General features: G+C 43.6%; 41 protein-coding genes and 1 riboswitch (1 of these 42 running past the window's edge). Of the genes, 25 read left to right on the forward strand and 16 right to left on the reverse strand.

Annotated features, from left to right (window positions below; translation table 11 throughout):
- The first annotated feature begins 125 nt into the window (after positions 1–125).
- Both rapZ and serS read left to right on the forward strand, forming a co-directional pair.
- Positions 126–995: an RNase adapter RapZ gene (gene rapZ / locus QZU58_RS04235; protein ID WP_294463535.1), complete on the forward strand. Its 870-nt coding sequence runs from the start codon at positions 126–128 to the stop codon at positions 993–995.
- A 379-nt stretch (positions 996–1,374) separates the two neighbouring features.
- Positions 1,375–2,679, forward strand: coding sequence for a serine--tRNA ligase (serS, locus tag QZU58_RS04240; protein ID WP_294495234.1), 1,305 nt, complete (start codon positions 1,375–1,377; stop codon positions 2,677–2,679).
- A 251-nt stretch (positions 2,680–2,930) separates the two neighbouring features.
- Here the strand turns inward: serS and metG are convergent, their stop codons facing one another.
- Together metG and QZU58_RS04250 are read right to left on the reverse strand one after the other, a co-directional pair.
- Entirely contained in the window at positions 2,931–4,979 is a 2,049-nt protein-coding gene (gene metG, locus QZU58_RS04245) for a methionine--tRNA ligase (protein ID WP_294461451.1), read from the reverse strand.
- Between the two features lie 253 nt (positions 4,980–5,232).
- The gene (locus QZU58_RS04250) at positions 5,233–5,820 is read right to left on the reverse strand and encodes a superoxide dismutase (RefSeq protein WP_294461453.1); all 588 of its coding nucleotides are present in this window, start codon (positions 5,818–5,820) and stop codon (positions 5,233–5,235) included.
- 537 nt (positions 5,821–6,357) lie between these two features.
- On the opposite strand from QZU58_RS04250, the gene dsbB reads away from it, so the two are divergent.
- Positions 6,358–6,939, forward strand: a complete 582-nt coding sequence (dsbB, locus tag QZU58_RS04255) for a disulfide bond formation protein DsbB (RefSeq protein ID WP_294495237.1) — start codon at positions 6,358–6,360, stop codon at positions 6,937–6,939.
- A 258-nt stretch (positions 6,940–7,197) separates the two neighbouring features.
- Entirely contained in the window at positions 7,198–7,530 is a 333-nt protein-coding gene (locus QZU58_RS04260; RefSeq protein ID WP_294461457.1) for a TM2 domain-containing protein, read from the forward strand.
- Between the two features lie 145 nt (positions 7,531–7,675).
- Here the strand turns inward: QZU58_RS04260 and QZU58_RS04265 are convergent, their stop codons facing one another.
- The 5 genes from QZU58_RS04265 to nhaB all read right to left on the reverse strand — a co-directional run bounded on the left by QZU58_RS04265 (position 7,676) and on the right by nhaB (position 13,150).
- Positions 7,676–9,094 (reverse strand): DUF1266 domain-containing protein, encoded by a 1,419-nt coding sequence (locus QZU58_RS04265; RefSeq protein ID WP_294495240.1) that lies wholly within the window; start codon positions 9,092–9,094, stop codon positions 7,676–7,678.
- 195 nt (positions 9,095–9,289) lie between these two features.
- Positions 9,290–10,225 (reverse strand): TonB family protein, encoded by a 936-nt coding sequence (locus QZU58_RS04270; protein ID WP_294495243.1) that lies wholly within the window; start codon positions 10,223–10,225, stop codon positions 9,290–9,292.
- Positions 10,222–10,620, reverse strand: a complete 399-nt coding sequence (locus QZU58_RS04275) for a biopolymer transporter ExbD (protein ID WP_294461462.1) — start codon at positions 10,618–10,620, stop codon at positions 10,222–10,224. The genes QZU58_RS04270 and QZU58_RS04275 overlap by 4 nt, the downstream gene beginning before the upstream one ends.
- Positions 10,621–10,671: 51 nt before the next feature.
- Positions 10,672–11,331: a MotA/TolQ/ExbB proton channel family protein gene (locus QZU58_RS04280; protein ID WP_294461464.1), complete on the reverse strand. Its 660-nt coding sequence runs from the start codon at positions 11,329–11,331 to the stop codon at positions 10,672–10,674.
- 235 nt (positions 11,332–11,566) lie between these two features.
- Complete coding sequence (gene nhaB, locus QZU58_RS04285) at positions 11,567–13,150, reverse strand: sodium/proton antiporter NhaB (protein WP_294461466.1); 1,584 nt, start codon at positions 13,148–13,150, stop codon at positions 11,567–11,569.
- A gap of 310 nt (positions 13,151–13,460) precedes the next feature.
- On the opposite strand from nhaB, the gene QZU58_RS04290 reads away from it, so the two are divergent.
- Positions 13,461–15,275: a putative transporter gene (locus QZU58_RS04290; RefSeq protein ID WP_294495247.1), complete on the forward strand. Its 1,815-nt coding sequence runs from the start codon at positions 13,461–13,463 to the stop codon at positions 15,273–15,275.
- 130 nt (positions 15,276–15,405) lie between these two features.
- Positions 15,406–16,194, forward strand: a complete 789-nt coding sequence (locus QZU58_RS04295) for a hypothetical protein (RefSeq protein WP_294495250.1) — start codon at positions 15,406–15,408, stop codon at positions 16,192–16,194.
- A gap of 300 nt (positions 16,195–16,494) precedes the next feature.
- Here QZU58_RS04295 and QZU58_RS04300 read toward each other — a convergent pair whose 3' ends face one another.
- Positions 16,495–16,863 (reverse strand): hypothetical protein, encoded by a 369-nt coding sequence (locus QZU58_RS04300; protein WP_294460881.1) that lies wholly within the window; start codon positions 16,861–16,863, stop codon positions 16,495–16,497.
- A gap of 521 nt (positions 16,864–17,384) precedes the next feature.
- Here QZU58_RS04300 and QZU58_RS04305 point away from each other — a divergent pair.
- The 11 genes from QZU58_RS04305 to QZU58_RS04355 all read left to right on the forward strand — a co-directional run bounded on the left by QZU58_RS04305 (position 17,385) and on the right by QZU58_RS04355 (position 36,236).
- Positions 17,385–18,461 carry a hypothetical protein gene (locus QZU58_RS04305; RefSeq protein ID WP_294495254.1) on the forward strand — a complete coding sequence of 359 codons (1,077 nt, stop codon included), beginning with the start codon at positions 17,385–17,387 and terminating at the stop codon, positions 18,459–18,461.
- Positions 18,462–18,716: 255 nt separating this feature from the next.
- Positions 18,717–19,682: a hypothetical protein gene (locus tag QZU58_RS04310; protein WP_294495257.1), complete on the forward strand. Its 966-nt coding sequence runs from the start codon at positions 18,717–18,719 to the stop codon at positions 19,680–19,682.
- A gap of 407 nt (positions 19,683–20,089) precedes the next feature.
- Positions 20,090–22,360 (forward strand): 5-methyltetrahydropteroyltriglutamate--homocysteine S-methyltransferase, encoded by a 2,271-nt coding sequence (metE, locus tag QZU58_RS04315; RefSeq protein WP_294495262.1) that lies wholly within the window; start codon positions 20,090–20,092, stop codon positions 22,358–22,360.
- A gap of 1,151 nt (positions 22,361–23,511) precedes the next feature.
- The gene (locus QZU58_RS04320) at positions 23,512–24,564 is read left to right on the forward strand and encodes a DNA cytosine methyltransferase (protein ID WP_294495266.1); all 1,053 of its coding nucleotides are present in this window, start codon (positions 23,512–23,514) and stop codon (positions 24,562–24,564) included.
- A gap of 4 nt (positions 24,565–24,568) precedes the next feature.
- Positions 24,569–26,131, forward strand: coding sequence for a restriction endonuclease FokI C-terminal domain-containing protein (locus tag QZU58_RS04325; protein ID WP_294495270.1), 1,563 nt, complete (start codon positions 24,569–24,571; stop codon positions 26,129–26,131).
- A gap of 10 nt (positions 26,132–26,141) precedes the next feature.
- On the forward strand, positions 26,142–27,647 hold the full coding sequence (locus QZU58_RS04330) for an ATP-binding protein (protein ID WP_294495276.1): 1,506 nt from the start codon (positions 26,142–26,144) through the stop codon (positions 27,645–27,647).
- On the forward strand, positions 27,640–30,453 hold the full coding sequence (locus QZU58_RS04335; protein WP_294495278.1) for a Z1 domain-containing protein: 2,814 nt from the start codon (positions 27,640–27,642) through the stop codon (positions 30,451–30,453). The genes QZU58_RS04330 and QZU58_RS04335 overlap by 8 nt, the downstream gene beginning before the upstream one ends.
- The gene (locus tag QZU58_RS04340) at positions 30,437–31,438 is read left to right on the forward strand and encodes a PD-(D/E)XK motif protein (protein ID WP_294495281.1); all 1,002 of its coding nucleotides are present in this window, start codon (positions 30,437–30,439) and stop codon (positions 31,436–31,438) included. The genes QZU58_RS04335 and QZU58_RS04340 overlap by 17 nt, the downstream gene beginning before the upstream one ends.
- Positions 31,431–33,542 carry an AIPR family protein gene (locus tag QZU58_RS04345; protein ID WP_294495284.1) on the forward strand — a complete coding sequence of 704 codons (2,112 nt, stop codon included), beginning with the start codon at positions 31,431–31,433 and terminating at the stop codon, positions 33,540–33,542. The genes QZU58_RS04340 and QZU58_RS04345 overlap by 8 nt, the downstream gene beginning before the upstream one ends.
- Before the next feature lie 21 nt (positions 33,543–33,563).
- Positions 33,564–35,579 (forward strand): DNA/RNA helicase domain-containing protein, encoded by a 2,016-nt coding sequence (locus QZU58_RS04350; protein ID WP_294495287.1) that lies wholly within the window; start codon positions 33,564–33,566, stop codon positions 35,577–35,579.
- 12 nt (positions 35,580–35,591) lie between these two features.
- A complete protein-coding gene (locus tag QZU58_RS04355; protein ID WP_294495290.1) occupies positions 35,592–36,236 on the forward strand; it encodes a hypothetical protein in 645 nt (214 codons plus the stop codon).
- A gap of 609 nt (positions 36,237–36,845) precedes the next feature.
- Here QZU58_RS04355 and QZU58_RS04360 read toward each other — a convergent pair.
- Positions 36,846–37,022, reverse strand: coding sequence for a hypothetical protein (locus QZU58_RS04360; protein WP_294495293.1), 177 nt, complete (start codon positions 37,020–37,022; stop codon positions 36,846–36,848).
- On the opposite strand from QZU58_RS04360, the gene QZU58_RS04365 reads away from it, so the two are divergent.
- Positions 36,942–37,166: a DEAD/DEAH box helicase family protein gene (locus tag QZU58_RS04365; RefSeq protein ID WP_294495342.1), complete on the forward strand. Its 225-nt coding sequence runs from the start codon at positions 36,942–36,944 to the stop codon at positions 37,164–37,166. The two genes, QZU58_RS04360 and QZU58_RS04365, sit on opposite strands and share 81 nt — an antisense overlap.
- A 29-nt stretch (positions 37,167–37,195) precedes the next feature.
- Here QZU58_RS04365 and QZU58_RS04370 read toward each other — a convergent pair whose 3' ends face one another.
- From QZU58_RS04370 to QZU58_RS04385, 4 genes are all read right to left on the reverse strand, one after another.
- Positions 37,196–38,683 (reverse strand): hypothetical protein, encoded by a 1,488-nt coding sequence (locus QZU58_RS04370; protein WP_294495296.1) that lies wholly within the window; start codon positions 38,681–38,683, stop codon positions 37,196–37,198.
- Positions 38,684–38,874: 191 nt separating this feature from the next.
- Positions 38,875–39,297 (reverse strand): hypothetical protein, encoded by a 423-nt coding sequence (locus QZU58_RS04375; RefSeq protein ID WP_294462213.1) that lies wholly within the window; start codon positions 39,295–39,297, stop codon positions 38,875–38,877.
- Positions 39,298–39,508: 211 nt separating this feature from the next.
- Positions 39,509–43,708: a tetratricopeptide repeat protein gene (locus tag QZU58_RS04380; RefSeq protein ID WP_294495299.1), complete on the reverse strand. Its 4,200-nt coding sequence runs from the start codon at positions 43,706–43,708 to the stop codon at positions 39,509–39,511.
- Positions 43,709–44,259: 551 nt separating this feature from the next.
- On the reverse strand, positions 44,260–45,990 hold the full coding sequence (locus QZU58_RS04385; protein ID WP_294495301.1) for an alpha-amylase family glycosyl hydrolase: 1,731 nt from the start codon (positions 45,988–45,990) through the stop codon (positions 44,260–44,262).
- Positions 45,991–46,571: 581 nt separating this feature from the next.
- Here QZU58_RS04385 and QZU58_RS04390 point away from each other — a divergent pair.
- From QZU58_RS04390 to thiH, 7 genes are all read left to right on the forward strand, one after another.
- Positions 46,572–47,549 (forward strand): carbohydrate kinase, encoded by a 978-nt coding sequence (locus QZU58_RS04390; protein ID WP_294495304.1) that lies wholly within the window; start codon positions 46,572–46,574, stop codon positions 47,547–47,549.
- 217 nt (positions 47,550–47,766) lie between these two features.
- Positions 47,767–48,822 carry an HAD family hydrolase gene (locus QZU58_RS04395; RefSeq protein ID WP_294495308.1) on the forward strand — a complete coding sequence of 352 codons (1,056 nt, stop codon included), beginning with the start codon at positions 47,767–47,769 and terminating at the stop codon, positions 48,820–48,822.
- Between the two features lie 201 nt (positions 48,823–49,023).
- Positions 49,024–49,122: riboswitch (TPP riboswitch) on the forward strand.
- Positions 49,123–49,204: 82 nt separating this feature from the next.
- The gene (gene thiC, locus QZU58_RS04400) at positions 49,205–50,878 is read left to right on the forward strand and encodes a phosphomethylpyrimidine synthase ThiC (protein ID WP_294495310.1); all 1,674 of its coding nucleotides are present in this window, start codon (positions 49,205–49,207) and stop codon (positions 50,876–50,878) included.
- 34 nt (positions 50,879–50,912) lie between these two features.
- Positions 50,913–52,745 (forward strand): thiamine phosphate synthase, encoded by a 1,833-nt coding sequence (thiE, locus tag QZU58_RS04405; RefSeq protein ID WP_294495312.1) that lies wholly within the window; start codon positions 50,913–50,915, stop codon positions 52,743–52,745.
- A 15-nt stretch (positions 52,746–52,760) separates the two neighbouring features.
- Positions 52,761–52,958: a sulfur carrier protein ThiS gene (gene thiS / locus QZU58_RS04410; protein ID WP_294462141.1), complete on the forward strand. Its 198-nt coding sequence runs from the start codon at positions 52,761–52,763 to the stop codon at positions 52,956–52,958.
- Positions 52,959–53,113: 155 nt separating this feature from the next.
- Complete coding sequence (locus QZU58_RS04415) at positions 53,114–53,896, forward strand: thiazole synthase (protein WP_294495315.1); 783 nt, start codon at positions 53,114–53,116, stop codon at positions 53,894–53,896.
- An 11-nt stretch (positions 53,897–53,907) separates the two neighbouring features.
- Complete coding sequence (thiH, locus tag QZU58_RS04420; RefSeq protein WP_294462145.1) at positions 53,908–55,038, forward strand: 2-iminoacetate synthase ThiH; 1,131 nt, start codon at positions 53,908–53,910, stop codon at positions 55,036–55,038.
- Positions 55,039–55,259: 221 nt separating this feature from the next.
- Here the strand turns inward: thiH and QZU58_RS04425 are convergent, their stop codons facing one another.
- The 3 genes from QZU58_RS04425 to QZU58_RS04435 all read right to left on the reverse strand — a co-directional run.
- Positions 55,260–56,573 carry a hypothetical protein gene (locus QZU58_RS04425; RefSeq protein WP_294495318.1) on the reverse strand — a complete coding sequence of 438 codons (1,314 nt, stop codon included), beginning with the start codon at positions 56,571–56,573 and terminating at the stop codon, positions 55,260–55,262.
- Positions 56,574–56,720: 147 nt separating this feature from the next.
- Positions 56,721–57,197, reverse strand: coding sequence for a translesion error-prone DNA polymerase V autoproteolytic subunit (umuD, locus tag QZU58_RS04430; protein ID WP_294495321.1), 477 nt, complete (start codon positions 57,195–57,197; stop codon positions 56,721–56,723).
- A 12-nt stretch (positions 57,198–57,209) separates the two neighbouring features.
- A protein-coding gene (locus QZU58_RS04435) for an MFS transporter (RefSeq protein WP_294495324.1) crosses the window boundary here: on the reverse strand, positions 57,210–57,671 show its final stretch. The gene runs 762 nt beyond the window's last position; only the last 462 of its 1,224 coding nucleotides appear in the window; its start codon lies off the right edge, out of view — the gene reads right to left on this strand; its stop codon occupies positions 57,210–57,212.

A 57,671-nucleotide genomic window follows, 5' to 3' on the forward strand; every position in this document is an offset into this window, starting at 1 on the left:
CTGGCTGACTTAAATAAGAATCAGCTGGCAAATCTGGCGATGAAGGCTTAATTTGGTAAAAAATTTATTTTATAGGTTTTTATAGATCCAAAATAGCGGGATATTTTGGGAATTGGATAACGGTTATGAGATTATTTGTTGTCAGCGGCCGAAGCGGAGCCGGTAAGTCTATAGCTCTTGGTGTGTTGGAGGATCTGGGATTCTACTGCGTTGATAATCTGCCCATGTCCTTTCTGCCGGAACTGGTAAAACTCAGCAGCAGGGAATATTCATCAGTTGCCGTCAGCATAGACATCAGAAACTTTACCAACGATACCGTTGATTACACCGGATTTATCGATTCCGTAAAAAACGATCCAAACAATGAAGTGATAAGTATATTTCTGGATGCCGATGATCAGATCCTGATCAAGCGTTATGAGGAAACCAGAAGACTTCATCCTCTGTCAAAGGGACAGCAGAAGCTTTCTCTCGGTGAGGCCATCGTGAAGGAGCATGAGATTCTTGACCCGATAGCAGAGCTTGCCGACGCCCGCATTGACACTTCCAATCTCAGCATTCACGATCTGACTCAGCACATAACCTCACTGGTGCTCGGAAAGAAGGAAAAGACCCTGACCATGATTTTTGAGTCCTTCGGTTTCAAGAACGGTATAGCCAAGGATGCGGATTTTGTGTTTGACAGCAGATTTCTGCCAAACCCTCACTGGGTTGCCAAACTGAGACCGCTCACCGGCCTTGATCAGGAAGTGGTTGATTTCTTTGCCGACTATCCGGAAGTTCAGCTGTACATCCAGAACATAGACAGTCTTCTGAATCAGTGGCTTCCTTTCTTTGAACGTTCAAACAGGAGTTATCTTACCGTGGCAATAGGCTGTACCGGCGGACAGCACCGCAGTGTGTACATTGCCGAAACCCTGGCCAAATACTTCCAGAAGAGAAAGAAGGAAGTTGTGGTAAAGCATCTGTCCCTTAAAAAGACCAGACGCATGTAATTCACGCGTTTTCTTATTTTCAGCGTGAAATCTTTCGGAGTCGGTCTGTACGTTCAGCAAATTCATCCCATTCATTTCCGTTGACGGTGCCGGTAAGGCCTTTTACAGTGTTTTGATTGGAGTGATGCCGGTGTTTCAGTGTCTGTAACGGTGAAAATCAAGCCGTTTGCGCCAATGTTTTCTCTTATTGATTAATTAGCTAAGTTCCATCTGTCCGCACGGATTTTTTGCCGTCTTTAATATCCATTCCCATAATGCCTTTTTGTTCAAATTAGAGTATAATTCACTTGGTTTTATATTTTGTGTATTCCTTTTAAAGGAATGATTTTTGAGTAAGTTTGTTTTTAAGAAAAACAATATTGATTTGTGGTCTTTTTAAATGCTAGATTCAAAATATCTTCGCGGCGAGATTGAATATGCCGCAGCTCGCCTGGCAACCCGTAATTTTAAGCTTGATGTCGAAAAGTTAAACGCTCTGGAAGAACAGCGTCGTGAACTTCAGATTAAAACTCAGGATCTTCAGGCTCAGCGTAACAGCCTCTCCAAGTCCATTGGCGTGGCCATGAAAAATGGTGAAGATGTTTCTGCCATTAAAGAACAGGTTAAACAGATCGGTGATGAGCTTACGGAAGTTAAGGCTAAGCAGGATGCCGTTCTCTCTGAAATCAACACTTATGCACTTACCGTTCCAAACATTCCGGATGATTCAGTTCCTGTAGGAAAGGATGAAACTGAAAATGTAGTTGTTCGCGTGGTTGGTACCCCAAGAGAATTTGATTTCGAACCAAAGGATCACGTTGCACTTGGTGAAAACCTTGCTCAGCTTGATTTTGATAATGCACGTAAGATTTCAGGTGCCCGTTTTGCCCTTATGCGCGGTCCGATTGCAAGACTGCACAGAGCACTGGCTCAGTTCATGCTTGATCTTCATACCGAAAAGCACGGTTATTCAGAATGCTACGTTCCTTATCTCGTTAATCACGATTCACTCTACGGTACCGGTCAGCTGCCTAAGTTTGCGGAAGACCTTTTCCATACTTCACTTGACGGAAATGCCGACGGAGACAACGTAAACCGTAAGTTCTGTCTGATTCCTACCGCTGAAGTACCTTTAACCAACATAGTCCGTGATACCATTCTCGATGTTAAGGATTTACCTTTAAAGGTTACCGCACATACTCCTTGTTTCAGATCTGAAGCAGGTTCAGCCGGACGCGATACCCGCGGTCTTATCAGAATGCATCAGTTTGATAAGGTGGAAATGGTTCAGGTTGTTCATCCTGATCACTCATGGGAAGCTCTTGAACAGCTTACATCAGATGCTGAAGACGTACTTAAGGAGTTAAAGCTTCCTTACCGCGTGCTGGCTCTGTCAACCGGTGACATGGGCTTCAGCTCAGCCAAGACCTATGACCTCGAAGTTTGGATTCCTGCTCAGGGCTGCTACAGAGAAATTTCTTCATGCTCTAACTGTACCGACTTCCAGGCAAGAAGAATGCAGGCCCGTTTCCGTGATACCGATGGTAAGACCAGACTGGTTCACACTCTGAACGGTTCCGGCCTTGCAGTAGGCCGCTGCCTTGTAGCCGTTATGGAAAACTATCAGCAGGCTGACGGTTCAATCGTTGTACCTGAAGTTCTCAGAAAGTACATGAACGGTCTTGAAGTAATTAAGGCTGAGTAGTCTGAACCCGGATTTTTCCGGAAGTCCTGATTCAGGTAAATAAGAAAAATGATCCCGTGATATCAGATGATGGTGTCACGGGATTTCTTTTGCCCGGATAAGTACCGCATCAGTAGAACAGACCTGAAGCAGCGTCTTTATCACACGCATTACGACTGAAAAGAAAAATCCCGTACCGCAGCAGTAAATCTCATATGGAGTCACTGAGCGGTACGGGATTTATGGAGTTATGAAAGTCCTTTTAAGTCCTGTTACATTACTCTGTCGCCAGGCTTAACGCCACTGTCTGCACTCAGCAGGAAGATGTCGCTGTCACCTGAACCTGCACTCAGAATCATGCCTTCGGAAACACCGAACTTCATCTTGCGCGGAGCAAGGTTGTATACAACGATTACGAAGCGGCCGACAAGCTCTTCAGGATTCTGGTAGGCAGATTTGATTCCTGAGAAAATCTGACGCTTTTCACCGTTACCGAGGTCAAGCTCGAAGCGGAGAAGCTTCTTTGATTCAGGAACCGCTTCACAGGCAAGAACCTTTGCGGCACGCATGTCAACCTTGGCAAATTCATCAATGGTGATTTCGGCAGGAGCTTCATCGCTGTCCTTTTTGGCCGGCTTCTTTTCAGCCTTTGGAGCAGGAGCCTGTTCAGCCTTGATATCTTCCTTTGAGTCTTCAATCATCTGGGCTACGGTCTTACTGTCGATTCTGTTGAACAGAGCCTTGAAAGGCTTGATTTCAGAACCGGTAAGAGGAGTGTCAATGCTGTCCCATGACAGATCCGTTGCCAGGAAGTCTGCACTTTTTGCAGTTAATTCAGGAAGAATAGGTGACAGGTAGGTGATAAGGATTCTGTACATGTTGAGAGACATGGTACATACGTCCTGAAGTTCCTGCTGTTTGCTTTCGTCCTTGGCGATAACCCATGGCGCCTTGTCGTCAACATATTTGTTGGCAAGATCCGCAAGAGACATGATTTCGCGGATGGCATGGCTGTATTCCCTGTTAAGGTAATCGCTGGCGATTGTTTCCTTAACGGCGGTGAACTTGGCAAGAAGTTCCGGATCAGCAATGCTGTCACCGAGTCTGCCACCGAATTTCTTGGTTATGAAGCCTGCGGTTCTTGAGGCCAGGTTTACAATCTTGTTTACGATGTCTGAGTTAACCTTGGCAACGAAGTCTTCAAGGTTAAAGTCCAGATCGTCAATCTTACCGTTCATCTTTGAGGCATAGTAGTATCTCAGACATTCCGCATTGAAATGCTTGAGGTAGGTTGAGGCCTTGATGAAGGTTCCCTTTGACTTACTCATCTTTGCGCCGTTTACGGTTACGTATCCGTGTACAAAGATCTTGCTAGGTGACTTGTAGCCGCAGCCTTCAAGGGTTGCCGGCCAGAACAGTGAGTGGAAGTAAAGGATGTCCTTACCGATGAAATGAACGATTTCAGTATCGTTATTCTTGTTAATGACGTCATATACGTCAATGCCCTGTTTGTCGAGAAGGTTCTTCAGGGAGGCCAGATATCCTACAGGAGCGTCAAGCCATACATAGAAATACTTATCATCGGTTCCCGGAATCTTAAAGCCGAAGTATGGTGCGTCACGGCTGATGTCCCACTGCTGAAGTCCCTGTTCAAACCATTCCTGAAGCTTGTTGCTCATTTCAGACTGAAGGGCACCGCTCTTTGTCCAGGTCTTGAGGAATTCCTCGAACTGCGGGAGATCAAAGAAGAAGTGTTCTGAGTCCTTGAGAACAGGCTTTGCACCTGAAATTGCCGAATAGGCATCCTTCAGTTCGGTTGGGGAGTAGGTGGCACCGCATACTTCGCAGTTGTCGCCGTACTGATCAGCTGCACCGCACTTAGGGCAGGTTCCCTTTACGAATCTGTCAGGAAGGAACATGTTCTTTTCCGGATCGAAGAGCTGAGAGATTGTACGGCTCTTGATGTAGCCGTTTTCCTTCAGCTTGTTGAACATGCAGGTACAGATTTCCTGATTTTCCGGAGAATTTGTACGATAGTAGTTGTCATAGGTGATGTTGAATCCGGCAAAGTCTGCACGGTGTTCCTTTTCTACCTCGGCAATCATTTCTTCCGGGGTCTTGCCAAGCTTCTGAGCCTTGAGCATTATAGGACTTCCGTGCTGGTCATCGGCACATACAAAATATACCTTACGGCCGAGCATGCGCTGGAAACGCACGTAAATGTCAGCCTGAATGTGTTCAAGAATATGTCCTAAATGAATGGAGCCGTTGGCGTACGGCAGGGCACATGTTACGAATAGTGGTTTTGCTGTAGAAGTCATGAATGAATAACCCCGAAAAAACTAAATTATTAACAAACGTGCGTATTCTATCACATTTTTAGTTTTATCTTAACCATAAAAAGGGGCTAAAAACGAGTAATTCATCCCAGTCCGTACGGTGACGGCAAAGGTGGTTTATCAACCTGTATTTCACGATTCTTGAAATAAGGAAAACGGCATCTCAAATGCCGTTTTCCAAGAGTTGAGTTTTGCTACGGAACGTTACACAGTACCGCAAGCAGGGCAGAATACGTTATTTGATGAGGTTTTCCGCCACGAAGTCCCAGTCCACATAGTCAAAGAACTCGAGTACATAGTCCTTGCGACGGTTCTGGTAGTCCAGGTAGTAGGCATGCTCCCATACGTCAATGCAGAGCAGCACGCACATGCCGTCAGTAAGAGGTGTTGCAGCATTACTGGTGTTTACTATGGACAGCTTGCGGCTTACCGGATTCTGTACCAGCCAGGTCCAGCCTGAACCGAAATTGCTGATGGCGCTTTTTGAGAACTGTTCCTTAAAGCTGGCCATGGAACCGAAATTGTCATTGATGGCATCTGCCAGTACCTGTGGAACAGGCACTGCTCTGCTTTTCGGACACAGACCGTTAAAGTAGAATTCATGATTAAATGCCTGGGCAGCGTTGTTGAAGATCGGGCCTATGGACGTCTGAACAATTTCCTTGAGTGACTTGTCCGCAAAATCAGTATCCTGAATCAGGGTGTTTGCGGTGTTGATGTAGTTCTGGAAATGCTTGTTGTAGTGAAAATCCATGGTTCTTGCGGAAATGAACGGCTCAAGTTCATCCATTTCATATTTAAGCTTAGGTAAAAAAAGACTCATGATAACTCCTTATTATTTGCGATTAGTTATGCCTGAGCGGAATCATGCGTGTACTGTCATTTCACTGCCGTTGCGGATTCCTGCTTTAAGGGAGATTTGAAACCTCTTAATTTGATTATATGTTATCTGTGTTTTTTTAACCCGTTCTAAATTTTATTTATTTTAAAATTGAGAATCAGTCATTCAATATATTCGGGATAATGAATAATAAACAACATAATAATGTAAATCATATGTTATCTGACAGCCGTAGCTGAAGTTATTAGGATAGGAAGGCCGTTAATATTGCCGAATTTTATGTCCGTTATCGGGAGGTGGACTGTATAAGTGGAAACCACTTATGCCTGAATTCATGTTTTTTTGCGGATACAGTCCCATTATTCCGTAAAATCAGCCTGTTTTTAAGCATCGGTCACGGCTTTATTATAAAATCATGAATACAGACAATATCGGATTTTGGATAAGGACTGCTTTTTGTGAGTGGAATTTTTTCTCCCGTGGTCCCGTCTCCGTCTAATTCAAATTAGGATACTGATAATGAACTACGTAAAATCTTTCTTTCTCAGGGTATGGTTTCCGCATACCAGAATTCTCTGGGCGCTGCTGTTTCTCGGTTTTATTTTTTATGAAGCATGCGGCCTTTATTTCCAGTACTGGCTGAAGCTTAATCCGTGCATAGAATGTGTCTATGAAAGAGCCTGCTTCATGTTTTTCGGGGTGGCCGCACTTATCGGCGTGACGGCTCCGAAGCATCTTATCATAAGACTTGCAGCTTCCCTGGTATGGCTGGTTTCATCGGTATGGGGACTTATCATAGCCATCGAGCACAGAGGTTATGAAATTGATTATCAGAAATCACTGCAGGATCCGTTCGCCTCTTTCAGCACCTGCGGTTTCCATGCGAATTTCCCGTCATACATGAAGCTTGATGAATGGCTTCCGTCAGTGTTTGCGCCTACAGGGGTGTGCGGTGACGCCGCATGGGACTTTGCAGGACTTACCATGGTCCAGTGGATTATCGTTATTTTTGTCTGCAATGCCGTGGTTGCCGGTCTGGTAACTCTGCTGTCATTCATTCCTTTCGGAACCTATCTTGGATTGAGAAACAGAAAAGGATAATTACGCAAAAATTAAAGGAGACTTCCCACATTTATAAACCGGAAGAGAACATGCAGTGATTCTCTTCCGGTTTTCATTTTCAGATGATTTTTTCGGAGAATTACCTGAAAAAAGAGGTTCTCAGGAGGATATTCATCAATATTGTGACCTCGGTTTTAAAAGAATTATTCTTTTATGCAGATTGCCTCATGGAAAAAGGTGTCTGTCTTATAATCAGACATGGACGTCGTTTTTATCTAACATCAGGAAGATATCTATATGGATAATAACAATGGCAATAATCCAAACACCCAGTCGGATGCTCAGTTTTCCAGTGCATCACCGGCATACGAGACAGTAACAGTAGATAAGCTTACCTACATTCTGCTGGCATTTTTCCTTGGTGCATTCGGTGCACACAAGTTCTACGCCGGCCAGGTTAAGGAAGGCATTATTTATCTTCTGATGCTGCTCTTCTCATTCCTGGTTATTCCGGGAATTGTAGTTACCATTCTTGCCATCTATGAACTTATTGTTGCCATGATGGTTAATGACAACGGTGACGGTAAAATTACCCTGAAGAAGGGCTTTGTTCTGACCAAGCCTAACTAATGGATATGGGAGAGACGGTTTTTCTCAAAGTCTCTGTCTCATAAAAACAGAATGCGGTGTACCGGAATTTTCCGAACACCGCATTTTTTATGATCTGTCTGGCCGGGGCATGACGGCAGTCCGCTTCTGACAGCCACTGTTTCCGTTATGATTCAGCTGAATCCTGTTTAAGCAGGGAAGGGATGGTGCTGAAGAAAAGTCTCAGATCCTCAGTTTCCCTGCGGATGTACTCTGACTGTTCCGGCGGAGTTTTCTTGAGGAACAGACTGTTGCAGGTGTACTGATGCGGCAGACTCACGTTTATGTCGCACTGAAACTCGTGAATGAAGAACGGAATGGATATGTGTCCGTAATCCCTGTTGACCGGCATGCCGGCGTCAACCGTGAGACTTTCCGGCCACGGCGCAAATTTAGGATTCGGATAGGTATCAAAGGTCCAGAAACCGAGATTTGAAAATAACCCGTATTTGGTGAGCATCAGCGGAACTTCCCCGTTTACGAGCGGAAGGTGCAGGGTCTTAAGATACAGATTAAAATCTCTGCCGCCGACAATCGGAATGAATTCGTCAAACTTGCCTGATTCCTTTATGAAGAGGTGCAGATTGTGTTCCCTGATGTAAGGAAGAAGCTTTTTCTCAAAAAGCCAGAATCCGTCAGTAAGTCTGTTTATGCAGACTATCTCATACTCACTGACCCCGTTCCAGCGGGTATCAAGAACCTCGGCATTAACCAATGGTTTCAGGGCTTCCCTCAGCTTTGAGAGATCCTCGTGCTCCCAGCCGGGGACAGGAAGCATCTCGTTGAGTCTGTTGTTGCAGCACAGGTAATAGCTGTCAATCAGTGTCTGTGCCTGACGCGGAAGATATCTTACCTCGGCCGCTGACAGACAGATGTCATAGAGTCTGCAGAGTAGAAAAGCCGCAAGATAAGAGCCCCATGACGGAAACATCTTGATTATTCTGTCTCCGCAGGTTTTGAGGAGGTCATCATTTTCCTGCTGGTTAATGATGCCGATGCTGAATGCGCAGTCAACAAGATCCAGCTGCTTTATGAGATTGCTGGCCACTATTCCTGTGTCTGCGGCTATTTCCAGTATGGAGGCAAACTTGTCGCAGAAGGTGTTCATCCAGTTCAGACGTCTTTCATCGCAGATAATCTTGGAAACCGAATACTTCATGGCAAGATGCGGATCGTGACCGCATTCTTCATAGTAATCCGCCAGATTCGGGTTGATCTCGATTTCGTCAATGAAATTTTCCATTGCGGATGAGTCATTTTTAAGACTGAGGCGGGAAATTGCGTTCGGATGGCTTTTATTGTAGTTGTAGAAGAATTTGAATGCACCGATTTTCCAGGCGTTGGTGTCTCTCATGGAAATGAGATAGTTTTTCAGAGAGGTGTAATTGCTTACCTTATCCTGTCTCAGCAGTCGTTCGGTGTACGCCAGAACTTCGGACTGACAGGTCTGAGTGGCCCAGTAGAGTTCCGGAGCAGAAAATGGAACAAAATGCGGTTCGTTAAGATGATTTATGAATCTCAGATTAAGGTAAGGATTAAAGCTCATTGATTTTCGGTTTTCTCCTGACAAAAAAACTGGAGCGGTTTATCATTCCGGCTGTCATTCATATCCGCCTTACGGTATTTTAGCAAAAAAAACATCACTACATTGTTTTTTAATGTAGCGGGCGTGATCCTGCGATAAACTTTTGTTTGGAGGAAAAGAGAGTATTTCCCGAAAAAATATGTTGGGACGGCGACTTTATCTGTTTCCGGTAAGCTTATAAACCAGCGGAATGTTTACCTGAAGATTAAGTCCCCGGATGCCTGTATCAAATCCCGTGAGTTTTTCTCCAAGCTCCTCCATGGCCCGGTCAAGTACTTTAGAGCCCGTGCCTTTTATGATTACCGTTTTTGTTACCTGCCCCTGACTGTTTATGGTAACCCTGAGTATTCCTCTGCCTTCAATTCCTCTTCTTCTGGCCTGATACGGATACGAATGAAGCTCTTTTGCTCTGGCAAGAAGTGCTCCGTAGGCTTTTTGATAGTTCTCTGAATCGGCTGCTCCACTGTGAGAATCCTGTCCGTCATGCTCTACTCCGGACGAAGCGGTTTTTGTTCCTGAACCGTCTGTCCGTGCAGCTGCCGCCCCGTTCGATAGCGATGAATTATTTACTGTGGCAGTGGCGGTATTTTCTCCCGTTTGCGTCCGAGGGGGCTTTTCCCGCTTATGATTCGATGTCTTTTCAGACTTTGTGGTGATGTCTGTCTTCCCCGTGACCGTGGAATGAGGCTTCGGTAATCGTTCTGCATTATTTTTTACTGAGACCGCGCTCTTGGTTCCTTTATCAGTAATCACGGGAACGTCTGATTCCCTGGATTTATCTGTGTCAGTCCTGTTCACGGCAGTATTTTCCGCTTCCCTGTCCGAATTCTGGAGTGATTCGGCTGAAGCTGAATCAGTCGTTTCAGATTCCGGAGCTTCGGAAATCTTTTTTTCAGGTAAAACGTACGGACTGCCGGAGGCCGTGCCCGGTGCCGCGATAATCCCGGTTACGGTAATTCCCGTCATTTCACCGCCGCCTGACGCTCCCTTACGTGTTTCCTCTCCGACAAAAAGATACAGCACGAGCAGCAGTATGAATACTGTTCCCGCAGATGCTGTGAGCGTTGCGTACTGTCCGGTTCTGTCCGTCATCTTTGCTGTTCTTTATCAGGGGTTACTGTGGTGATTACTATTCTGCCGTTGCGGTGGGTTTTGGCAAGATCGATGATTTTAAGCACCTTTTCAAAAGGAGTTGTCTTATTTGTATAAAGGTTAATTTCCTTTTCCGGACTGGAGATTATAGCCTCTTCCAGTTCCTCGAGAGACACGGGGCTGTTATCGAGCATAAGTTCCCCGTTTTCATCAAACCCCGTCATCAGATACCTGCCGTCGGTGATTGAGGCCGAATGCTCCGAAGCCGGCAGTTCTGCCCTGATTCCCGTGGTGATGAAGCTTGTAGTCAGCACAAAGAAAATAATGAGCATGAAGATGACATCGATTAACGGAGTTAAATCAATGGAAATGTCTTCACTGTCAGAATTATTCATGAAATCAATCATTCCGGCTGTTTCCCTCTATGTGTTACTGCGTCAGCAGGATTAGTCGTCCGTTCCGCTGAAGCTGAGTTTCTGGAGTATCTCCGTCTGCCGGGTTCTCAGAGCGGGATCCGATAACAGTTCATCCGTGTGAAAGCTTATTCTTCCAAGGATCATTCCGTTAACTGATCTTAGCCACAGATTCAGCAGGTGATAGACAATAAGTGCCGGAATGGCAATAACCAGGCCCATTACCGTGGTAATGAGGGCTTCGGATATTCCTTTGGAAAGAAGTCCGGCATCAACGCCGGTGCTCTGCGCCAGTGCCTGAAAGACGTCCAGCATGCCGAGAACCGTTCCCAGAAGACCGCATAGCGGGGATATTACGGAAATAACCTTAAGACATGTAAGGACTCCGAAAAGCTTTCTGAGTCTGACATTGAAAAGAAACCCCGTTTCCTGACGGATATTTTCCGCAGTGATTTCCTTTCGGCTGAGGAGGCGTTTCAGGGTCAGCAGTGTTATGTGGCAGAAATCGTTGGATCTGACGAGCCTTTCGGCATCATCAGGAATCTTCCGCAGATTCCTGATGAATTTTCTGAAGTGCATTAGGGAATAGAAAATGTAGCTTGCGCCGTAAATAGACAGAAAGCAGGCTGCCACGGCGAGTATTATCAGCAGAATCCCGACGGGACCTGTAAGGTTGTATATGTCACTGAACATGGATGTTACGGATTTTTCCTGATATTTGCCTGATGTGAAACAATATATTCATTATTATACATCATCTGTTTTCAGGGAATGTCTGCAGGATGGGGATTTTGTTAATTACGGGCTGAAGGCCGGCTCCGTGCACCTTACGAATCATGAAAAAAAAGATACCGTGATGAGAGCATCACGGTATCCTGATAATTACTGTTAACGGATTAGACGGCATGTGCCGCCGGTCCGTTTTATTTTACTTGGTGCAGACCTTCTGAACTTCACTGAGCCAGCCGAGGTCGATGAAGACGTCGGTCATGGCCGGAAGAACAAACCAGGTGCAGACAAAACCGACAACGGAAAGCACTATGGTGTACGGGATGGCCATGAGGAACATTCTGCCGTATGACAGTCTCACAAGCGGAGCAATGGCGGAAGTCAGCAGGAAGAGGAATGCTGCCTGACCGTTAGGGGTGGCCACTGAAGGCAGATTGGTTCCAGAGTTGATGGCAATTGCCAGCATGTCAAACTGCTCTCTGTCAAGATGACAGCTCTGAAGTGCGTTGTTAATCTGGGAAATGTATACGGATGCCACAAACACGTTGTCTGAAACAGCGGACAGAATACCGTTGGCAACGTAGAACAGCGGAAGCTGGGCAGCCTTGTCCACGGAAAGAACCCATTTGATGATTGGGTCGAACAGACCGAGGTGGTCGATGACTGCTACTATGGACAGGAACACGCAGAGCAGGGAGGTGAACGGTAAGCTTTCGGTAAAGGCCTTGCCGATTTCTGATTCACTGTTCACGCCGGTTGCGGTGGTGGCCAGAATGATTACGGTAAGACCGATTAAGCCTACCGCAGCCAGATGAAACGCAAGTCCCACGATGAGCCAGAGAGCCACGATGGCCTGACAGACAAGGGATACTTTGGTGCGCATGGTGAGCCCGTTCAGGTTCTTAAGGTAGTTCTGTTCAAGAATCTGATATACCTTTTCAGGCAGAGGCTGACCGAAGCCGATGATTTTGAACTTTTCAACGAAGATACAGGTAAGAATGCCCGCAATGAATACCGGTACTGAAATAGGACTTACGCGGAGGGCAAATTCAGTGAAATGCCATCCGGCGGTGTCGCCGATAATCAGATTCTGAGGTTCGCCGACGATGGTAAAAATACCGCCTAAGGCAGTACCTACGGCAGAGTGCATCAGAAGTGAACGCAGGAAGGCTCTGAAATTGTCCAGATCAACGCGGTCTTCAGCGGTAATCCCTGAGTTGTCGTTCATCTGGGTCTTGGCGCCTGCAACGGCTCTGTGATAGATGCCGTAGAAGCCCGTGCATACGGTAATGATAACGGCAAGAACCGTAAGGGCGTCAAGGAATGCTGAAAGGAAGCTTGCAAGCACGCAGAAGATTACCGAAAGTAGAATCTTTGATCTTACCCTGAGAAGGATTTTGGTAAAGATGCTTACCAGAAGCTCTCTGATGAAGTGGATGCCCGCAACCATGAACATCAGCAGAAGGATTACTTCCAGGTTGTGGTAGATTTCTGCCTTTACTTCATGGGCAGAGGTCATGCCGATGGCAACGGCTTCAATGGCCAGGAGACCGCCCGGAAGAAGCGGATAGCACTTGAGTGCCATGGCCAGCGTTAAAATGAATTCGGCAACAAGGCACCATCCTGATATTACAGGTGAACACATGTATATAAAAGGATTGGCGATAAGGAATAATATGATGATGCGTTTATACCATGAAGGGGCGTCGCCCAGAAAGTTTGTTCTGAGTGCATCAATCACGGCTCCGAATGTCGACTGATTTGCCGGGGTGACTGTATTCATATGAAACAAATCCTCAAACTCTAAAAAACCAAAAAAACGAAAAATTGATAATCCGAGCATATTATACATATTTTTGTGAGGCGGGTTAAAAGATTGTAAAAAAATAAAAAAGATTGTCTGAAATTACTGAGGTAAGAAAAAATTGTACGGATTTGAGCAGGATGTTCGGCAAGTGAACAAAAGTTCCGTTTTTTTCGTATAGCCATTTAAAATCTAAAGTGATAAAATGCACACGTTTTTTTTGTTTCGGCTGATTTGATGTTGTTTCCGGCCGATAATTGTTTTTTGTAAATCAATCGGTATTGTGTGTATGAGTTTATTTTCCTTCAGTGAAATCTCGATCATCACCATTATGATTGCTTTATCCTCAGTAATTGGTATAGCGCTGGGTGCAGTAAAGTATAAAGGTGTGGGTCTGGGTATCGGCGGCGTTCTGTTCGGCGGTATTTTTATGGGATGGCTTGCTCAGAAGATGGGGTGGATTCCGGAGTTTTCCAAAGATTCTTTTGATGTTCTTGCCGCCGGCGGTGTTGATGTTGTCAAGACCGCAAAGTCAGTAAACGAAGTTCAGTGCTTCAAGCACATTCTTCATTATGTTCAGGAATTCGGTCTGATCCTGTTCGTGTATACCATCGGTATTCAGGTAGGCCCGGGATTTTTCGCCAGCCTTAAGGGTTCAGGCGTTAAGCTTATCGGTTATGCGATTGCCATCGTATTCATCGGCGCTTCAATCGCCCTCAGCTTCAACGTGTTCTTCGGTCTGAATCTTGATTCAACTGTTGGTATCTACGCAGGTGCCGTAACCAATACTCCTGCTCTCGGTGCAGGTCAGGCAATGATTGGTGACCTTGTTAACGGTCTTAAGGAACAGGGACTCAGTGTTCCTGAAGGCTTTGACGTTAAGAACGTTGCTTCTGCTTATGCCGTAGCATATCCGTTCGGTATTTGCGGTATTCTTCTGACCATGCTCCTCATCAGATTCTTCTTCAGAGTAAACATCAACGCTGAAGGTGAAAAATATGAGCTTCAGAAGAAGAGCAACAGAAAGGATCTGAACACTCAGAACGTTTCCGTAAACAATTCAGATCTGTTCGGTCTCAAGATTTCTGAAATTTCAGTTCTCCAGAACGGAAAGGTCGGCTGTTCACGTCTCAAGAGAGGCAACATCCTCATGGTTCCTAAGTCTGATACCGTCGTATATGCAGGTGACATTCTTCACCTCATCGGTGAAAAGGACGAGGATCTGAATGAGGCATGCAGTTTCATCGGTGAAACCGTACAGGTTTCATTAACCACCAAGGGTACCGATCTTTCAGTACGCAAGGTTGTTGTTACCAATGAAAAGATTCTCGGTAAGAGTCTTGACGCACTTGAAATCAAGTCTAAGTTTGACGTTGCTGTTTCACGTTTAATCCGTACCGGTATGGAATTCATTCCTCACAGCGGTACCGTGCTTCACTTCGGTGACCAGTTGAACATCGTTGGTCGCAAGGAATCAATCGATGCTGTTGCCAATGTAGTAGGTGACAGTGCCGTAGCCATGCAGAAGGTTCATATGATGCCTGTATTCGTAGGTCTCGTTTTAGGTATGTTCCTCGGCTGTCTGGCAATTCCTGTTCCTGGTCTTCCTGCCGCACTTAAGTTAGGTCTTGCAGGTGGTCCGCTGGTTGTTGCAATTCTTCTTTCCCGCTACGGTCATGTTATTACCATGGGTAAGATGCACTGGTTCATGCCTGCTTCAGGTAACAGTGCCTTAAGAGAAATCGGTATTGTGCTCTTCCTTGCAATCGTAGGTTTCAACTCAGGTGCCAACGGCTTCGTTGATACCCTTATTGGCGGTGACGGTCTCAAGTGGATGGGTTACGGTGTGTTCGTAACATTTATTCCTATCTTCATCTGCGGTATTCTGGCATATAAGTTCTCCAAGATTAACTATCTGTCAGTATGCGGTGCGATGGCAGGTTCCATGACAGATCCTCCGGCTCTCGCTTTTGCAAACGGTATGTACAAGAACTCAGAAGCAAGTTCTTTAGGTTATGCAACCGTATATCCGTTTACAATGTTCCTGCGTATTCTCACTCCACAGCTGATGATCGTGATTGCATACGCACTTATGTCTAAGTAATATTTCTTAGACTGCAGAATAAGGACGGCAGAGGTTATCCCCCTGCCGTTTTTTATATGCGGCAGTTAAAGAGGATTAAGTTAACATGTCCTTTTCACCTGCACCAATGTTACCGGTTCGGAAGGTTTAAATGAGTAAGACAGAGAAAGACGGTGAAGTATTGTGGTTTTCATCTCTTGTAAAACAGGGAATGATTGTTTTTATTACGCGTCCGGTGATGTGGGTGCAGTCGTTTGTGATGGCCTGTATTTCGGTGCTTCTTTTTCCTCTCTGCTGGTGGATTTTGCCCGGATTTATGGCCTTAAAGAAGATTGGCTGCGTAAAATATCTTGTCGGTATGTCGCTGCGTCTCAGGTGGCTGTTCATGTCTGAGTTTCCGGTAATGACTGCGCTCTTTTCCGGATTTGTCATAATATACTGTCATCTCTGGGAGACTGAACTGCAGGAAACGTTTGACGGAAGCTCAGTCTCAGCTACGACCGTTTTTCGTTTCAGAATCCTTAACTGGCTGGGATTATCGTTTCTTTATCTTGTAATGGTGCTGAATACCCTGATTTTCTATATTTCCGTCAAGGTTCCGTCACTTAAGGTATTTCATGCGGTTACGGTATCGGTGAAACAGCTTGTATTCAACTGCGTGCAGCTGGTACTTCTCGTGCTGCTTCTGTCCGGAGCGATAGTTCTGTTCGAGGCTAATCTTCCGGCAATAATATCCTTTTTCATAAGATTCCTGCAAACTTACGCACCTCAGATAAAGGATCTGAACGTTACGTTAAGTTCCGCAACGGTGCTTGCCGTCGGTATCGTTTATTACATGGGGGCGGCAGTCTGGGTACTCAGGCTTGTATCGCGCAGAATGTTTATGGAGCTTCTTGAAAACATCAAAGGCGGAAAGATTAGCGTAAGGGGTGGTTTTTAGGTTCGGTATATTCTGTTTGGCGCTGACAGGGGCAGGGGGAATGCCTTCAGGCATATGACGTCTGACCAGCATCTGCATGTACTCGTTTTAGGACTGCTGATAAATTATGGGAAAATCCCGTAAAACCCATAAAAAATTAATAAAAAACAAGGCTTGAGCCTTGGGGAAAGCTGGCAAGCCTTGACTTGGAGGTTTGGTTTAATTAGTTTTAAATAAACCGCTACGTGGTAATTATATAGATGTCAGTTTTATCTCACGCCATGCGTATGCAATCGTAAAGGTTTATATCAGTATTAGGTATTAATACATTCCGTTCTCGTTAAATACCTCGCGCAGATTATCAAGCTTCTGCAGCAGGGCATGAGAAAACACGTCTGAACCGGCTCTCTTATAATTGTCTACCTGATTCAGAGCGGTTCTTTTTGAACCGTAATATACGGACCATACTTCCGCAACCTGTCTTAAGTTTGGATTTTTCTTCAGAAGGGCAAGACAGCAGGTTTCGCGGGTAGAAGGAGAAATCTGGCCGCTGCGGGATTCAATACGCTTGATTAACTCATTCGGATTGTAACGGCTTGCGTACTCCTCACTTGTTGTTTCCATGTTACGCAGACCGGCTTTTCCGTAGTTGCCGGACATTAAATTAGTTAAAGTGTTCAATAGTCCCATGAGTATCCACCATTGATTATCATTATTATTAAAATTCTTTTTTTTTGTATGGAATCGGATTGAGTTTTTTCATGTTCGCAACATTGAAAAATCAAAGATAATTCGTACCAGTCGACGAGATCATCACTCAACGATTTTTATTTTAGTTAAAAGAATGTTGTTTATGTGGATTAATTGTTAAAAGTTTACACGTAATCACATTATTTGCGTGGAAAAATCTGATTAACTGTGACCACTTCCTCATAACTCGGCTTAATAATCAGAATTAGTTGGAAATTTATAAATCGATTTGTGTTTATTTTTTAAACAGTTGTCTCTGTTACACGGGGAGGTTGGTTTTTGGATAATCTGCTTTTTATTTTCCTCTGCATGCTTTTGTGCACCTCCTTTTTTGTGAATTGGGATCTTAATTGATATTCATGTTACCCTTATTATGTTGATTTGCTTTTATGAGAATATAAAATATAAGTATATTTTGGCGCTTTTGAATATGTGTTGTTTTGACTGAGGTTCGAAGCTTTATGAAGAGACTTGTGTGTGAGCTGTGCGGAGGTGTTGATCTGGTTAAATCCGGAGATCTTTTTGTCTGTCAGAGCTGCGGTGTAAAATATACGGAGGAAGCCGCAAGAAAGATTCTTGACATCAACATAAATATGTCAGGCTATTCAAAAAAGCAGATCGATAATTTTATGGAGCTGGCCTCTAAGGCACTTACGTCAGGAAATTGGAATGAGGCCTTAAGATACAGTCAGAACATTCTTGAAAATGATACCGGTGATTACAGAGCGTGGCTCATTAAAGGTGCGGCCACCGGATGTCTTAATGCGATAAACGGAAATTATAATCTCAGTGAATGCGTGAGCTGTCTGACCACAGCCATTTCCTGTGCTCCGGAGGAGCATAGGACAGAGGCTGTTGAATCGGCAGTCACCAATATTGAAAGCGTGCTTGTTCTTTACGGAAATTTACTTGACGGGCGCTTTTACATCTACTCCATCCGTAATGACATGAATTCTTTAAATGCGTTACTTAAACAGTATTACAGCCTGTGTGAGCCGCTGCTCACTCAGTATGATCCTGCACGAAGAGACTCCTCTGCATCAGGTTTTGCCTCCAAAATTAACAATGTTGCCTCCCGCATGTGGAATGAAGTAATTCCTAATCTGCCGCGCATAGGAGAACGCATGACTATAGATCCTCAGAATTTTAATGATGCCTTTAACGAAGCTACGGTCATTATTGAAATGCTTAATGCAGCCGTAAACCTCGGCAGAAGTGATGCTGCAGGAACAGCTACAAGAAGCAGAAATCTCATAGAAGTCCATGATGCTCTGATTTCTGCTCTGTCTCTTTCGTATGACAACATAAGGGGAGAATATGTGGCTAAACCAGGACAGAATATTGATGTTATCAAACGTCTTGTCAACGATGTTATGCGGATTCATGAGGATTTAAAAAAGCTGGATCCAAAGCATCGAGTGCCGTCCAAAAGCAGATATTTCGTAAAACGTCAGATTGGATGCAGTGTGTTAGTACTTATCGGCGTGATTATGATGTTTTTAATCATTGTTATGATGGAGATAATAGCAGCCCGATGATACCTTTTTTATGGAGGTGATTTTGTTTTCTGATGTGATTTCGTTTCTTTTCTGATAAACTCTGCTTACGGTATGTGTTGATGAATTTATAATCATAAATCACCGTTACATATGTGTTTTGGGGCATTATTACTGTTTTTGACGACGTGGCTGTTTGGTATGGCTCAGTCTCTGACTGAATGCTTAAGTTGCAGGATAAAGGTACACGAGCCGCAGCCATGTCAGTGTCTGAGCGGTTTTGACTGGGGGAACCTAATGAACGTTTTACTTCCGGATGTTAACAGATTAGAGGGATTTTCCTTTAAGGACTTTCTGTTGCGTCAGCCTGTGGCTGCCAAGGTTCCCGGGGCAGTGGCAAAGGACTGGAAGCGTGCCGCCATAATGTCGGTAGCCTCACTTCCTTTCTGGGGAATAGCAGGAACTGCGTGCGGCTGCTGTTTTCTTTTTTTCTGCTTTCCTCTGTTTTTTCCGCTGATTATCAATATTCTGTCCGCTCTCGGTTTCATGTACGTTATTGCCTCACGGTATGGACACGGCAGGGAAGGGGTATACGGTGACATGTTCGGAATGCTTGGAAGATCTGTTCCCGGTATTCTGATGGTATCGGTTCTTGATTATTTTCTTCTGTTCTTAATTCTCGGCCTTCTGGCTCTGGTTTTTATCTTGGGACATCTTTCCGAGTTCCATGGATGGCTGATTTCGGATCATATGGCGGAGAGCGGTATCGCTGATGCGGAAAATACCGGTTCCTCCTTTTTCGGCGTAAGAATGTTTTCGTTTGCGGTGAGTTTTGTTTTCGGGATCTGCTATTTCTTTTTTAAGGCCTATGCAGTGCCTCTGATTGTGCTGGGCAGGGTTTCCGCACCTAAAGCTTTGTGGCTCAGCATGGTTGCAGTCAGGAGAAATATGGCCCGTCTCTGGAGCTGCATGTTTTTTTACGCCATTGTGTTCAGTCTGATTCTTCTTATCTGTGTCAACACGCTGTTTCTGTTTCTTTCCGACGGTTTTACCTTTTATCTGTCTGTTTTTATGCAGGCACTGACCGGATACGTAAGCGAGGATTATCTTGCGGCGGGGCTTACCATTGTGGGAATCCTGCTTCTTCCCGTGCTTACGTTTATTCTTGCAACCCTATGGCCGGGATTCTACTTCGGTGGCCAGGGGGAAGCTGTCATGGACATTTTCTGGCCTCATCTCAAGAGTAAGTACTCCGGACACTGACGGTTTAACTTCAACCTGAATGACAATACTCCGTTTCCGTCTTTTATGATACGTCTGCAGTGTCATAAATCTCTTTTGGCTGTTTTGCTGCAACCTATTTTTACAGTGCGCCTGTTCATTTAAAAACACAAATACGAATGTTTGAGCATGTCGTATCGGATCATCGTTCGTATTTATGATAAAAAATATTTATAACACAGTATAATTAAATAAAAATTGCCTATAACAATAAAAGAAAATATAATCTTACCTGTTCTTGAACAGGCTTTGGTCAGCATCTTTAATTCGGCATTTAATACTGATTTCTACCTGTTTGGGACTGCAATTTTAAATCCTGTCCAACATAAATTTTTTACCAAAAACAGTTTTACTGTTTTTATATAACCATAAATACAAGGAGATGGATAATGTTAAATACCATTATCGGTTATCCGCGCATCGGCGGAAAGCGTGAACTCAAGTTCGCTCTTGAAAAGTACTTTAAGCATGAAATTCCTGCAGAAGAATTACAGAATGTTGCTGCAACCATCCGTAAGCAGCACTACGGCTATTTTGCTGAACAGAAGATTGATCTTGTTCCATGCGGTGATTTCTCTTTCTATGACAACATGCTCGATACTGCCGTTCTGTTTAACATTATCCCTGAACGTTACGTAAAGGCCGGTCTGAATGCCCTTGATACTTATTTCGCCATGGCCCGCGGCGTGCAGACTTCCGGTGTTGATCTCAAGGCTCTGCCTATGAAGAAGTGGTTCAACACCAACTACCACTACATCGAACCTGAATTTGACGGTAAGAACGATGTTAAGTTTAATCCTGTATTCCTGTCAGGTCTCATTGACGAAGCCAATGAATTAAAGCTTAACTACAAGGTTGCTCAGATTGGTCCTTTCACTCTGTTAAAGCTTGTTAAGTACGTTGCAGGCACTTCAGTTAAGGATCTTAAGGATGACGTTGTTAACGGTTATGTTGAACTCCTTAAGTTCTGTGCTTCAAAGAACGCTTCATTCGTGTCTCTTGCTGAACCTTCACTGGTTAAGGATCTTACTGCTGAAGACAAGCAGCTCTTTGTTGAAATCTATACCAGACTTCTCGCTGAAAAGGGCAGTCTGAAGCTTGGTCTTGATACTTACTTCGGTGACATCAGAGACATTTATAACGAAGTTACCGGTCTTGGTTTTGATGCCATTTCTCTTGACTTTAAGGAAGGCAGAAAGACCTTTGATCTCATCAGGGCAAACGGCTTCCCTAAGGATACCGTTCTCGTTGCAGGTTTAATCAACGGTAAGAACATTTGGCGCAGCAATTACGAAACCATAATCAAGGCTCTTGATGAACTCAAGTCTTTAGGCATCAACTGCGTTCTCGGCTGCAGCTGTTCATTATTACACGTACCTGAAAGTACTGAATTTGAAACCAAGCTTTCAGAAAAGGTATTAAGCTATCTCTCATTTGCAAGACAGAAGCTTGCCGAACTCCATGAAATCAAAGCCATCGTTAACGGTGAAGAAGGTGCTGACAAGTTCCTCGCTGCCAACAAGGCTCTGTTCAGTGTTAAGCGTGTTGAGGATGATGCCGCTCTTGATGCCAAGATCGCTTCATTAACTGATGCGGATTACACCAGATTACCTGAAAGAACCGAACGTCTCAGCATTCAGCACAAGGTTCTCGGTCTGCCTTTATTCCCAACCACTACCATCGGTTCATTCCCTCAGACTGCTCAGATCAGAGCCTTAAGACGTGATTACAAGAACGGTGTTATCACCCAGCAGGCTTACGAAGACGGCATTGCAGCTCTTACCGTTGAGTGCATCAAGTTACAGGAAGACCTCGGTCTTGACGTACTTGTACACGGTGAATTCGAACGTAACGACATGGTTGAATACTTCGGTGAAAAGCTCGAAGGTTACATCTTCACTCAGAACGGCTGGGTTCAGTCATACGGCAGCCGTTGCGTTAAGCCTCCTGTAATCTGGGGTAACGTAACCCGTAAGGAAGCCATGACCGTTAAGATGAGTGCCTTTGCAAACAGCAAGTCCGATAAGGATGTTAAGGGTATGCTCACCGGTCCTGTAACCATCTTCAACTGGTCATTCCCACGTGAAGATCTTCCTGTTAAGACTTCAATCCAGCAGCTTGCTCTTGCTTTAAGAGATGAAGTGCTTGATCTTGAAAAGGCCGGCATCAGAATCATCCAGATCGATGAAGCTGCATTAAAGGAAAAGTTACCGCTCCGTCGCAGTGACTGGGAAAGTGAATACCTCGATTTCGCAATTCCTGCATTCAGACTCGTTCACAGCGGTGTTAAGCCTGAAACTCAGATTCACACCCACATGTGCTACAGTGAATTCAACGAAATCATCCCTTGGATTGATGCAATGGATGCTGACGTAATCACCTTTGAAGCTTCACGTTCAGACTTCGCTGTTCTTGATGCATTAAAGGCAAATAACTTCAAGACTGAAGTAGGTCCTGGTGTTTACGATATTCACTCACCTCGCGTTCCTTCAGTTGACGAAATCGTTAATGCTCTTAAGCTCATCGTTTCAAGAGAAGACTATCACAAGGTTTGGGTAAACCCTGACTGTGGTCTGAAGACCCGCGGCAACGAAGAAACCGTTAAGAGTCTCCAGAACCTGGTTGAAGCTGCCAAGATCTTAAGAAGTCAGTTCAACTAATGTAACGGATGAAGTCAGTCTGAAACTTTGTTGATGACTGTTCACTAAATCAGGCCGGACGGTAATATCGTCCGGTTTTTTTTACTAGGTGAAACGGAGGCATACCTGTATTTTTAGGACGGTATTGCAGGCTGAGGTCTTCTATTCCGTACGTAATTCGGAACAGATCAGGTGCGTGGTGTACCTCGGATGTTTTCTGCAGATGGTGACTGTGTGTGCGAGACTGTTTTATCACGGTATGTAGCATTAGTGCTGATGGCATACGGAGGCTATGGCATTGAGTTTCTTATCAGAGCTGTTCGTCAATATCCAAAAGCTCCCGAATGTAAGACGTTGGGTAGAGGCATATGACTTTTTTATGATGCAGGAATACAACAACGTAAAAGCCAATTATGAAAAGCCACAGAGAAGGATTCAGATGAATTGTTTAATTAGGAGCCTTTTGTCAATATTTGATGAGGAAAAGAGTAAATTATGAAGGTAAAAAATTGACTAAATTGTTATTAAATACAGAAAAGAACATCTTTGAGAATGTTAAAAAGAGGCACTTCTATCTATAAATAACATGACTATATATTTTAGATGGTAAATTTTTAAGCAAACAATACCATAATTATCTCAATAGCTTTATTTTGTGAGAATAAACTAAGAAATAAATGCATGATTTGTGATAGTTTGAAATAAGTTTGGTTCGTCTGTTGTGAAGTTGACAAGGATATTGTTTTGAACGGGTAGATATTACGGTAAACATGTGATGATTACGTTAATGTGACATAAAGAGATTTCACACTTACAATGTGTTAGGCTGAATACTATTAAAATTTGCAGTTTAATATTTTACGGGGCGGATACCATTGTTAGATGTGTAAAATGCTGAGTATTACTAGTATTTTCCCCGAAATACTCTTTGAAAAACCTTGCGTTTATAGGTGTAAATTTAAGTTCCCCTAAAACTAGATACCAGAAAATAAATCCCCCTAATTGCTTGCATACTTACCAAAAAAGGGGGCCTTATATTATAATTATGCGCATATTTCGACAAGTGAACAGTTTCTGGAAATGGATAATTCCGCAGTATGTTATTTGTTGTCACATTAATGGTCATATGCGAAGAGTACAATCAAAATAGGTTACATAATTTGAGGTGAACAATGAGTTCGGAGATTAAGTATAGGCTTGGAGAGTTGTTTTGTGGTCCTGGTGGACTTGCATGGGGAGCAATTAATGCAAATGTTCCTGGAATGAAGATTGTACACAAATGGGCAAACGACTTTGATGCTGATACTTGCAAAACTTATACTCGTAATATCTGTCCTGATAATCCTGATAGTGTGTACTGTGAAGATGTTCATGTGTTGGATATAGATGAATTAGGTGATATCGATGCATTGGCCTTTGGTTTTCCTTGTAATGATTTCTCCGTTGTAGGAGAACAATTAGGTTTTAAGGGTAAGTACGGTCCTCTGTATACTTATGGGATAAGCGTGCTTCTACAATATAAGCCTCAGTGGTTTTTAGCCGAGAATGTCGGTGGCATACAATCTGCGAATGAAGGTAAGGCGTTCAAGAGAATACAGAAGGATATGATAAATGCAGGATATCGCATTTATCCAAATTTATATCATTTTGAAGAATATGGTATTCCTCAGGCTCGTCATAGGATGATCATTGTTGGTATACGTGAAGACTTGGATTTTGAATTTAAAATTCCTTCTCCATCACAATATAAAATGAAAACATGCAAAGAAGCAATAGAGGTTCCACCAATCCCCTCTGATGCTCCTAATAACGAATTGACTAAACAATCTGCACATGTCGTTGAAAGATTAAAGTATATAAAGCCGGGACAAAATGCTTTTACAGCCGATATTCCGGAAGAATATCAACTTAAAGTTAAAGGTGCAAAGATAAGTCAGATATACAAAAGACTAGATCCTAATAAACCATCATATACGATTACGGGTTCTGGCGGTGGAGGAACACATGTTTATCATTGGAAAGAAAATAGAGCTCTAACCAATAGAGAACGCGCCAGGTTGCAAACTTTTCCAGATGATTATGTTTTTGAAGGAAGCAAGGAATCTGTAAGAAAACAAATTGGAATGGCAGTTCCAGCCCAAGGAGCTAAGATAATATTCGAAGCTATCTTGAAAACATTTGCCGGCATTCCCTACGATTATGTTGAACCAAATTTGAAGGAGTAGACCTATGGCAACATTGAATTATTGGTGGGTCACAAGACCTAAAAGAAAACTAAATAGTATTCCAGAGGTTTTGGCTGCCTTTTCAAATGTTGCTCTTTCTGTAAGATGGTCAGCGTCAAGAAATGTGCATATTCTCTTTGAAGAAGAACTTGAACGTGATGGATTAAAACGTGTCGGTGAACGTCGGGATCATTCGGGATCTGGAGGAAGAACCTATCAGGCATGGCTGTCAAGTTTAGGACTTATATTTATACAAGAGAGCACAGGAACTCCTTTTTTGACTTTGGCGGGAGAAGCCATTTTATCTGGAAAGTCTCCTGTTGAAATACTAAAGAATCAGGTTCTGAAATATCAGTTTCCTTCCCCGTTTGGAATTAAAACCCACGTATCAGAAAAGTTTAAGGTGCATCCTTTTATCTTTTTGCTCAGACTTCTCAGTGATTCAAGAATTGAGTACCTGACGGAAGAGGAAATTGCTAAGGTCGTTATGACTGAAGGGATTAATGATTCCGAAAGGTGTTTCGAGTATGTTGTAGAGAGATTGTTAGCTTTTCGAGAATCGGGAGATAAATCTCTACCAGGTGATTTCATTGTTACGCATGCTCCTTCCACAGGTAGAGTTAATTTAAATCATCCATACAGTCATCTTAATGATACTGCTAATACAATGGTTAACTGGCTCGAATATACCCAGTTGATATTCCGAGATGAAGGAAAAATGATGATTTCTCCTGAAAAGAATGAAGAGGTCAATAGAATTCTCTCGCAGAAATTATCGTTCATAGATCGTCCAGAAGATCATGAATTCTTCCAAAGGAAATATGGATTGGATCCCTGGCACCAGAAAGATACTCGTAATCTTTTGAATACGGGAACGGTATCAAGTAAATTAATAGATATGCAACGCATAAGGCAAGCTTTTATTGCCTTCTCTATGCATCGTCCAATAGCACAGATTGGCGCCGATATCGTATCAGAAATAGCCTTGCAGACTGGTACAGATAAAGTTCTTGTGGAAACAGTTTTGTATAAAGAGTACCCACACGGTGCTATTGGAGGGTTCCTTTCAAGATACTATGAGATGGCATTTAAAGGGCGCGATGAGGCTGTAGATTTTGAAATTGCAACTACAAGCATATTCAAAGATATTCTTGGTTACAATGCTATTCATCTTGGTCAAACTGGTAGCAAGTCTGCTCCAGATATTCTTTTGATATCTGATGATGATGGGTATCAAGCAATTATCGATAATAAAGCATATAGCAAGTATTCGATAAGTGGTGATCATCATAATCGTATGGTTCATAACTATATTGAAAATGTATCGAATTATAGTGATTCCCAGTATCCAATAGGATTTTTCTCATACATTGCTGGAGGGTTTATTAATACGATTGATAGGCAAATTCAGGCAGAGGTCGATGAGTGTCATGTATGCGGTTCAGGAATAACCGTTGGAACATTCATTAAGTTGCTTGAAAGACACAATCAAAAAAATTATTCCCATTCGGAGTTAAGAGAATTGTTTTCTCTTAATCGACAAATTCTTTTATCTGATATTAGATAGGTATAAGAATATGCTTGATATAAATGATTATGAATTAGCCAATCCCAATGCAGCGTCTCTAATTCAATCTTTGCGCGCTTTTGGATATGATATTTCAACTGCCGTTGCTGATTTGATTGATAACAGCATAACAGCCAATGCGAGCGATATATCGATTTCATTTGACTGGAATTCCGGGGCCCCATTTATCTCAATAGCTGATGATGGTTATGGGATGACAGAGACTGAGCTGTTTGAGGCAATGAAAACAGGTAGCAAGAATCCTCTCGATACCAGAGACGAACGTGATTTGGGTAGATTCGGGCTGGGTTTAAAGACTGCGTCTTTTTCACAATGTAAGAGGTTAACAGTAGCCTCAAAGACAAATGATTCCTCGATAAACGTTCGTTGTTGGGATTTAGACATTGTTAATGAAACAAATGAATGGATATTGTTGAAGAAAGTGACGAACACAGCTAACAGGATCATTGATGATGTCTTTTCTGATAGGAAACATGGAACAGTAGTTATTTGGGAGAAACTTGACAAAATAGTACCGGACGAATGTGTGGATGATGAAGACTACCAAAAGGCATTCTTGAATTATGCAAAACAAGTTAAGAACCATATTTCACTGGTTTTCTCTAGTTATATGAAAGGAAGTAAGCGTGTATTGTTTAAACTAAATAATCGTGCTGTTGATTTGTGGGATCCATTTATGTCAGATTGTACGTTTACTTCTCTTCAGCCTTCTGAAACACTATATATAAATGGACACGAAGTAACTATTAAGCCATATATCCTTCCTCATCAAAGTAAAATTTCAACTGAAGATTTTGCTTTATATGGTGGCCTACATGGTTGGAATGAACAGCAGGGATTCTACATATATAGAAATAACAGACTGATTGTTGCAGGTGCTTGGTTGTTGCCTGATATGGAGAAGAAAGAGCAATATAGATTAGCTCGCATAAGGATTGATATTGGTAATGAGACTGATAGCGAATGGGGAATTGATGTAAGAAAATCAATCGCTATTCCTCCCATCCCCATACAGAAAGAATTACGTCGCATTGCTGTAGTAGCGCAAAAAGAATCAGCGAAAGTCTATAGACATAGGGGCAAGAAACTTGCTCGTAATTCATCAAAGATACAAGCATATGTTTGGCAACAAAATCTTCGTTCGGGGAAAATATGTTATTCAATAAATCGAGAGCATCCAATAATTAAGCAACTGCTGTCTTCTTCTAACAAAAAGGAAGTGGCCAAATTAATTGACTTGATTGAAGAAACGGTTCCGGTTCCTATGATTATTTCTGATTATTCTGAAAAGTCTGATGAAATGCTGAATCCTTTTGAAGGCAGAACTACGAATCAATTTGACGATATGATAGATGCTTTATACGAAATGTATCGTTCAAATGGTTATTCACCTCAAGAAGCGGTTAAGAATATTGCAAGTACAGAACCATATATATATGCCCCTGAAAAAGTGCAATTATTTTGTGAACGGGAAGGAATTGATGTATATGAATAAAGGTAGCCTTAGAGATAAAGTCTATGATCTTGTTTATGACTTTTTGTGCCAAAAAATAATAACAACTGAGAATCTTGGTGAAGAGATACACAAACATTCTATAAGTTTATCTTCCTACTATAAGGATGAAGTTATAGATGAAGAAGAATTATTAAGAACAATATTGTTAAATTATGGTGTTTTTGAAGGACACTCAAGTGTGCTCGAAGATAATAGGGATCATATTGAGTGGTTAGCAAATGAAAGGGCTGGTATTAAATGGAATTTTTGGAATCGATACGAATGGTATTTAAGTAAAAAAGAACGACTTCCTGAACCGGTTATTTCTGAAATAGATAACACAAGTGAAGAAATATTGAAAAGACTTGAAAGCCCACGTAGAGAAGGTGCCTGGGATAGACGAGGAATGGTTGTTGGCAATGTTCAATCAGGAAAAACGAGCAATTATATTGGGCTTATAACAAAAGCAGTAGATGCTGGTTACAAAATAATCATAGTCTTGGCTGGGTTAAATAATGATTTGAGAAGCCAGACGCAAAAGAGAATCGATTGCGGTTTTATTGGTAGAGATACTCGGAAGAAAGAGTCATATGATCAAACATCATCAAGGATAGGTGTCGGTTGGAATCCTAACGTGCCAAATCTTCCAATCAATGCTGTTACCAGCGCAGATGCAAGTGGTGATTTTAAAAAGACATCGCATAAAAATGTTACGATAATTCCGGGTGGAGATCCAATTGTTGCAGTTGTTAAGAAGAATGTAACTCCTTTAAGGAATTTGTATAACTGGTTTTCAAGTGAAAACACATCAGGTAGGATATCAAATGTTCCTCTATTGCTTATAGATGATGAGGCAGATAATGCATCTATCGACACCAATGCGGATAAAAAGATAGGTGAAACAGAAGTTGATCCGGATTTAGAAGAAGAACAGGATCCGACGAAGATTAATGGTTATATACGACAAATTCTAAACTGTTTTTCTCAAAGTGCATACGTTGGATATACGGCTACACCTTTCGCTAATATTTTTATCTATCCATCAGATATAAATAATATCGGTGAGAAATACGGTGAAGATTTATATCCCAGAAGCTTTATTGTAAATTTGCACGCTCCTTCAAACTATATAGGTCCAGACAAAGTCTTTGGATTATATAAAGATAAAATTGCAAATATACAAGAAGTTAAACCTTTGCCGCTAATAAGAATTACAGATGATTATCAATCTGTAATTCCTGAAAAGCACAAAAAAGATCTTAAAGTCACTTCACTGCCTAATTCGCTTTACAGGGCAATTTATTCTTTTATTATTGCCGGAGCAATACGCAATATTAGAGGTCAAGGAAAAAAGCATCATTCAATGCTTGTCCATGTTACTCGTTTTGTTGATGTTCAAACGCAGTTGGTTGAACTTCTTAAGTCTGCCCGAAAAGAAATCGTTAATCAACTTGAGTTTAAAACAGGTCCACAGTATGAAACGCTCATAAATGTAATAAAAGATCTATGGGAAAAAGACTTTTTACCTACCACCAATTCTGTTATTACATCCTTAAATGATCCTTTGATACGCATTTGTACGTGGGAGGAAATAGAACCGAAACTGTACGAAATTGCTTCAAAGATAGAGGTCAAGGCTGTAAATGGAAAAGCAACTGATGGTGGCCTGAATTATGATGACTACCCTGATGGATACTTTGTAATAGCTGTTGGTGGTGACAAGCTTTCAAGAGGACTGACTTTATCCGGCTTGACAGTAAGCTATTATGCTCGATTATCGAAAGCATATGACACTCTGCTTCAAATGGGAAGATGGTTTGGGTATAGAGATGGATATGCAGATGTGTGCAGATTGTATACCAGTTCCCAACTTAATGAGTGGTATCGTCATATTGCTGTAGCTAATGAGGAACTTAAAAACGAATTAGATGACATGGCAGAATTAGGTGCTACACCTGAAAGCTATGGATTAAAAGTGAGAACTCATCCTGACGGAATGTTAATTACAGCTATGAATAAGATGAGGAATTCCGAAATTAGACAGGTCACATTTGCAGGAAAGCTTGCTCAAATTACTAGGTTCTATAAAGAAAACAACTGTAATCAGAGAAATATTCTCTTTGTAAAAAAGTGGCTTCCGAAGCTTGGAACACCAGTACTTCCTTCTGTACAGACAAGGAACAATTATCTTTGGAAGGATATCGATCCTGAATTAGTGTTGGAATTTTTAAAGAATATTTATGTACACCCAACATGTTCAAATGCATCACCAAAGATTCTTTCTGATTACATTAGAAGCCAAAATGAGGATGGGGAGTTAATTAATTGGTCTGTAGCACTTGTTTCGTCAAAACAAGGCACAAGCTTTTCGTATGGAAATGGGATAGAAATTGGAATGTCTTGGCGTACTGATGATGTTAGCAATCGTGGTTCGGAGAACGATGATACAATCTATTTAATTAGAAACAATCTGATTACGGAATCAGATCAAGATGTTGATCTCACACAAGAACAAAAAGATGAGGCACTAAGGATAACTATAAATAATTGGAAGCCAGATCTACGATCTCCAAAAACGCCTACAGACCCATCTCCTAAGTATATAAGGCAGTGCAGAGATAAAACGAACGGTTTGTTACTTATATATACACTTGAATCTGGGCTGTTGGATGAAAAAGGAGAAAAAAAGACGGTTTATTCAGATAAGTATTTAGGGTATGCCATCAGCTTTCCGACTAGTGATACTGCTAAGCCAGTAGAGTATAAGGTGGACGAGGTGTATTTAAGAAATGGAACAGATGAATGAGGCATTATTAAATGAGCTTTGGATTAATTTGGAGAGAAAAGTAACCACACAACAAAACACCTTGCAACAACTAATAGCACCAACTAGCTTATTTAGGCTGTTTATTGGGGTTGATGGTTTGCCAACACGTCGTTTCATAAGTGTAGAAATTCCAGAGAACCAAAAGAAAACAGTGTTAGGGATTAAACCTATTCAAGGAATAGATGTATCTGTCTGTAAACCACCTATATCGCACGATGGTTATTGTTCTTGTGTATTGCAGTCTGCCGCACATGATCAAAATGACGTATTTTCTATTGTGGCGAGTGATATATTGTTCGAACTTAATTCCTGTAAAAGTAATAATGCATATGTAGATATCTTAGTTGAAAGAATAGCCAAATGGCGTGAGTTTTTTAAAAGAAAGCACAATTCTTTGTCTGATAGTGAAATCATCGGACTGATTGGTGAACTACAATTTGCAGAGGATATTATGTCTGAAGGTTTTGGTCAAATACTTGATAGTTGGAGTGGACCTATTAAATCTGCCCATGACTATAAAATGCCAGCCTTTTTAGCGGAGATTAAAGCTAAATCAACAGATCAATTGACTTCTGTGAAAATATCTAGCGAAGAACAATTAAATAGAGAAGATGATTCTCCTTTGTTTCTGGTTGTTTATCGATTGGAAGAAAGTCCTAAAGGAATGAATTTGCACGACAAGGTTCAATCAGTTGCGTTGAAACTATCAGATTCAAGAAAAAGCATTTTCTATGCAAAGCTTCTGTGTATAGGTTATCAAAAAGAAGAAAATTATAGTAAAAAGTATATTGTTAAAGAACGTCGCCAATATAGAGTTGAAAATGATTTTCCCCGAATAATCACCCCCAATCTCCCATCAGGTACATTTGGTGTAGTTTACAATCTATCCATCGAAAAATGCACTCCGTACCAGGTGGATTTTAACCAGGTGATTGATTGTTATAAAGAGGCGCTAAATGGCTAATAATATAGAATTAGTGAAGTTTTATAAAGACCTAAGTCAGGAGATAATTAATAAGGCTACTCTCGAAGAAACAGAGGAATTCAGAGAGAATATTTTTACGCAGATATATATTGATTATTTGTGTGAAGCTGCAGAAATAGAGGATGGCAACATTGCCTATCATGAGGCTCGGGGAATTAAGGTCAATGGATATAGTATTGCTGAAGATGAGACGTATATAGCCTTGTTTGTCTCGATATACAAAAATAGTCCGGATGTCTATTCTGTTCCTCCTTCTGATGTCTTAGCTATGGTAAATAGGGCGAAGAATTTCTATCTCAAATCTATGAACAAGTATCATCTTGAAGTTGAGGAAGCTTATGGCGTTTTTGATTTAGCAAAGACTATATATGATTATCGAGATAAGATTAATGAAGTTAAGATAATTTTAATGACCAATGGAACAGTTAGAAATATGAATTTGCCTCCAATTGAGGAGGATGGCATTTCATTTATGGCTTCCGTATGGGATGTTGAACGAATATATCGTGTATCAACGTCTGGTTCAGCAAGGGAAAAAATAGAGATTGATCTAGAATCATTAACTGGTAAAGCATTAAGTGCAATTAAAATTAATGTTCCTGAGTGCAAAAAATACGATGCTGACGGTAACTCAATCATAAGCGGAGGTTATGTTACATATCTTACTATTATTCCGGGGGATGTATTATTTACTATATATAAGGCATATGATGCAAGATTGCTTGAGAAAAATGTTAGAGCATTTTTGCAGGTTCGTGGCAATGTTAATAAAGGAATTAAATCGACTATTACAAATACTCCTGAAATGTTTTTGGCGTACAACAACGGAATATCTGCAACCGCTGAAAGTGTTTCTTTACGCAATGAAACGAATGAGCAATGTGTTATTACTGGACTTAAGGATTTTCAAATTGTTAATGGCGGTCAAACGACAGCATCTATCTACAATGCTTGTATTAAGAATCAACAGCCATTAGACAAGATTTTTGTGCAAGCTAAAATAACTGTCTTGAACAATCAAGAGCAGATGGATGTTGTTGTGCCTCAGATCTCTGCTTGTGCGAATACTCAGAATAAGGTTCAATTAGCTGATTTCTCAGCTAATGATGAATTCCATCAATCGATTGAAAGATTGTCAAGAACAGTATGGGCGCCTGCAAAAACAGGTGGTGAGCAACAAACGAAATGGTTCTATGAAAGAGCAAGAGGACAGTATGCTGATATTCGTTCCCGTGAGAAGAGTTCAAAGTACTTTGATTCGATATATCCAAAGACTCAGTATTTTGACAAACTTGATTTAGGACGATATGAGAATGCATGGGAACAATTACCATATATCACTAGCAAAGGCGGCCAGGCCTGTTTTAGAGATTTTACACTTAGGTTAAAGGAACGAGGTAAATTTGAACCGGATCAAGATTATTATCAGAATTTAATAGCAAAGACTATTCTATATAGAAAGGTTCGGGCAATTGTTAAATCTCAGAGATTTCAGGGCTTTTGGGCTAATATAGCGGATTATACGGTAGCTTATATTAGTTATATATCTGGTCAGAGAATTGATCTTCAGAAAATCTGGCGAAATCAAGATACAACAGAAGCATTTGACAAGCAAGCTGAAATAGTTGCGAATGCAGTTTATAAATATTTGATTGATGAATGCTCTGGCATGAATGTGACTCAGTGGTGTAAAAAAGAAAAGTGTTGGAATACAATCAGAGAGAACTTGAATATTTCTTTATCTCCAGAGTTAGAAAATGAATTAATTCAGTTGGGAAATAGAACTACAACCTCAGTATCACAGGGGATTTATTCTGCTAATTCCAAGGAGAAGCAGTTAATTGAGGCCATACAAAAAGTTGATTATTCCGTATGGTTTAGTATTTCTTCATGGGGAAAAGAAACCAGAAATCTTAAGCCCTTTCAAAACGGCATTGCATTTACACTTGGCAAATATGCACGTTCACAAAAAGAACCTTCACGAAAGCAGGCAAACCAAGGATTAGTTATTCTTCAAACAGCTGTCGAAAAAGGATTTGTTACCGATGACATCGCTAAAGATATAGTAAAAAGTTTTTCGTAACCTGTTATTGTGAGGTTTTTGATGAATAAGTATACGTTTTCAACTCAAACGGGAAAAGCATATTATTGCAACTCTATACCAGGCTTTTTGAATGACAAATCTGCTTCTATCATTGGTCAATTAGTAAGGCACTCTTTTGAAGTCAATAAAGAACAGTCAGATGCATGGGACAACCAGATTTCACAGTTGCAGGCAAAACTCGAAGAATGTGGCGTAGAAGGCGATATTATCTTTGAATACGATATAGTTAGATTAGGGAAGAGAATAGATGTAATACTATTAATAAAGCATATAGTCTTTTCCTTGGAGTTTAAGAACGGAAAAAATATATTTGTTGCACAAGATGCTCAACAGGCCGAAGACTATGCAATAGACATAAAGAACTTCCATAAAGAATCAGAAGATCTATACGTTTGTCCTATTTTGATAGCTACTAATGCTCCTAAGTATAAGAAAGAACAATCTATAGATTGTTATCCTGACAAGCAGATCTTTCTCCAAAGGGAGAATATGGATACATTCACTCCGAAACTGACTTCGATTATTGAACGATATGGAGACAACGAAATAATTGATTTTGAAAAATGGTTTAATTCTCCTTATCACCCTACTCCAACAATTATTGCGGCTGCAGTCGAGGCTTATACATCGCATGATATAAGTCAAATTGCTCAATCGGAAGCCGGCCAGGACAATATCGATAAATGCGAAAGAGAAATAGAAAGAATCATTAATTATGCCCGAGACAATCACAGGAAGTGTGTTTGTTTTGTCACAGGTGTACCTGGAGCAGGAAAAACTCTAGTTGGTCTTGATGTTGTTGCTAAGAATCTGAACAAGGGAAAAGATAACTTAAGCGTTTATTTATCCGGCAATGGTCCGCTTGTCGAGGTTCTTCGAGAAGCCTTAAAAAGAAGCGTTAAGGAGAAAATGTCCAAAGAAAGCAAAGAGGTCAAAAGAGAAACAGAAACCGCTATTAACACACTAATTCAGAGCAGTTATTCTTTTAAAAAAGATAATGCAAAAAATGTACTTCCAACTCCTGAACATATTATGATTTTTGATGAAGCTCAGCGAGTATGGAACGAGCAGAAAATGACAAGCAAACATGAAAAGGATCCTGTGATGTCCGTTAGTGAACCTCATCTTCTTTTTCGAATAATGGACAGACATGAACAATGGGCAGTAATGATTTGCTTAGTAGGACTCGGTCAAGATATATATGACGGTGAAGTTGGAATTAACGAGTGGTTTTGTTGCGGAATCGATGATTATAAAGACTGGGAGATGTTTTATTCATCTGCTATATTTAGCCAGACAGAAGACAAAAACATAGATAAAGACAAAATATTGAGCTGTGAAAGATGCCATCAAGTGGATTCGCTTCACTTAAAGACATCAGTAAGATCGTTTAGAGCAGATAAGCAATGCCAGTTTGTAGATTACCTTCTTGACAATAAACCTGATAATGCAAGAAAGATATATGAGCAGATAAAAGAAAAATATCCCGTTTATATCACACGAGATGTTGAAGTAGCAAAGAAATGGGCTAAGAATCAAGTAAGAGGCTCACAGCGCTGTGGTGTGCTTGCCTGTAGTAGTGCGCAACGTCTTAAACCAGAGGGAATATACGTTCCTAAAGATATTGATGTTAAAAACTGGTTTTTGGCTCCAAGCGATGACTTAAGATCATCTAATATGATGGAAGTTGTTGCCAGTGAATTTAAGGTGCAGGGTTTAGAAATTGATTGGGCCGTGGTTTGTTGGGATGCTGATTTACGCAGAAAAAATTTGAACGAATGGGATCATTATTATTTTCATGGAACCAAGTGGCTTCATAGAAATAAGGAAGAACAAAAGAGATATTTGGTTAATTCATATCGAGTCCTGCTTACTAGAGCACGACAAGGAATGATTATATTTGTACCAAAGGGAGGCGATCCTGATGAGGATCCTTCGCGTTATTATAATTTCTACAATCAAATATATGAGTATTTGATTGATTGTGGAATAGAAGAGATGATAAAAGGAGAATAAAGGAGTGTTTTTATGGATCATAATCTAAAAGATCTGATAACCCAATTTATGAGGTTGGTAGGAGAAGGTAGTATAGAAGTTTATAATGAATTTAGTTTACAGCACGAATTAGGTATTTATTTACGTCAATGTTTACAGGAAGAAAAAGAAGAAGAAAAGTATAAGTATAAGGTTCAGTTTGAAAGAAATGTTAATTTCTTTCAAAAAGACAAAACAATAAAACACAAAACAATAAAACACGAAATAGATATTGTGATTTACGATGAAAATGATGATTCGGAAAGATATGCTATAGAACTGAAGTGTCCTCACAATGGGCGGACCCCAGAAACAATGTATGACTTTGTGAAGGATATAAGATTCATGGAGCAGTTGAATGAATTGGGGTTTAAGAAAACTTATTGTTTAATACTTGTTGAAGATAAAAATTTTTATTCAGGCAAAAGTAAAGAAGACGATATTTATGCTTATTTTCGAGCCCGCAAACCGCTAAAGGGTAGGATATTGAAACCAACAGGAAAAGGAAAAAATAGAGATGGCATATTGATATCGGGGGAATATGTTATTAGTTGGCAATTTTGCATAAGTAACGATAAAACAGCTAATAGAAGGTATTGCCTTGTTGAAGTTATTGGGCATGAGCAACAGACCGCATAACCTAGAGATGAGTGATGCAAAATTGAGTATGTGAAAAAAAATTCTGTAAATAGAAAAACATCCTGAGAATTTTTTAAAGCAGTGACCTTTAGTATGAACCCCGTTATCAATCAAGTGATCAATAACGGGGTTCATACTACTTCCGGTTACTGCTTTTGTGTTATTAATATTACCTGTTTGTTTTTATAAATCAAGATTTATGTTTTATAAATAAAATAATCAATTATTTCTATTTAAATTTAATTATTTTTATTAAAAAACAAAATAATTCCTAGACGGAAGTTTCAGCTTCTGTCTTTTGTTTATACCGGAAATCAGTCTGGTAATCGGCCTTCATACATTATCTGTGGACGTAATGTGATTTAGCAGGCCAGCTTTAACCAAATTACTTTACCATCGTTAACCAAATAGTTTACCACCTCTAACTTAATTATCAGGCCATCTATAATTTTTTCTGGCAGATTTGGAAGGATAACCAGCATAACCGCCGATTATCCTATTCGTCAGTTACTTAAGAAACTTAGGAGGAAACAGTTCCGTACTCTGGTCACTTGTAGAACGATCGAAAAAGTTGACCACTTAAACGATCGGAAGTTGACCACTCCGATTTTAACTTAAACTTTCATTCGCTACCTGATAAATTGTTTTTAGGTTTCTGACATAGGTACGGATATCCCTGAACAGCTTGATCATTTTGTTGTTTCCATTCAGAGCTTCAATTCCAAAAAGCTTACTGACGTCGTTAAACCTGATTTTTATGATGATATTGTCGTTGACGAATGCCACAATGTGGCAGCTCCTTCATATCAGGAGCTTTTGGACTACTTCAGACCAAAGACTCTTTTGGGGCTTACTGCTGACAGCAGTAAAAAATGGAATGACCGGTATTTCTTCCGTTCATTCCGTCATTACGAAAGGTCCGTGTCATAATCATGACCGGACCTCATTGTGTCAAACCTCTATAACTCAGGATTCCATTCTTTCCCGTTAATGATGCTTGACGTGTTGCCCGTACTCTTGGTTTTCGCCAGTTCATGGTGATATACCGTAGGAGCTACTTTTTGAGTAATATTATTGTCACACGAAGTCCTGAGTTCAATCATGTTTTGCTCTTTAACTTCTTTGTAAACGACGTAGACGTTTACCATAATAATGGTAAACAGCCCGAGGGCGAAAGAAATGAGAAAATAAGCCCAGTCAATCTTCCCGCAGTATGTCAGGTAGATAAAATAACAGCCGATGATAAAAAACAGGGAACTGAAAATTGAGGAGTTAAGATTTCTGGAAAACAGATATCTCGGAAAAAACGAAGACATAAGCCAGCAGTATCCGAAACACAGTAACCCCACACCCTTTATGCTGTCCTTCGCCCGTACAAAGGCTTCGATGGTACTGACCCACGCCAGAAAACAGCTCAGCATCCATAATGAAGACAGTATGCAGGCATAAAACTTTTTCCATGATATCGGAAACTTCGCCACGCATTTACCGGTCTGACCGTTCATGGTAAACGGAAAAGAACTCCCTTTCCACTGAATCTCCATGTTCCATAACGGCATCAGTGCATATGAAATGCCGTTGGGTTTCATGTCATACTTTCTGTCGGTAACGCGATAGTATTTATGCTCATGGGCAGAGGACAGAAATCTGTCCATGCTCTCCCTGGCACGAACCTTCACCCTGGTAATACATTCATTTGAATCAACATTGTAAATTTTGGCATCAAGACCTGACAGATAAGCAAAATTAAACTTTCTCTTATGATCGACGGGAAAAGGCTCCAGTCTTTGGGACACCCTGTCATCAACCTCTCTGGACCCGTCCTGAGGTATGTTGCTGAAAGTAAGTTCCCCGCAGGCAGAGCCCTCATAAACCTGATGTTTATAGCTGTTCTTTCCGTGTTTCTTTACGTCTTCAACCTGATAGGAGGCAGAACCCTTAACCGTCAGGTCATACAGCCAGAAGGGAATGTACCAGGCCTTAACCTTTTCAAGTTTTGCCCCGGTAATGAAATCATCAGGAACGAACAGTCTACTCTTTAATTCTTCTCTGTACGTCTTTATGAAATCCTCGCGATCCATCTGAAACGGAACAATAAAATCCGGCATCCTCTGGGTTTTGTATTTATCGGTAAACACGATGTCGTTACCGCAGAACGGACAGGTAAGGGTGGCGGCCACAGCCCCCGGAGTCAGCTGTCCGCCACAGGACGAACAGATGTAGGAGCGCTTCAGATTTTCCGCATCAAAGAACTCATCCGAATCGTCGACTTTTGCTCCGCGGGAAAACGACTCGGCATTTTTGCTTTTCTTGTTTTTTAAAATCTCCTCGTATTCATTTACCGTAAACATGCTGTCGCATGACTCACACTTAAGGGCACCGAGTTTGATGTCATAAACCATGTTGGATGAACAGTTGGGACATCTGGCGTGATCTGAATGATCCATCTGAATCTCTCTCCGGACAAAAATGAAGAACTGCCGCTAGAACATATAATTATTTCATGCATTTTTATGTCTGAATTTTACAAAAAAAATATTCGGAGTAATGTGACAGCATAGGACATTTCACACAGAAAAAAACGAAGCCTGGAGGCTTCGTTTTCAATAATGAACGGGCATTATGATACCGTATGCGTTCAACCGGCATACTCATCGATGATTGCCTGAACATCTGAGTCGGTAACAACGTCATTGTGCAGAACCATGATGAATTTTCCGCCGGTGAGTTTAACTATGAACGACAGTTCTGCTCCGGTTGACGGATCGGTGCATCCGGTTCCCTTAAAAGATTTTCGGTCGCTTCCTGTTTCATAGTTGTTACATTTGATTTTGTTTTTGGTTTCCTGTATCTGGGCCTCATCGATTTCCTGAATATCCTTTTTAATCGGAGACATTATCACCATGACCTGAGCACCTTTATTACTGGTCAGAACCTTTACCTCTGAGGATGGGACACCTGAAGGAAGTTCCATATATCCGGGCGGTAAGGCCAAGACTTCTGCTGAAGCCAGTATAAGGAATGCGGAAACGGAAGATAACAGTTTTGATAATTTTGTCATTACGGGTACTACCTTAGAAAAAATTCAAATGATAAAAAATCTTAACAGAAATTGTCGGTAATAAATTACGCCCAGATCCCACTGTGCTTAAAAACCGAACGGTGCCGGATTTTCAAGTGGCTTTATAAAAGGCAGGAATGGTGCATGGAAAAAGGAAGCCCCGTCAGTGTGGAGTGACGGGGCTTCTGTGCTATTCAGTCATTATCCTTAATTAGTACAGGATGTTTGACAGAATTCTGATGGCATCATCAATATTGCCGTCTGCTCTTCCTTGGGCATACAGGGAACTGATGTAGTAGGTGGCCATTTCATTACCCTTAAGGGCTGCTGACTTGATGTTGCCGAGTGCCTTGGTAGGGTTCTTAGGACCGCCGATACCATTCATCTGGAGTGCGGCGAAGTTGAAGGTTGCCTTATAGTCACCGGCAGAGTCGGCGAAGTTAAGGTTTCTGTAGGCTTCTTCCGCATTTACGTTGGTACCGATACCCATGAGATAGAAGATACCAAGGTTGTTGTATGCCTTGAAATACTTCTGGGAGGCAGACTTATGCATCCATTCAAATGCCTTCTGGTAATCACCTTCATAGAAGTAGTTCATGGCCAGACGGTACTGAGCTTTGGCATCCGTCGGATTTGGATTTGAAAGCTTCTTCACCTTTGAATCCGCATCATGAAGGATGTAACGGCCCGGGGTGTTACCGCAGATACGCTTTGCCTTGGTATACACGTCATTGTAGTTCACAACACCGAGAGAACGAACTTCAGCATAGTAGAAGAGGTTCATCAGTGCAGCGGCACTGAGAAGGGTGGTATTGTGAGTCTGCTTGCCGGTTTCACCCATGAGTACTGAGTGACCGCAGGTTTCAACTCTCTGAGCAAGAAGAATGTCTCTTGCAAGCTTGGCTTTAGGAGAGGTGACGGTCTTCAGTATTCTGGCTGCGTGAGCAGGGTTCTTTTCAATGCCGCGACCATACTGGTAGAAGGATGCAAGAATAACCTTGCTGCCGTCACTGAGCTTGTCGGCAGGTACCCTGTTAAGGAGAGCAAAGATTTCCTTATAGTCACGGGTCTTGTTATCGGCAAGCTTGGTTCTTACAAGTGACTCAATACACTTGCTTGAGCCGAGATTCATACCCTGAGTGTAGAGTTCCACTGCCTTAGGAATGTTTCTCTTGCCTGAAGCGTCAGTTGAGTAGAGGTCACCCGCATGACAGAAGGCGTCAGGAATGTTCTTGGCCATACCGATACGGTAGAATTCTTCAGCCTTGTCAATGTTTCTGTTAACACCGTTGCCTGAGGCGTAGAGAAGGCCCATTTCAACAGGATACATTTCCTGAATGTCCTTAGGTGCGTGCAGAATATGCTTGGAGATTTCCTTGGTATTGTTGGTCTTGATGTAGTACTTGAGAAGTGCGTCGTCAACTTCCTGATCACCCTTGTTGATGTAGTCATTCAGGTACTTGAGAGCTTCCTTGCTGGTTGACAGGTTGCCAATCAGGGCAAGACCGGCCTTGCGGTTAGCTTCCTTCACGTTATGACGAGCCGCGAATACATACAGATCCTTTATGGTCTGTTCTTCGGAAGTGATGTTAGGAGTATTCGGATCCTCGTACAGCTTGGCGAGTTCGTAGGCTGCGGAACCGTTCTTCTTTGATGCACTTGTAAGGAGACTTGCCGCCTTTCTCTGGTCAGTCTGGACTCCCTTACCGTTCAGGTACATGATACCGAGCTTGTACTGAGCATCGGTGTTGTTCTTTTCAGCAGCGAGACTGAGGAACTGTGCGGCCTTCTGGTAGTTCTGAGGAACCAGGGTACCGTCGAGATAGAGGTTACCTGCGGCATACATTGCATCCTGTAAACCGTCTTCGGCAACTTCAATGATGTAGTTCGCACCCTGCTGCTTCTGCTGCTTGGTGTATTTACCCTGCAGGTAAATGGAACCGAGCATGTATTTAGCTTCAGGATATCCGGCTTCTGCTGCTTTTGCGAGGAGGGCGTTACCGTTCTTAAGGTCACGTCTTACGCCTTTCTTACCGCTTATGTAGCGGGAAGCGAGTTCGTACTGGGCAATAGGGTTGCCGGCATCAGACTGAGCCTTGAGAGTCTTGAAGTCAGCCTTGGCAAGCTGTTCCTTGGTAAGCATCTCAATTTCTTCAGCTGACTGCTGAGCTTCTGCAGCAATCTTTTCAGCCTCAGCCTTTTCGGCGGCTGCAAGTTCAGCTTCCATCTTGGCTGCGGCTTCTGCCTTGGCGATAGCTTCCTGACGTGCTGCTTCGGCAGCTGCTTCGGCCTTGGCTGCTTCAGCCCTTGCAAGCTCTTCGGCCTTGGCTGCTTCTATGCGAGCTGCTTCGGCGGCTGCTTCAGCCTTGGCGGCTTCGATTCTTGCAAGTTCCTCAGCTCTTTCAGCTTCTTCTCTTGCTGCTGCCTCGGCTTCCTTGGCGGCAGCTTCGGCTGCGGCCTTTGCCGCTGCTTCGGCTTCAGCGTGAGCGAGTTCCTGAGCTCTTTCAGCTTCTTCAGCTTCACGACGGGCTTCTTCAGCCAGACGTGCAGCCTCATTGGCGGCCTCTTCCTGTTCCTTGATTTCTTCGGTATTGGTTGCCAGTTCGATGGTGTCTTCCTCGTTACTTGCAATTGCAATCAGGTCGTCGGCTTCACTGCTTTCAATGGTGAAGTCAACAGCGTCGATGCTGCTTGAAGGAGTTGCAGACACGAGCTGAAGGTTAGGGGTAACCTTGGAGAGGTTTTCCAGCTGTTTGTTGATGGATTCCTCACGGGTTGCCAGATATTCGTAAGGAGTGTTGAGAAGTGATTCGAAGTCGAGCAGAATCATGCTTTCCTCAACAGTCTTGAATGAGTTTACAATCTTAAGCTTTTCCTGTGCCTGGCGCTGCTTTGCCGCAAGGAGCGGGCTGGAGATGAATATCAGGTCGGCGTTGCGACGGATGTCCAGAGTGTTGAGCAGGGCATATGAAGGCAGACTCAGGTTAACAAGCTTGCCGGTTGCGTTTGCACTGCGGTAGAAGCCTCTTTCCGGATACTGCTTAAGCTTGCTTTCCACTGCTGCAAGCTCAGAACCGAGAAGTTCGAGCTTGACCGGAGTTCTTGATCTGCTGTTGATTGTTTCAAGAAGCTTGATGTCGTTGGAGTAGAGGGCAACGTCAGCTTCGGACATGCGCGGCATGCCGTTCTTCATGATGTTTCTGTAATCATTGAGCTTTGGTGCGGCCACGTAGAGCTTGTCTGAGGTGCAGCCCGGAACAGGATCCTGCAGGGTGATTTCAAACACATCGAGAGGGATCTTGTCGATTACGAGATTGTCGGTAGGCATTGCCTTTTCAATCACTGCGTTAACGCTGAAGCTTTCAGTGGTATTAATCTGACATTCGTAGAAGTTAACGGCGTGATTGGTGAACAGTACAGCCTTTCTTACGGCCTTATCGTAGTTTTCGGTGATAGTCTGATATTCACGTTCTCCAGCCTTCGGATCCTCGTCCGGACTAGGCTTGATGAGAGCCGGAATTGAAATCACGCTAGGAAGCACATGATTCAGATTTACCAGATCCTGAAGGGTTGAAGCATTGAGTTCCGTAAAGTCGTCATTGGTGTAGATCTGGTGGTTGTCGGTGATGCTTGCAGGCAGCTTCTTAATAAGAATGTTGATTTCGCGTGACACGAAGTTCTTCATTTCGTAAGGAGAGATTCTGCTGTAGTCATCAGCTCCGATAAGATAGCGGCAGACCTTCAGTGAATCTACAGGACCATAAAGAGAGCGAATATCTTCTATGGTGTAGTATGCGTTTCTGCTGAAAGCCCTGTAGGCCTTGATGGAACGCATCAGTTCCTGTTCTTCAATGGTGTTAGGCTTGTAGAAGGTAAATATGTTCTGGGCAACATCCAGGTAATATTTATAGGTTTCAGGAATGGATTGGGCATTCAGCTGTTCTGATATGGTCTTGATGCGGCCTCTGATATTGTCGAGCGCACCTTTTGAAAGGTATGGGCTGATGTCGATTTCCAGTATTTCGCTTTCGTTCTTCTTACTTAATTTGCTTAATTCGGCTTCAATGGCATTGATTTCCTGAAGATCGAAATCATCGATGTCAGGCTTCTGCTTTTTCTTGTGAAGCTGTTCTTCAAGTTCGGAAACCTTGATGGCCTTCAGTCTGGCGGTAAGACTTTCCACGTTGCTGAAGTCGTCTGATAAAACGGAGTTGTACAGGGCGGCTGCCACTGCAACAGGGTTGTTCTTCTGATCCTCCTGAACGTGCAGGTTGTCAACGTTTCCTTCTGACGTGTCTTCCCTGCCGTTGAGATAGGCCCATGTGCCCACGCCTATGACGCTGGCGGTAACTGCCACACCCAGTGCGATGGATGCCGGGGAGGTGTTTCCATGTTGTTTGACTGTATTCATTTTATTTTCGCTCTTAATGTCTAAGTAAGAATGTTGCCTTGAGCATGTAAAACCCTGTGATACAAGGTATGCATACTATTTTGATTTTAAGCCATTGCCGTGTATATAACAAAGAATACCGGATAATTGTGTCAATACATGTAATTTATTTCACAACTATTGTTTATTATCAGCGGTTTCCATGCCGTGCATGAACCTGTATTATCGGTTTTTTACACTAATCATTAAATTATCCGTGATAGGTGACATGCATTATGCTTGGCACGATACGGATATTAGTGATGTCGGCTATGACCGGCGTTTCGTTATTTATGTTTATATGCCTGGAAAGGGGTTTTCGGAGTCCTGTTCCGATAATTTTGTATCCTCGGGGTCAACAGAAAATCCATTTCCTGTTTTATGTGTTTTTACGGTGCTTCATGGTTTTGACGGATATTTTTGTTTGTATCGGGTTAATTACATTTAAAAATATTGTTAAAACCACAGCCCCATAAAAACTGACAGGGGATAGAAATCAGATTTCGTATCCCCTGTGTTCTCAGATAATCATCTTATCTGCAGTTCAGACTGAAGAATGTACCTGAAAGTGACGGTGCTTCGATTACTCCGGAAGACACGTTGCCTTTACCAACCAGCTTGGTAAGGGTGCATGAACCGAGACCGAGGGTGCCCCAAATGTCATTGCTGATTGCAATTTCTCTGGTGCTTTCACCGATGTTGAGTACATAGAGCACGCGATCGTTCTGATACTGCTTCAGGTCAATGTACACGCTTTCGTCACTGTAGATGTGGCGGCGGCTGCCGTTTGACAGTGACTTGTGTGTGTCACGCAGATTCAGATATTCGGCAATGTCCTTCTTGAGTGCGAGTTCCTGTGAGTTGAAACCTGAGGCTCTTGCCTGGGTTCTTGAAACGTGGTCGTCACACTGGTTTACTTCGTAGCACTTTGTTGCAGGCGGCTTTGCGAAGTTTGGCATGTCTTCACCGACTTCGTCACCGTAGAACATGATCATAGGACCTGACATTGCGGTCATGTAGCTGAATACCGCGCGATGTGCATTGTAGTATGAGTCGCCCTTTCTGCCGTCCTGTTCGTAGCCTGCTCTCTGGAGAAGGTCACCGAATCTTACGATGTCATGACCGGAAATGTAGTTGGTCATTGAGGCATGACTGTCAATGGTATTGAGCTTGAGTGTTTCTTCGTTGAGGAATGAAACAGGCTTTGCGCAGTCGCCGTTTGACAGTGATTCCTTGGTTGCGAATACGCGAATCATTGCGTTTCTTGATGGCAGGCTGATGGCGCTTTCAAGACTGTCGTTTACGAAGGCAACCTTCTGGTAGTCCTTGATGTTGTATGAAGCCATCTGAGCCATGAGGAATGCTGCAGGCTGAACGGTCTGGTTGCCGAGCTTGTAGGAATTTGCAGGCTTGGCTGATTCAGCTTCCATTGCCTTACGGATTTCCTTCCACTGTTCAGGCTTGATCTGAAAGGTCTGGTCAAGTCTGAAGCCGTCGATCTTTGCTTCCTTTACCCAGTAGGTTGCGATTTCCTTGAGGAAGTCCAGTGACTGGGCGGTGTTGAAACAGGTACCGTAGGTGAAAATCATGTTGTCAGGATTACCGCTGATGTCTCGGCACTGCTTGTCGGTAACGAGGCGGTGTCCTTTAGGGCTGATAGGGTTGACGTTGATCTTTGAGTGACCGAATGCGGCGTCGAAGATTACTCTTAAGCCGAGAGAGTGGGCCTTGTTAACGAGTTCCTTGAGTTCTTCCTTTGAGCCGAACTTAGGATCGACTTCAAAATAGTTGGAAGTGAAGTAACCGGTACCGTCAAGCTTGTAGAGTTCGGCGTCCTGATCCTGAGCAACTTCAGTCTTGAAAATAGGGGTGAGCAGTATGGCGTTCACACCGGTTGACTTGATGTATGGGAGGTTATCGATAATACCTTTTAAGTTACCGTCATGCTGGCTTGGTCCCCATGCGTAACCGTAACCCATGGCTCCGCCTTCACCGTGGATATAGCTTTCAACCATGATCTGGTACATTCTCATGTTACAGTTCTTTGATGGACCATTGAAACAGCCCAGACCGTCGTTTCTGTCTGAGCTGAGATTATTCGGAGTAATTATGATAGGGGTTGCCAGAACACTGCGTTTGCATACAACATCTTTCTGCCAGGCAAAGTTGCCTGCCGCATTTGCGGTGCCAAAATCAGTGAGTGCAGTACCAGCAAATGTGCTTATTGCCAAACTGGTAAGAGTCGCGAGTTTCTTTATATTCATTTATTTATTTCCTCTAGATAAATGTTTCCCTTAAAAATTTAAAGATATGGACTTGGATCAGATTCCTCAAACGCATAAACACACTGCCTCCTTGCAGGGCGTTTATATCGCATATCCTTTGTGCTCCTCTTCCGTTGTTGTAGTTTATAAATTTTATGGGGGAAGAATATGCCGTCACCGTGACAATTCAACAAGAACTCTCACTAATGACATTATACCATCAGGAAAACTGAAAACATAAATTTATTGTTGAAAAGTTTGATAAAATGGAGGTGAGTATTATAGCTTTGTTAATAATGTGTAAATTTTTGGGTTTTTTGGTAAAGATTTTCCTGCGGAAACGGGCGTTAAACCATATTTTTAAAGCATTTCAAAGGTTTTTAAACTATTGAAAATTTTATGAATTTTTAAGTTGCTGCGCCGGTGGTGATCCGGTTTTCCGATGCGGCGCCTAAAAAATAATGCGGATTTGTATCCTTATGAAATGAAGCTTCCTTTCGGCACGTATCTGAAAAGGTCTGGTTTTACCCGAAAAACCGTCAGAGTTCCTTTGTCACCGCATATCCAGTCTGATGATAAATATGAAAAAATACGATGTTACGGCTCTTGGCGAGCTTCTGATAGATTTTACCGACAACGGCATAAGTGCGCAGAAAAACATGACCTTCGAGGCAAATCCCGGAGGGGCTCCATGCAATGTCCTGTCCATGCTTTCGGGGCTTGGAAACAGAACCGCTTTCATCGGCAAGGTTGGTGATGATTTTTTCGGACATATGCTTAGGGAAAGAATTGAAAGCAGGAATATTGATACCTCCGGACTTTTTCTGAGTGTATCAGTTCCAACCACTCTTGCTTTTGTCAGGAAGCTTCCTGACGGTGACAGGGATTTTGCCTTTTTCCGTAATCCGGGTGCGGACATGATGCTTACCGCAGATGAGGTAATGAGTGTAAGGCATCTTATCGAATCCTCTCGCATTTTTCACTTCGGCACGCTGTCCATGACCTCGGAACCCGCTGTCACGGCAACAAAAACAGCAGTTGATGCCGCAACAGGCGTCAAAGCTCTCATATCATTTGATCCAAATTACCGGGCTCCGCTGTGGTCCTCTCCCGACACGGCCTTAAAGGCAATGGAGTACGGCTTCTCCGTATGTGACGTTCTGAAAATCTCAGACGATGAAATAGAGTTCTTCTGCGGTACGACCGATGTTGAGAAGGGGGCACGCATGCTGGCGGAGAAATATGACATCCCGCTGGTTCTTGCCACCATGGGAGCCGGCGGCAGCATGGCGCTGTACGGGGCTCTGACCGTTTTCTGCCCGGGATTCAGAAATCCTGATACCTGCGAGACCACGGGGGCAGGGGATACATTCTTTGCCTGCGTGCTGGACTTTCTGTTGAAGCATGACATCGGTTCCCTTACGGAGAATGACCTGTCGGAATGTCTTACCTTTGCCAATGCGGCCGCTTCGATAATTACGACAAGAAAAGGCGCTCTTGCCGTAATGCCTGAAAAGAGCGAGGTTCTGGATTTTCTGAAAAGACACGCCGGAGTGTGACTGACCTTCTCTGAAGGTCGCGGATTATGGTAAAAACACATTGCGGTTCTCATTACGAATATCGTAAATCATCATTAATTGTGTATAAAAAACAGTCATAATGTAGAATTTATGATCAGGAAAAGATGATTCCGGCAGTCAGTGTCTGAATCGTCTCCGAGTATTGTTGTGAATTCAGTATTTTGTTTTTTATCATGAGGACTATCCGGATATGAGAATGCTTAAAAAGATTGCAGGTATTATCTGTGTAAGTATCTGTTTTACCGCATGCTGCACACTTCCAGAGGATTCTGCATCGGCTGACGGTGCCGTAATTTCACATTGGACCGCAGGTTCCGAAGTGGCCGCCGATCTTGTAAAATACGTCAGGGATGTTTCCGATGAGAACTCACCTAATTTCGTGCCGAAAGAAGACCGCATTGCCGTGTTCGATCTTGACGGTACTTTGGTGGGAGAAACTTATCCTTCCTACTTTGACTGGGTTCTGTTTACCCACAGAGTTCTTCATGACCCGTCATACAAGGCGCCTGCCGACATGAAAAAATTTGCCCGTGAACTCGAAAATGGCTGGAAAACCGGCAAATTACCGAAGGATGCAGAAAAGCGTCATGCCGTATATTCAACCCTGTCCTACAAGGGCATGACTCCGGATGAACTTAAGGATTATGCCAGAGCATTCAAGAAAACCAGGGCTGAGGGTTTTGACAATCTCAACCGCGGCGACGCATTTTTCCTGCCTATGGTTTCAATGCTTAAGTATCTGCAGGACAACGGCTTTACCGTTTTTGTGGTCAGCGGAACGGAGCGTAACATCGTTCGCGTGATGATTGAGGATGTTCTTGACATCCCTTCCTACATGGTTCTGGGAACTGACGGCAACATGGTGGCCAGCGGTCAGAAGGGTAAGGACGGACTTGATTACGTCTATCAGCCTGAAGACAGACTTATTTATGGCGGAAAGCTCATTTCAAAGAACGTTAAGATGAACAAGGTGCCTCTTATCGCCCGTGAAATCGGTAAGGTTCCGCTGCTTGCTTTCGGTAACAGTTCGGGAGATCTTTCCATGGCCCAGTACACCGTGAACAATGCAAAGTATCCGGCACGCGCCTACATTCTCCTGGGTAATGATTCCTTAAGGGAGCACGGCAGTGTTGCAAAGACGGAGTCTCTGAAAAAATACTGTGACGACCATGGTTTCCGTACCATCTCCATGAAGGATGACTTTTCCACCGTGTACGGGGAAAACGTAACACTTTCCGAACCTCAGAAGTAGCGTAGTAACGTCTGTCGCCATATCCGGCCCGGCGGAATGTCTGGTGCTTTCGGTGTGGATTCAGAAATGCCGTGGATGGGGCTGTGGCAGTGATGTCCTGTGCCCCTTCCTTTTGTTTTCTTTCTCAGCAGTACTGCCGATCCTCGATTCAGTCATAAAAATTTGAATTTTATGAAAAAGATAGTAAACTAATCAGAGTTTAATTACCTGTCGGAGTGCCTTTTCGGCTGAGATCATTTATTGAAATCCGTATAACCTGCCCGGGATAATGCCCGCGAAGGGAACAGTCATACTCTCTGAGTATCCGTATTTCAGGATCAATATTGTCTTTAGGATTATTCCGGTTCGGGTGTTTTTTATAATTTTTGACCGGAACAGTCTTATGTCAATTTCAGCAAAATCAGTCAAAGAAACATTTTCAGCCAGAGAAAAAGCCTCACAGGAAAATCTGAAAAAACTGCAGGGACATGCCTATCCCCGTTCTTCACGCAGATATATCGCCGTGCCCGGCACGGACTACAGCGTACCTTCAAGAACGGTAAGTCTTACCAACGGAGAAAGTGTTGATCTCTACGATACCGCCGGTGTTTACGGTGATCCGTCAGCGGAGATTGACGTATCCCGCGGCGTGGCGACCGTTAGGGAAAAGTGGCTTAAAAACCGTACCGATCTTAAGGTGCTTGAGGAAGCATCTCCAAAGTGCGGAATATCCTCATCCAAGATTACCCGCGAGAGCACTGAATGCCTTACCCAGCTGGCCCTGGCCCGCAGGGGAATCATTACCGACGAGATGAGATATGTGGCTGCCCGTGAAAACATCGGGGCTCCTGCTGAATACTTCACTCCTGAAATGGTGCGTGAGGAGGTTGCTGCCGGCCGTGCGGTAATTCCTGCAAACATCAATCATCCGGAAGTTGAGCCGATGATTATCGGTCGCAAATTCAAGGTTAAAATCAATTCGAACATCGGTAACAGCGCCATTACCTCGTCAATTGCCGAAGAGGTTGAGAAGATGGTGTTCAGTACCATTTACGGTGCTGATACCGTAATGGATCTCAGTACCGGCAGGGATATTCATGAAACCAGGGAACAGATCATCAGAAATTCTCCGGTACCGATTGGCACGGTTCCTCTTTATCAGGCTCTTGAAAAGGTTAACGGCATCGCCGAGAACCTTACTTTTGAGGTGTTTAGGGAAACTCTGATCGAGCAGGCTCTTCAGGGCGTGGATTATTACACCATTCATGCGGGACTTCTCAGGGAATTCATCCCGATGGCAGCCAGAAGACTTACCGGTGTGGTTTCCCGCGGCGGTTCCATCATGGCCAAGTGGTGCATGTTCCACAAGAAGCAGAATTTCCTCTACGAGCATTTTGATGAAATATGCGACATCTGCGCAAAATACGATATTGCCATTTCCCTTGGAGACGGCCTGAGACCGGGATCCATTCATGATGCCAATGATGAGGCTCAGATCTCGGAACTTAAGGTGCTCGGTGAGCTTGCCGAAAGAGCATGGGCCAAGAATGTTCAGGTTCTTATAGAGGGCCCGGGGCATGTGCCTATGAACCGCATCAGGGAAAACATGGAGCTTGAACTTGACTACTGTCACGAGGCTCCTTTCTATACCCTGGGACCGGTGGTTACCGACGTGGCCCCAGGCTATGATCACTTTACTTCCGGCATCGGTGCGGCCATGATCGGCTGGTTCGGCACCTCCATGCTCTGCTACGTTACTCCGAAGGAGCATCTCGGTCTTCCGAAGAAGGATGACGTGCGTGAGGGGCTTATGGCTTACCGTATCGCGGCTCATGCTGCGGATCTTGCCAAGGGGCATCCGGGCAGTACCGCCTGGGACTACGCCATGAGCAAAGCACGCTTTGAATTCAGATGGGATGATCAGTTTGCCCTCAGCATCAATCCTGAACTGGCAAAGCGCTTCCATGACGAGGACCTGCCTCAGGACTGCCACAAGGTTTCTGAATTCTGCTCAATGTGCGGACCTAAGTTCTGTTCAATGCGCATCAGCAGGGAAATCAAGGAACTTGCGGATTAACAGGTAGTTTGTATTGAATGATAACGGTGAAAATATGACTGATACCGTACTGACAATTGCCGCCACCGACAGCTCTAACGGGGCGGGTACCACGGCCGATCTGGCCACCATGAGCTGCTTCGGCGTATACGGGGTTGCGGCGGTGACCGCCGTAACCGCTCAGAACCTCAGCAGGGTTCTGGCGGTAAAGCCCGTGAAGAACAAAATTTTTACGAAGGAGCTGGAGGCACTGACCTCAGGATCAATGCCTGATATCAAGGTTATCAAACTCGGACTCATTCCGAACGAGAAGCTTCTGCGTACAACCGTGACTTTTCTCAGGGAGAGAAAAAAGCTTAATCCGGATCTTGTGGTTGTCTGGGATCCTGTTGCCGTGGCCGGCACCGGTGGGGAACTTTCCGAGGTTAATTATTCCCTGTGGCTTCACATTCTGCTGCCGCTTGTTGACGTGTTTACTCCGAATCTGGATGAGGCCATGGCTCTCTGCGAGGGTTTCAAACCTGATTTCTCAAGTCTTGCCAACTGCATTGACGGACTTACCGGTCTTGCAAAATACTTTAAGAAGATGGGGGCAGGGACTGTTTATCTGAAGGGCGGGCATCTCTCTGATCTGGTGAAGAGTGTCGTAAAATCCGGCAAAGCGCATCACGGCAGGGAGGATTCCGGTGATTTATCCGAATACCGCAGGCTTACGGAATACGTGTATGACGTTACGGTAACGGGAGAAAATGACGATACCTGCTATTTCTGCTGCCGCAAAACCGCCTCCGTTTCTGACGGTGTCGGGGTTCACGGAACAGGATGCATCATGGCCAGTGCCATAGCTTCCATGATGGCTAAGGGACATACGGCGGTTGACGCCATTGCCTTTGCCAAGGCCTACATGACAAGGGGAATTGAAAATTCGGTTGACGTGGGGGCCGGAAGCCGTCTTTTTAAGCACGGATTCATAAACAATGCCGACATGCTCAGGTATTTCCCGGTTATGGCCAGAACAGTTGACGAGCTCGAGCTTGTCTGCAGTCCGGAAAAGAATGCGGGCTTTGCTTCCTGTTCTCACAGTCTGGGGCTCTATCCTGTCGTGGACAGCTCCGAATGGATCAAAACTCTCTGCGAGAACGGTGTCAGAACAATGCAGCTGCGCATAAAGAATCCTGAGAGTCCGGAAAAGCTGGAGCAGGAAATTATTAAGAGCGTTGAACTCAGTCGCAGATACGGAGTAAGACTCTTTATCGATGACTATTACGAGCTTGCCGTAAAGCACGGTGCCTATGGCGTCCACCTCGGACAGGAGGATCTCATAGACGCCAAACTCAATCCGATTAGGGAGGCCGGGTTAAGACTCGGCGTGTCAACACACGGATATGCGGAAATCGCCAGAGCCTGTCTGCTCAAACCGAGCTATATAGCACTCGGCCATATCTATCCGACCGGCTCCAAGGTTATGGCTTCCAGGCCTCAGGGCCCGGAGAGGCTTGCGGACTATGTGAAGCTTGTTGACGGTGTGTATCCGACGGTTGCGATAGGCGGAATAAAGCTTCACAATCTTAAGGATGTACAGGCATCAGGTGTCGGTTCAGTTGCCGTGATTACCGCAATCACAAAGGCTGAGAAGCCTGTTCAGGCAATAAAGGAATGGCTTGATGCCGTGGGCGCAGGAACCGCTGATCCGGAGCTTCCCGAATCTCCGGAGGGAAAAAAGGCTTCTGCAGTCGGAAAGGCTTCATCTGCCAAAAATAAGGCTGAAAACGGCAAAAAGGTAAGGACCGCCGCGAAAACCTCTCCTGTCCGTAAATCACGTAACACTTCATCCGAAAAGGGACGTGCGGTATCTCAGGCGGAAGAAGCAAAAAAGGAAAATAGCTGAAAGTAGGTGACACTCATGAAAATTTTTGTAAATGATGAAGAGCTGGAAACACAAGCTTCCACTCTCGAAGAACTTCTCTCCGGACTTTCGGGGCTTCCTGACTATTATTCCGTAGCCGTAAATGATTCCATCGTGCCGCGCGGAACCTACGGGTCATATATCCTTAAGGAAAATGATTACGTTACCGTCTTCGCCTTCATGCAGGGCGGTTAGGAAACGGTTCGGCAGAATGCAGCTGAACGTTTGATTTCGTCACTGCATTTTTTGCGGGCACTGGTGTCAGAGTTGCCAGAAAAACATACGTATTTGGAGTCCCCGGACTGCCGTTCGGGGCTCTGGGATTCCGGAAAACAGACTGGATAATAAAAATGAATGATGAATTAGTAATCGGAGGAAAGGTTTTTTCCTCAAGACTCTTTACTGGAACCGGCAAGTTCGCCTCAGCGGATCTGTTAAGCAGAGCCGTTATTGCTTCAGGTTCCGAGCTTGTGACCATGGCTGTTAAAAGATGTGACTTTAAAAACGGGACGGATGCCATTCTTCCTGCCCTGAAAAAGATTCCGGGAGTTAATCTTCTGCCAAACACCTCCGGGGCCCGTAATGCAAAGGAGGCCGTCTTTGCCGCCAATCTTGCAAGAGATGCCCTGGGTACCGATTTTATCAAGGTTGAGGTTCATCCGGATCAGCGCTATCTGCTGCCGGATCCCGTGGAAACCCTCGAGGCTACCAGAATTCTGGTTAAGCAGGGCTTTACGGTTCTTCCTTACTGCAGTGCAGATCCCGTGCTCTGTCTTAAGCTTGCGGATGCCGGAGCTGCCGCGGTGATGCCTTTGGGGGCTTTAATCGGCAGCAATCAGGGGCTTACCACCATGTCCATGCTTAAGGTTATCATAGCCCAGAAGACGGTTCCCGTTGTTGTTGATGCCGGTATCGGCCGTCCTTCGGATGCTGCTCTGGCCATGGAAATCGGTGCTGATGCCGTGCTGGTAAACACTGCCATCAGCGTGGCACGTGATCCGGTAGTCATGGCTGAGGCCTTTGCCATGGCTGTGAAGGCAGGCAGGGCGGCCCGTCTTGCAGGTCTCGGTCCGGTTTCCGAGACGGCTCATGCAACCAGTCCGTTAGAGGCGTTTCTCAAGGATTGTGATTAAGGGAGTCGGTCATGAGTTTCTTTGATGAAATCGGCAGATATAAATTAAGTGATCTCTCAGCCGAAGTCCTTGCCAAAACTGAAAGGGAAGTTGATGTCGCACTTGCCAAGAGCCGGAATGACGAACAGCTTGATCTGGGGGATTTCATGGCTCTTATTTCCCCAAAGGCCGCACCGTACATTTCAGAAATGGCAGAACTTGCCAGAAAGTACACACGCCGCCGTTTCGGTAATACGGTGAACATGTATGTGCCGCTTTATCTGACAAATTCCTGTTCCAATCAGTGCCGCTACTGCGGTTTTGCCATCAACAACAAATTTAAGCGCCGAATTCTCAATGCCGAGGAAACCAGACTGGAGTGCGAGGCTATCAGAAAGATGGGATATGAGAACATTCTGATCGTTTCCGGTGAGAACGCCCAGAGGTGCGGCATCGACTATTTTAGGGAAATGGTGCCTGTTGTCGGTGAGTATGCCTCATACATGATGATGGAGGTACAGCCTCTTGATACTCATGAGTATGCCGAACTTAAACAGTTGGGCGTGGATGCGGTGATGGTCTATCAGGAAACATATGATCCGGAATGCTATGACAGAAATCATCTGCGCGGAAAAAAGAAGGACATGCGCTACCGCATGGAAACTCCTGAGCGTCTGGGTGACGCCGGAATGGACAAGGTAGGCATAGGAGCTCTACTGGGACTCTATGACTGGCGTGCGGATACTGTGGCGCTGGCCATGCATCTCATGTACATGAGAAAGCACTACTGGCAGACCAGGATGAGTCTGTCCTTTCCTAGACTGAGACCGGCGGCAGGAGGATTTGAACCGGAATATCCGATAGGTGACAGGGATCTGATACAGACAATCTGTGCCTGGAGGCTGTTCGACAACATGCTGGAAATATCCATTTCCACCCGTGAGAATCCTCGATTCAGGGACGTAATAACTCCGATTGCCATTACCTCAATAAGTGCCGCGTCCAGCACTCAGCCGGGGGGTTATGCCGTCGACAGGCATGATCTGCCTCAGTTCATCATAAGTGATGACCGTTCCGTCAGTGAAGTTACCGACGCTCTCAGAATGAGCGGACTAGAGCCGGTATTCAGGGATACGCGAAGCTCGGTCATTACCGGTATCTGATGGCGGCGTAAGTTTTTTGACTTTTGGTGAAGGAATAATAAAACAGGCTTATGACCTTGAGTCATAAGCCTGTTTTTATGTAAAGCCGTGATTGATCTGCGTTTTGAGACCGATAAAACCTTTATCCTGCGGTTTTCCTGTTCATGAATCAGATCCACAGTGACAGAGTATTACAGTTGATTTGTCCGTAAGCTTTGCATCAGTCTCCGGAAAAGCTGTGTTTATTCCTTCTCTCCTTTTTCGTTATCATCGGAATTTAAAGGCTTTTCATTCTCTTCGTACAGATTTTCTGAACTGTATCCGTAATAGGTCGCATCCATATCATCATAGATTTCATTCCTGTTTGAGGCTGAAGCGTATTTTTCAGCATAGGCGGAGCTTTTCATGCGGCGTATTGAATCATCTAAGGCTGATTTATAGTCCTTTCCGAGAAGCTTTATTCTGACGGCTGATGCTTTTACCGAAACGTAGAGTGCCATCAGTGACAGGGCGCATGCCATAAGTTCCAGAAAGAAGAATTTGTTGAAAAACAGACGTCCCTCAAAACCGGGGGCAAATGGACCGTAAAACATCCGGTCAAAATTTGATTTAATGACGATAAGCATAAAAATGAGCACGGCAAGGCTGACTGCCGCTGTCAGAGCACAGTTGGTAAGACTTCTCATAATCCTGCTTCGTGTTCTGTCATAGATGGTTCTGCGCCGCTCCTTGCTTATGCCGCCAAGCTCAATTACGTCTTTGTCATATACCGAAGAATGACACTGCGGACATTCTGAAATCGAAGCACCGATGCCAGGAAGTGAAGTTGATGTTTTCATGACATAACCGCAGTAATCGCAGCAGCCGTTTTTCATGAGAAAAACCTCATCCTTTGGAGTTGTAGCCTCAAGGATTGCATTACGCGGACGGATAATTCTGCTGTATTTTTTAGGAAGTTTTATCTGTACCATATCCATGGCCTTCAGGTATTCCGGATTCTGCAGTCTTTCTGCGGAAAGACCCACTTCCTTTTCTCTTTTTTTGGCTGTTAACCGAATGTATGCAAATAAGCAGACTGCATATGTGACCAATCCAAGGAAAAAGCACAGCGTGACGGTGGATGTGGTTCTGCACATGCCATCGGATTTTAGAGCGTCAAACAGGCATTTCTGACTGTTTGCGTAGTAGATACACATGAAGAAGCATAGGGTCAGAATTATTCCGATGGCGATAAGCGGACCTTTTTTGTCCGGTTCCTGCGGATGCCCCGTCATGGCAACCTCTCTGTAGCGGGGATCTCTGTATACCTGACCGCATCCCCGGCAGACCCGAAGCGCGGCTCCGGGATCCTGGGTGAAATCTCCGATACCGAAATAATCAGACGTGCAGCCATTAGGAATGTAACTTGATCCGACAGCAGGTCCCGGAGCGGATTTGCCGCAGTTGGGACACGTTACCATGTATTTGCTTCTATCTTTACGTTTACGTTTAAATCTACACTTAGCGGCCGTACGGAGTGCTTCATCCGTATAATCGCAACACCTGTTTGAGCTCATTGTTCTATCCTTAAGTATCGTAAGTTTTTCCGCCATGTCCCTGCTGATGCGGTACATAATACGCAGTTAGGTATGAAAAGGACGTACGTGTTGTGTATTGTATGCAAACAGGATGCGTAAAAACATGACAATGTCGGACTTTTGACGTCAGCTGCGGTATTTTCTAAAAGATGTTACGACCACTCCGGTTATTTCACATTCGAGCTCCGGCGTGATGATAATGGGGCTGAAATGCGGATTGGCCGGAATCAGCTGCGGTACCGGATGATTTCTGAAAAATTTGGCGGTGAATTCTCCGTGAATGGAGGCAATGACCAGATCTCCGTTTCTCGGAGGAAGTGAACGATCAACTATAAGGTAGTCTCCTGGCTGAATTCCGGCGTCGATAAGTGATTCTCCCTCAACCTGAAAGATATAGCTTGAAGAGGGGTGTCTGATACAGAATTCGTTCAGATCCAGTGAACTTTCCACATAGCCGCCGTTTGGCAGCGGAAATCCGGCCGCAACCTTTTCGGCTGAGAGCGGAAGTTCAACTCTTTCAGGCTCCGAGCCGGCCGAAGCTGCCGGAGCAGCAACCTGTTTAAGCTCCGGGGAGACAAAACTTTCTGAATCTCTGTCCGTCATGACCTGCCTCCGTTACCTGTTTTCTGCTGAGGTACTTAATGCTTCCTGTTCCTTTCTGAGCTTTGCCCTGATAAGGTCAATGTCCGGAACAAGGAATGCCAGAACAGCTGCCACCACGGCCACGCCGGTGATGGCATACATGGTGTACTGGGTGCCGTAATGGTCGGCAATATACCCGAGTATTGGTGAGGTAAGACCTCCGAAGCTGATGCCGAGTCCGATGGTTATTCCTGAGGCGAACCCCACGTGACGGCAGAGGAACTTCTGACCGAGCACCATGGATACGCTTAACGTACCGTAAATGCAGAAGGCTACCGGAATAAGCAGCAGGGAGGCAACAAGGCCGGAAGATGCCCTGGTAAACAATACAAGGAACGGTACTGCGGCTGCCGCACTGTAAAACAGCACCTTCTTGAAGCCTATGCGGTCAGCCAGAAAACCACCGGTAAGACTTGCAAGGGCGGAGCATACCGC

Source organism: uncultured Ruminobacter sp., assembly GCA_902764345.1.
Classification (GTDB): domain Bacteria; phylum Pseudomonadota; class Gammaproteobacteria; order Enterobacterales; family Succinivibrionaceae; genus Ruminobacter.

Coding starts and splice junctions, on each gene's coding strand:
- QZU58_RS04290 (WP_294495247.1), top strand. CDS start 13,461: ATGAGTTTATTTTCCTTCAGTGAAATCTCGATCATCACCATTATGATT.
- thiH (WP_294462145.1), top strand. CDS start 53,908: ATGAGTTTCTTTGATGAAATCGGCAGATATAAATTAAGTGATCTCTCA.
- QZU58_RS04335 (WP_294495278.1), top strand. CDS start 27,640: ATGAATAAAGGTAGCCTTAGAGATAAAGTCTATGATCTTGTTTATGAC.
- QZU58_RS04340 (WP_294495281.1), top strand. CDS start 30,437: ATGGAACAGATGAATGAGGCATTATTAAATGAGCTTTGGATTAATTTG.
- dsbB (WP_294495237.1), top strand. CDS start 6,358: ATGAACTACGTAAAATCTTTCTTTCTCAGGGTATGGTTTCCGCATACC.
- QZU58_RS04270 (WP_294495243.1), bottom strand. CDS start 10,225: ATGACGGACAGAACCGGACAGTACGCAACGCTCACAGCATCTGCGGGA.
- QZU58_RS04260 (WP_294461457.1), top strand. CDS start 7,198: ATGGATAATAACAATGGCAATAATCCAAACACCCAGTCGGATGCTCAG.
- QZU58_RS04295 (WP_294495250.1), top strand. CDS start 15,406: ATGAGTAAGACAGAGAAAGACGGTGAAGTATTGTGGTTTTCATCTCTT.
- QZU58_RS04305 (WP_294495254.1), top strand. CDS start 17,385: ATGAAGAGACTTGTGTGTGAGCTGTGCGGAGGTGTTGATCTGGTTAAA.
- metE (WP_294495262.1), top strand. CDS start 20,090: ATGTTAAATACCATTATCGGTTATCCGCGCATCGGCGGAAAGCGTGAA.
- metG (WP_294461451.1), bottom strand. CDS start 4,979: ATGACTTCTACAGCAAAACCACTATTCGTAACATGTGCCCTGCCGTAC.
- QZU58_RS04275 (WP_294461462.1), bottom strand. CDS start 10,620: ATGAATAATTCTGACAGTGAAGACATTTCCATTGATTTAACTCCGTTA.
- QZU58_RS04345 (WP_294495284.1), top strand. CDS start 31,431: ATGGCTAATAATATAGAATTAGTGAAGTTTTATAAAGACCTAAGTCAG.
- rapZ (WP_294463535.1), top strand. CDS start 126: ATGAGATTATTTGTTGTCAGCGGCCGAAGCGGAGCCGGTAAGTCTATA.
- QZU58_RS04310 (WP_294495257.1), top strand. CDS start 18,717: ATGAACGTTTTACTTCCGGATGTTAACAGATTAGAGGGATTTTCCTTT.
- QZU58_RS04370 (WP_294495296.1), bottom strand. CDS start 38,683: ATGGATCATTCAGATCACGCCAGATGTCCCAACTGTTCATCCAACATG.
- QZU58_RS04380 (WP_294495299.1), bottom strand. CDS start 43,708: ATGAATACAGTCAAACAACATGGAAACACCTCCCCGGCATCCATCGCA.
- QZU58_RS04375 (WP_294462213.1), bottom strand. CDS start 39,297: ATGACAAAATTATCAAAACTGTTATCTTCCGTTTCCGCATTCCTTATA.
- serS (WP_294495234.1), top strand. CDS start 1,375: ATGCTAGATTCAAAATATCTTCGCGGCGAGATTGAATATGCCGCAGCT.
- QZU58_RS04280 (WP_294461464.1), bottom strand. CDS start 11,331: ATGTTCAGTGACATATACAACCTTACAGGTCCCGTCGGGATTCTGCTG.
- QZU58_RS04395 (WP_294495308.1), top strand. CDS start 47,767: ATGCTTAAAAAGATTGCAGGTATTATCTGTGTAAGTATCTGTTTTACC.
- umuD (WP_294495321.1), bottom strand. CDS start 57,197: ATGACGGACAGAGATTCAGAAAGTTTTGTCTCCCCGGAGCTTAAACAG.
- QZU58_RS04355 (WP_294495290.1), top strand. CDS start 35,592: ATGGATCATAATCTAAAAGATCTGATAACCCAATTTATGAGGTTGGTA.
- thiE (WP_294495312.1), top strand. CDS start 50,913: ATGACTGATACCGTACTGACAATTGCCGCCACCGACAGCTCTAACGGG.
- QZU58_RS04330 (WP_294495276.1), top strand. CDS start 26,142: ATGCTTGATATAAATGATTATGAATTAGCCAATCCCAATGCAGCGTCT.
- QZU58_RS04300 (WP_294460881.1), bottom strand. CDS start 16,863: ATGGGACTATTGAACACTTTAACTAATTTAATGTCCGGCAACTACGGA.
- thiS (WP_294462141.1), top strand. CDS start 52,761: ATGAAAATTTTTGTAAATGATGAAGAGCTGGAAACACAAGCTTCCACT.
- QZU58_RS04385 (WP_294495301.1), bottom strand. CDS start 45,990: ATGAATATAAAGAAACTCGCGACTCTTACCAGTTTGGCAATAAGCACA.
- QZU58_RS04320 (WP_294495266.1), top strand. CDS start 23,512: ATGAGTTCGGAGATTAAGTATAGGCTTGGAGAGTTGTTTTGTGGTCCT.
- QZU58_RS04350 (WP_294495287.1), top strand. CDS start 33,564: ATGAATAAGTATACGTTTTCAACTCAAACGGGAAAAGCATATTATTGC.
- QZU58_RS04250 (WP_294461453.1), bottom strand. CDS start 5,820: ATGAGTCTTTTTTTACCTAAGCTTAAATATGAAATGGATGAACTTGAG.
- QZU58_RS04390 (WP_294495304.1), top strand. CDS start 46,572: ATGAAAAAATACGATGTTACGGCTCTTGGCGAGCTTCTGATAGATTTT.
- nhaB (WP_294461466.1), bottom strand. CDS start 13,150: ATGAATACAGTCACCCCGGCAAATCAGTCGACATTCGGAGCCGTGATT.
- QZU58_RS04325 (WP_294495270.1), top strand. CDS start 24,569: ATGGCAACATTGAATTATTGGTGGGTCACAAGACCTAAAAGAAAACTA.
- thiC (WP_294495310.1), top strand. CDS start 49,205: ATGTCAATTTCAGCAAAATCAGTCAAAGAAACATTTTCAGCCAGAGAA.
- QZU58_RS04265 (WP_294495240.1), bottom strand. CDS start 9,094: ATGAGCTTTAATCCTTACCTTAATCTGAGATTCATAAATCATCTTAAC.
- QZU58_RS04425 (WP_294495318.1), bottom strand. CDS start 56,573: ATGAGCTCAAACAGGTGTTGCGATTATACGGATGAAGCACTCCGTACG.
- QZU58_RS04415 (WP_294495315.1), top strand. CDS start 53,114: ATGAATGATGAATTAGTAATCGGAGGAAAGGTTTTTTCCTCAAGACTC.